This is a genomic window from Gangjinia marincola (genome assembly GCF_039523415.1).
Classification (GTDB): Bacteria; Bacteroidota; Bacteroidia; order Flavobacteriales; family Flavobacteriaceae; genus Gangjinia; species Gangjinia marincola.
In genome coordinates this window covers 117,380-175,050 of sequence record NZ_BAAAFG010000016.1, presented here as the reverse complement: position 1 = coordinate 175,050, position 57,671 = coordinate 117,380, and the positions used below count along the sequence as shown (strand labels likewise).

The 57,671-nt window shown below is 39.6% G+C and carries 60 protein-coding genes and 1 other RNA gene (2 of these 61 running past the window's edge); 35 read left to right on the top strand and 26 right to left on the bottom strand.

What is annotated here, in order from left to right; translation table 11 throughout:
• The 8 genes from trpB to ABD000_RS11665 all read right to left on the bottom strand — a co-directional run.
• Positions 1-585, bottom strand: the beginning of a protein-coding gene (trpB, locus tag ABD000_RS11700; protein WP_343768884.1) for a tryptophan synthase subunit beta. 609 nt of this gene lie to the left of the window's left edge; 585 of the gene's 1,194 nt are visible here — the first part of the coding sequence; it begins with the start codon at positions 583-585; its stop codon lies beyond the left edge, outside the window.
• The gene (locus ABD000_RS11695; protein WP_343767734.1) at positions 557-1,306 is read right to left on the bottom strand and encodes a phosphoribosylanthranilate isomerase; all 750 of its coding nucleotides are present in this window, start codon (positions 1,304-1,306) and stop codon (positions 557-559) included. The genes trpB and ABD000_RS11695 overlap by 29 nt, the downstream gene beginning before the upstream one ends.
• Positions 1,307-1,472: 166 nt before the next feature.
• Positions 1,473-2,294 (bottom strand): indole-3-glycerol phosphate synthase TrpC, encoded by an 822-nt coding sequence (gene trpC / locus ABD000_RS11690; RefSeq protein ID WP_343767731.1) that lies wholly within the window; start codon positions 2,292-2,294, stop codon positions 1,473-1,475.
• The gene (gene trpD, locus ABD000_RS11685; RefSeq protein WP_343767728.1) at positions 2,291-3,283 is read right to left on the bottom strand and encodes an anthranilate phosphoribosyltransferase; all 993 of its coding nucleotides are present in this window, start codon (positions 3,281-3,283) and stop codon (positions 2,291-2,293) included. Before trpD ends, trpC begins: the two co-directional genes overlap by 4 nt.
• A gap of 9 nt (positions 3,284-3,292) precedes the next feature.
• Positions 3,293-3,865: an anthranilate synthase component II gene (locus ABD000_RS11680; RefSeq protein WP_343767725.1), complete on the bottom strand. Its 573-nt coding sequence runs from the start codon at positions 3,863-3,865 to the stop codon at positions 3,293-3,295.
• Between the two features lie 125 nt (positions 3,866-3,990).
• Positions 3,991-5,394 (bottom strand): anthranilate synthase component I family protein, encoded by a 1,404-nt coding sequence (locus ABD000_RS11675; RefSeq protein WP_343767722.1) that lies wholly within the window; start codon positions 5,392-5,394, stop codon positions 3,991-3,993.
• Positions 5,395-5,582: 188 nt separating this feature from the next.
• On the bottom strand, positions 5,583-6,152 hold the full coding sequence (locus tag ABD000_RS11670) for a YceI family protein (RefSeq protein ID WP_343767720.1): 570 nt from the start codon (positions 6,150-6,152) through the stop codon (positions 5,583-5,585).
• Positions 6,153-6,204: 52 nt separating this feature from the next.
• Positions 6,205-6,636 (bottom strand): MarR family winged helix-turn-helix transcriptional regulator, encoded by a 432-nt coding sequence (locus tag ABD000_RS11665; protein WP_343767718.1) that lies wholly within the window; start codon positions 6,634-6,636, stop codon positions 6,205-6,207.
• Positions 6,637-6,798: 162 nt separating this feature from the next.
• Between ABD000_RS11665 and ABD000_RS11660 the strand changes: the two genes are divergently transcribed.
• From ABD000_RS11660 to ABD000_RS11640, 5 genes are all read left to right on the top strand, one after another.
• Entirely contained in the window at positions 6,799-7,320 is a 522-nt protein-coding gene (locus ABD000_RS11660) for a redoxin domain-containing protein (protein WP_343767715.1), read from the top strand.
• A complete protein-coding gene (locus tag ABD000_RS11655; RefSeq protein WP_343767711.1) occupies positions 7,321-7,962 on the top strand; it encodes a thioredoxin family protein in 642 nt (213 codons plus the stop codon).
• 89 nt (positions 7,963-8,051) lie between these two features.
• Positions 8,052-8,366 (top strand): rhodanese-like domain-containing protein, encoded by a 315-nt coding sequence (locus tag ABD000_RS11650; protein WP_343767708.1) that lies wholly within the window; start codon positions 8,052-8,054, stop codon positions 8,364-8,366.
• An 11-nt stretch (positions 8,367-8,377) separates the two neighbouring features.
• Entirely contained in the window at positions 8,378-8,776 is a 399-nt protein-coding gene (locus ABD000_RS11645; protein ID WP_343767706.1) for a rhodanese-like domain-containing protein, read from the top strand.
• 63 nt (positions 8,777-8,839) lie between these two features.
• Positions 8,840-9,325, top strand: a complete 486-nt coding sequence (locus ABD000_RS11640; protein WP_343767703.1) for a RidA family protein — start codon at positions 8,840-8,842, stop codon at positions 9,323-9,325.
• On the opposite strand, the gene ABD000_RS11635 is transcribed toward ABD000_RS11640, so the two are convergent.
• Complete coding sequence (locus tag ABD000_RS11635; RefSeq protein WP_343767699.1) at positions 9,309-10,325, bottom strand: App1 family protein phosphatidate phosphatase; 1,017 nt, start codon at positions 10,323-10,325, stop codon at positions 9,309-9,311. The two genes, ABD000_RS11640 and ABD000_RS11635, sit on opposite strands and share 17 nt — an antisense overlap.
• Positions 10,326-10,443: 118 nt before the next feature.
• On the opposite strand from ABD000_RS11635, the gene ABD000_RS11630 reads away from it, so the two are divergent.
• The 6 genes from ABD000_RS11630 (at position 10,444) to ABD000_RS11605 (ending at position 14,894) form a co-directional block, all read left to right on the top strand.
• Positions 10,444-11,607 carry a DUF3095 family protein gene (locus tag ABD000_RS11630; RefSeq protein WP_343767696.1) on the top strand — a complete coding sequence of 388 codons (1,164 nt, stop codon included), beginning with the start codon at positions 10,444-10,446 and terminating at the stop codon, positions 11,605-11,607.
• Between the two features lie 88 nt (positions 11,608-11,695).
• Entirely contained in the window at positions 11,696-12,607 is a 912-nt protein-coding gene (locus ABD000_RS11625; RefSeq protein WP_343767693.1) for a DnaJ C-terminal domain-containing protein, read from the top strand.
• A gap of 2 nt (positions 12,608-12,609) precedes the next feature.
• Positions 12,610-12,900 (top strand): chaperone modulator CbpM, encoded by a 291-nt coding sequence (locus ABD000_RS11620; RefSeq protein WP_343767690.1) that lies wholly within the window; start codon positions 12,610-12,612, stop codon positions 12,898-12,900.
• A gap of 445 nt (positions 12,901-13,345) precedes the next feature.
• Positions 13,346-14,005 carry a carboxypeptidase-like regulatory domain-containing protein gene (locus tag ABD000_RS11615; protein WP_343767688.1) on the top strand — a complete coding sequence of 220 codons (660 nt, stop codon included), beginning with the start codon at positions 13,346-13,348 and terminating at the stop codon, positions 14,003-14,005.
• Positions 14,006-14,039: 34 nt separating this feature from the next.
• Complete coding sequence (gene trxA, locus ABD000_RS11610; protein ID WP_343767686.1) at positions 14,040-14,336, top strand: thioredoxin; 297 nt, start codon at positions 14,040-14,042, stop codon at positions 14,334-14,336.
• 69 nt (positions 14,337-14,405) lie between these two features.
• A complete protein-coding gene (locus ABD000_RS11605; protein WP_343767684.1) occupies positions 14,406-14,894 on the top strand; it encodes a Riean_0653 family protein in 489 nt (162 codons plus the stop codon).
• Position 14,895: 1 nt separating this feature from the next.
• Here the strand turns inward: ABD000_RS11605 and ABD000_RS11600 are convergent, their stop codons facing one another.
• The 6 genes from ABD000_RS11600 to ABD000_RS11575 all read right to left on the bottom strand — a co-directional run bounded on the left by ABD000_RS11600 (position 14,896) and on the right by ABD000_RS11575 (position 19,291).
• Positions 14,896-15,756 (bottom strand): alpha/beta hydrolase, encoded by an 861-nt coding sequence (locus ABD000_RS11600; protein ID WP_343767682.1) that lies wholly within the window; start codon positions 15,754-15,756, stop codon positions 14,896-14,898.
• Positions 15,753-16,502: a heavy metal translocating P-type ATPase gene (locus ABD000_RS11595; protein WP_343768882.1), complete on the bottom strand. Its 750-nt coding sequence runs from the start codon at positions 16,500-16,502 to the stop codon at positions 15,753-15,755. The genes ABD000_RS11600 and ABD000_RS11595 overlap by 4 nt, the downstream gene beginning before the upstream one ends.
• A 75-nt stretch (positions 16,503-16,577) precedes the next feature.
• Positions 16,578-17,432, bottom strand: coding sequence for an NHL repeat-containing protein (locus tag ABD000_RS11590; RefSeq protein ID WP_343767680.1), 855 nt, complete (start codon positions 17,430-17,432; stop codon positions 16,578-16,580).
• A complete protein-coding gene (locus ABD000_RS11585) occupies positions 17,416-18,039 on the bottom strand; it encodes a heavy-metal-associated domain-containing protein (RefSeq protein WP_343767677.1) in 624 nt (207 codons plus the stop codon). The genes ABD000_RS11590 and ABD000_RS11585 overlap by 17 nt, the downstream gene beginning before the upstream one ends.
• A 15-nt stretch (positions 18,040-18,054) precedes the next feature.
• Positions 18,055-18,819: a hypothetical protein gene (locus tag ABD000_RS11580; protein WP_343767675.1), complete on the bottom strand. Its 765-nt coding sequence runs from the start codon at positions 18,817-18,819 to the stop codon at positions 18,055-18,057.
• Between the two features lie 52 nt (positions 18,820-18,871).
• Positions 18,872-19,291, bottom strand: a complete 420-nt coding sequence (locus ABD000_RS11575) for an HYC_CC_PP family protein (RefSeq protein WP_343767673.1) — start codon at positions 19,289-19,291, stop codon at positions 18,872-18,874.
• Positions 19,292-19,518: 227 nt separating this feature from the next.
• Between ABD000_RS11575 and ABD000_RS11570 the strand changes: the two genes are divergently transcribed.
• From ABD000_RS11570 to ABD000_RS11550, 5 genes are all read left to right on the top strand, one after another.
• Positions 19,519-20,043 (top strand): DUF421 domain-containing protein, encoded by a 525-nt coding sequence (locus ABD000_RS11570; RefSeq protein WP_343767671.1) that lies wholly within the window; start codon positions 19,519-19,521, stop codon positions 20,041-20,043.
• 108 nt (positions 20,044-20,151) lie between these two features.
• Positions 20,152-20,274 carry a hypothetical protein gene (locus tag ABD000_RS11565; protein WP_343767669.1) on the top strand — a complete coding sequence of 41 codons (123 nt, stop codon included), beginning with the start codon at positions 20,152-20,154 and terminating at the stop codon, positions 20,272-20,274.
• Between the two features lie 23 nt (positions 20,275-20,297).
• A complete protein-coding gene (locus ABD000_RS11560; RefSeq protein WP_343767666.1) occupies positions 20,298-21,785 on the top strand; it encodes an FAD-binding domain-containing protein in 1,488 nt (495 codons plus the stop codon).
• Between the two features lie 9 nt (positions 21,786-21,794).
• Positions 21,795-23,198, top strand: coding sequence for a DASH family cryptochrome (locus ABD000_RS11555; protein ID WP_343767663.1), 1,404 nt, complete (start codon positions 21,795-21,797; stop codon positions 23,196-23,198).
• A 26-nt stretch (positions 23,199-23,224) separates the two neighbouring features.
• Positions 23,225-24,952, top strand: coding sequence for an FAD/NAD(P)-binding protein (locus ABD000_RS11550; RefSeq protein ID WP_343767661.1), 1,728 nt, complete (start codon positions 23,225-23,227; stop codon positions 24,950-24,952).
• Between the two features lie 453 nt (positions 24,953-25,405).
• On the opposite strand, the gene ABD000_RS11545 is transcribed toward ABD000_RS11550, so the two are convergent.
• The gene (locus ABD000_RS11545) at positions 25,406-26,113 is read right to left on the bottom strand and encodes a TrkA C-terminal domain-containing protein (RefSeq protein WP_343767659.1); all 708 of its coding nucleotides are present in this window, start codon (positions 26,111-26,113) and stop codon (positions 25,406-25,408) included.
• Positions 26,114-26,208: 95 nt separating this feature from the next.
• The gene (locus tag ABD000_RS11540) at positions 26,209-26,490 is read right to left on the bottom strand and encodes a GreA/GreB family elongation factor (protein WP_343767656.1); all 282 of its coding nucleotides are present in this window, start codon (positions 26,488-26,490) and stop codon (positions 26,209-26,211) included.
• 591 nt (positions 26,491-27,081) lie between these two features.
• Between ABD000_RS11540 and ABD000_RS11535 the strand changes: the two genes are divergently transcribed.
• The 11 genes from ABD000_RS11535 (at position 27,082) to ABD000_RS11485 (ending at position 41,724) form a co-directional block, all read left to right on the top strand.
• On the top strand, positions 27,082-27,972 hold the full coding sequence (locus ABD000_RS11535) for a DUF4007 family protein (RefSeq protein WP_343767653.1): 891 nt from the start codon (positions 27,082-27,084) through the stop codon (positions 27,970-27,972).
• Positions 27,962-31,180, top strand: coding sequence for a hypothetical protein (locus ABD000_RS11530; protein WP_343767650.1), 3,219 nt, complete (start codon positions 27,962-27,964; stop codon positions 31,178-31,180). Before ABD000_RS11535 ends, ABD000_RS11530 begins: the two co-directional genes overlap by 11 nt.
• Complete coding sequence (locus ABD000_RS11525) at positions 31,177-32,280, top strand: phosphoadenosine phosphosulfate reductase domain-containing protein (RefSeq protein WP_343767647.1); 1,104 nt, start codon at positions 31,177-31,179, stop codon at positions 32,278-32,280. The genes ABD000_RS11530 and ABD000_RS11525 overlap by 4 nt, the downstream gene beginning before the upstream one ends.
• Positions 32,281-32,299: 19 nt before the next feature.
• Complete coding sequence (locus tag ABD000_RS11520; RefSeq protein WP_130962954.1) at positions 32,300-32,827, top strand: GIY-YIG nuclease family protein; 528 nt, start codon at positions 32,300-32,302, stop codon at positions 32,825-32,827.
• Positions 32,827-34,062 carry a DNA sulfur modification protein DndB gene (locus tag ABD000_RS11515; RefSeq protein WP_343767637.1) on the top strand — a complete coding sequence of 412 codons (1,236 nt, stop codon included), beginning with the start codon at positions 32,827-32,829 and terminating at the stop codon, positions 34,060-34,062. Before ABD000_RS11520 ends, ABD000_RS11515 begins: the two co-directional genes overlap by 1 nt.
• Complete coding sequence (locus ABD000_RS11510) at positions 34,059-35,216, top strand: cysteine desulfurase family protein (RefSeq protein WP_343767634.1); 1,158 nt, start codon at positions 34,059-34,061, stop codon at positions 35,214-35,216. The genes ABD000_RS11515 and ABD000_RS11510 overlap by 4 nt, the downstream gene beginning before the upstream one ends.
• Entirely contained in the window at positions 35,209-37,413 is a 2,205-nt protein-coding gene (locus tag ABD000_RS11505) for a DEAD/DEAH box helicase family protein (RefSeq protein WP_343767631.1), read from the top strand. The genes ABD000_RS11510 and ABD000_RS11505 overlap by 8 nt, the downstream gene beginning before the upstream one ends.
• 10 nt (positions 37,414-37,423) lie before the next feature.
• Positions 37,424-37,654 carry a hypothetical protein gene (locus ABD000_RS11500; protein ID WP_343767628.1) on the top strand — a complete coding sequence of 77 codons (231 nt, stop codon included), beginning with the start codon at positions 37,424-37,426 and terminating at the stop codon, positions 37,652-37,654.
• A complete protein-coding gene (locus tag ABD000_RS11495) occupies positions 37,651-39,801 on the top strand; it encodes an AAA family ATPase (RefSeq protein ID WP_343767626.1) in 2,151 nt (716 codons plus the stop codon). The genes ABD000_RS11500 and ABD000_RS11495 overlap by 4 nt, the downstream gene beginning before the upstream one ends.
• Position 39,802: 1 nt before the next feature.
• On the top strand, positions 39,803-40,321 hold the full coding sequence (locus ABD000_RS11490) for a hypothetical protein (protein ID WP_343767623.1): 519 nt from the start codon (positions 39,803-39,805) through the stop codon (positions 40,319-40,321).
• Positions 40,322-40,455: 134 nt separating this feature from the next.
• Positions 40,456-41,724 carry a M20 metallopeptidase family protein gene (locus tag ABD000_RS11485; RefSeq protein WP_343767620.1) on the top strand — a complete coding sequence of 423 codons (1,269 nt, stop codon included), beginning with the start codon at positions 40,456-40,458 and terminating at the stop codon, positions 41,722-41,724.
• Between the two features lie 233 nt (positions 41,725-41,957).
• Here ABD000_RS11485 and ABD000_RS11480 read toward each other — a convergent pair whose 3' ends face one another.
• Complete coding sequence (locus ABD000_RS11480; protein ID WP_343767617.1) at positions 41,958-42,299, bottom strand: MotA/TolQ/ExbB proton channel family protein; 342 nt, start codon at positions 42,297-42,299, stop codon at positions 41,958-41,960.
• 418 nt (positions 42,300-42,717) lie between these two features.
• Here ABD000_RS11480 and ABD000_RS11475 point away from each other — a divergent pair, with 418 nt between their 5' ends.
• Positions 42,718-43,791, top strand: a complete 1,074-nt coding sequence (locus ABD000_RS11475) for a sensor histidine kinase (protein ID WP_343767615.1) — start codon at positions 42,718-42,720, stop codon at positions 43,789-43,791.
• On the top strand, positions 43,781-44,491 hold the full coding sequence (locus tag ABD000_RS11470; RefSeq protein ID WP_343767613.1) for a LytR/AlgR family response regulator transcription factor: 711 nt from the start codon (positions 43,781-43,783) through the stop codon (positions 44,489-44,491). The genes ABD000_RS11475 and ABD000_RS11470 overlap by 11 nt, the downstream gene beginning before the upstream one ends.
• 11 nt (positions 44,492-44,502) lie before the next feature.
• On the opposite strand, the gene ABD000_RS11465 is transcribed toward ABD000_RS11470, so the two are convergent.
• Entirely contained in the window at positions 44,503-45,426 is a 924-nt protein-coding gene (locus ABD000_RS11465) for a LysR family transcriptional regulator (RefSeq protein WP_343767611.1), read from the bottom strand.
• Positions 45,427-45,533: 107 nt separating this feature from the next.
• Between ABD000_RS11465 and ABD000_RS11460 the strand changes: the two genes are divergently transcribed.
• The 5 genes from ABD000_RS11460 (at position 45,534) to ABD000_RS11440 (ending at position 51,049) form a co-directional block, all read left to right on the top strand.
• On the top strand, positions 45,534-45,845 hold the full coding sequence (locus ABD000_RS11460; protein ID WP_343767608.1) for a hypothetical protein: 312 nt from the start codon (positions 45,534-45,536) through the stop codon (positions 45,843-45,845).
• A gap of 34 nt (positions 45,846-45,879) precedes the next feature.
• Entirely contained in the window at positions 45,880-46,140 is a 261-nt protein-coding gene (locus ABD000_RS11455) for a hypothetical protein (protein WP_343767606.1), read from the top strand.
• A 9-nt stretch (positions 46,141-46,149) separates the two neighbouring features.
• Complete coding sequence (locus ABD000_RS11450) at positions 46,150-47,619, top strand: proton-conducting transporter transmembrane domain-containing protein (protein ID WP_343767604.1); 1,470 nt, start codon at positions 46,150-46,152, stop codon at positions 47,617-47,619.
• A complete protein-coding gene (locus tag ABD000_RS11445) occupies positions 47,616-50,000 on the top strand; it encodes a DUF2309 domain-containing protein (protein ID WP_343767601.1) in 2,385 nt (794 codons plus the stop codon). The genes ABD000_RS11450 and ABD000_RS11445 overlap by 4 nt, the downstream gene beginning before the upstream one ends.
• 152 nt (positions 50,001-50,152) lie before the next feature.
• Entirely contained in the window at positions 50,153-51,049 is an 897-nt protein-coding gene (locus ABD000_RS11440; protein ID WP_343767599.1) for a hypothetical protein, read from the top strand.
• A gap of 170 nt (positions 51,050-51,219) precedes the next feature.
• Here the strand turns inward: ABD000_RS11440 and ABD000_RS11435 are convergent, their stop codons facing one another.
• From ABD000_RS11435 to ABD000_RS11425, 3 genes are all read right to left on the bottom strand, one after another.
• Positions 51,220-51,468, bottom strand: coding sequence for a GIY-YIG nuclease family protein (locus ABD000_RS11435; protein ID WP_343768880.1), 249 nt, complete (start codon positions 51,466-51,468; stop codon positions 51,220-51,222).
• Positions 51,469-51,989: 521 nt separating this feature from the next.
• Positions 51,990-52,390, bottom strand: a transfer-messenger RNA (tmRNA) gene (gene ssrA, locus ABD000_RS11430).
• Between the two features lie 282 nt (positions 52,391-52,672).
• Complete coding sequence (locus tag ABD000_RS11425) at positions 52,673-53,500, bottom strand: GIN domain-containing protein (RefSeq protein WP_343767597.1); 828 nt, start codon at positions 53,498-53,500, stop codon at positions 52,673-52,675.
• A 151-nt stretch (positions 53,501-53,651) separates the two neighbouring features.
• Here ABD000_RS11425 and ABD000_RS11420 point away from each other — a divergent pair, with 151 nt between their 5' ends.
• Complete coding sequence (locus tag ABD000_RS11420) at positions 53,652-54,881, top strand: NAD(P)-dependent oxidoreductase (protein ID WP_343767595.1); 1,230 nt, start codon at positions 53,652-53,654, stop codon at positions 54,879-54,881.
• On the opposite strand, the gene ABD000_RS14055 is transcribed toward ABD000_RS11420, so the two are convergent.
• The 4 genes from ABD000_RS14055 to ABD000_RS11405 form a co-directional block, all read right to left on the bottom strand.
• Complete coding sequence (locus ABD000_RS14055) at positions 54,832-55,539, bottom strand: DUF1361 domain-containing protein (protein ID WP_425545363.1); 708 nt, start codon at positions 55,537-55,539, stop codon at positions 54,832-54,834. The genes ABD000_RS11420 and ABD000_RS14055 overlap by 50 nt on opposite strands.
• Positions 55,517-55,897: a ribosomal maturation YjgA family protein gene (locus ABD000_RS11415; protein ID WP_343767592.1), complete on the bottom strand. Its 381-nt coding sequence runs from the start codon at positions 55,895-55,897 to the stop codon at positions 55,517-55,519. Before ABD000_RS11415 ends, ABD000_RS14055 begins: the two co-directional genes overlap by 23 nt.
• Positions 55,898-55,961: 64 nt before the next feature.
• Positions 55,962-57,338, bottom strand: coding sequence for a cell envelope integrity protein CreD (gene creD, locus ABD000_RS11410; protein WP_343767589.1), 1,377 nt, complete (start codon positions 57,336-57,338; stop codon positions 55,962-55,964).
• A 53-nt stretch (positions 57,339-57,391) separates the two neighbouring features.
• Positions 57,392-57,671, bottom strand: the 3' portion of a protein-coding gene (locus ABD000_RS11405) for a winged helix-turn-helix domain-containing protein (protein ID WP_343767586.1). 14 nt of this gene lie beyond the right edge of the window; the window shows 280 of its 294 coding nt (coding positions 15-294); its start codon lies beyond the right edge, outside the window; its stop codon occupies positions 57,392-57,394.

Genomic DNA, 57,671 nt, shown 5'->3' with positions numbered 1-57,671 from the left:
GCCAATGATATAATGCGTATCCACAGGATTATTAATCCAGTCTCGTATCGCTTCATTGGTCGCATCTTTAAGAGTTTTGCTTCCAGAGGTTGCAGGGACTACTTTGGCTCCCAACATCTTCATGCGGGCCACATTTGGGGCTTGTCGCTCAATATCTACCGCACCCATATACACAATACATTCAATACCCATAAGCGCGCAAACTGTAGCGGTAGCCACACCGTGCTGACCCGCGCCGGTTTCTGCGATAATGCGTTTTTTACCCAATCGTTGCGCTAGTAAAATCTGACCTATGGTATTGTTCACCTTGTGGGCACCGGTATGACATAAATCTTCTCTTTTTAGGTAAATTTTGGTGCCGTATTTTTCACTTAACCTTTTGGCGAAATAGAGCGGTGTTGGGCGCCCCACATAATCCCTTAATAATGCCTGAAACTCCTCCTGAAACGAGGTTTCTCCAATAATATCCAAGTAGTGAGAGCGTAACTCTTCCACATTGGGGTAGAGCATTTCCGGAATAAATGCTCCTCCAAAATCGCCGTAATATCCTTTTTCATCAGCGTGATACGAGAGTTGTTCTGTCATCATCATAGCATGTTTTTAGTTCGTGAATTTTCTTTTTATCTTTTAATCCGGGGCTGATTTCGACCTTGCTGTTGATGTCAATCCCGTATAATTTTTTTGCAGCCTTGGTTTGACTAAATATTTTAACCTCCTTCATTTCCTCAAGTCCTATCCCGCCGCTAAGCCAATAGGGTGTGTTGAGGTTATAGTTTTTGAGTAGTTGCCAGTCAAATGTGACTCCATTCCCACCCCGTGAGGCTCCTTTAGTATCAAATAAAAATTTATCTGAGACTGACTCGAATTTCCTAAGAGCATCAATGTCCAACTGATCCTTTATGCCGAATACTTTCCAGATTTCTGGAACGTTTATTTCGCTTTCGCGGAAGCTATGCCGAAGCAGTTCGATATACTCCACAGACTCATCTCCATGCAATTGTATCGCGGCCAACCCGAAGCCTTTGGTTTTTTCTACAACATCTTCCACAGAAGCATTTACGAATACCCCCACTTTTTGAATGTGAAGAGGTATGTCTTCCGGAACCTCTGCGACATAACGCGGAGATTTATCGTAAAAGATAAAGCCCATGTAGTCAGGTGATAGACTAGCTACCTCAGTCGGATTATGTTTTATGCCACAGATTTTTAGTTTCATATTCATTCCCGCGAAGGCGGGAAACTTTTTATATCCTGTCCCGAAGCTTCGGGATGTTTCAGGAATTTTTAAACTTGTTTTAGTAATCACATTTCGACTCCGCTCAATGTGACGGTGTCATCTCAGGTTTGACCCGGGGATCTTTTTATTCATTACTTTTTACACACCCCTGAATCGCCTTTGGCGATTCTTTCCCCTCTCAAGAGGGGGAATATCATTATTCGTCATTCCGGACTTGATCCGGGATCTTATTATACTATTCCTTCAATCTAATCGACTTTTGTGTGTGCAGTGTTTTTAATTCTTCCGCAAACTTAAATGCCGCAAGAGCTGGATCATGTTCTTTCATAAAACACTCTCCAATCAAAAAACCTTCAAACCCATAGGGCATTAACTCTACAATAGTACGGGGATCACTGATCCCGCTTTCTGATACTTTTAAAAATTCTTTGGGGATTTGATCTGCTAAATTTTTGCTAGTCGCGATATCAACCTCAAAGGTTTTTAAGTTCCTATTGTTGACCCCAATCATGTCTACCGTTTCTACCAAGGTTTTCTGTAATTCATCTTCACCGTGTATTTCGCACAATACTGAAAGGCCAAGTGATCCCGCAAATGCACTGTAGTGTTTGATCTCTTCGGCAGAGAGGACTGCAGCAATCAATAAAATACAATCCGCCCCATATGCTTTGGCGGTTAGGATTTGATATTCATCTATGATAAACTCCTTCCGCAGCAGCGGTAAACTACAGCTGGCTCTTGCCAATATTAAATCATCCAGTGATCCTCCAAAGTATTTGCCATCGGTCAAAACCGACATTCCACCAAAACCTGCTTCTTCATACCCTTGAGCTACATCCTGAACATTGGCATTTTGGTTGATTACCGACTTACTGGGAGATCGTCGCTTAAATTCGGCAATAATTCCTGTAGTCGACGCTCTTACTGTATCTGCCATGCGGATGGGAGTACGTTCAAACAGCGGACTTTTCTCCAAATATTCTTGGAGTAATACTTGCTTTCTTAGATGCACTTCCTTTCGTTTGTCGGCAACTATTTGATCTAAAATGTTTCTCATTGACTTAGGGCTTGTAGTGTTTTGAGTGTGTTTAACGCTTTACCGCTTAATAGCGCCTCTTTTGCCTGATCAAATCCTTGTTGCGGAGTCAAATCTCTCGCTGTGGCAATCGCCATGCCTGCATTAGCGCAGACCACGTTAGTCTGAGCGGTAGTACCGTTTCCTTGGATGACTTTCAGGAAAATAGCTGCAGATTCTTGAACACTTTCTCCCCCGTAGATGTCATTTTGTGCGATAGTTTCAACACCAAAATCTGTAGGTTGAAGCATTTGCTCTTTTCCATTCCCGATAGCCTTGGTTGCACCGGTAAGTGAAATTTCATCGTACCCATCCAGGGCATGTAAAATGGTAAACCGTTTGTTGCTTTTTTGATAGAGATACCCGTACATTCTGGCGAGTTCTAAATTAAATACTCCTACGAGTTGTTTTTGAGGAAATGCCGGATTAACCATGGGACCAAGCATGTTGAAAAAGGTTTTTACACCGAGTTCTCTTCTTATTGGTCCCACATTCTTCATCGCGGGATGGAAGAGAGGTGCATGCAGTACGCATATATTGGTCTTATCCATACATTTTTTTAGGTGATCTGTTTCATTGCTAAAGCTAATCCCCAAATGCTCCATTACATTACTGCTTCCACTTACAGAAGAAACCCCGTAATTACCGTGTTTGGACACGGGTACTCCCACAGCAGCAGTAACAAAACTGGCCAAGGTTGAAATATTAAAGGTGTTTTTGCCATCACCCCCGGTGCCACACAGATCAATGGGATCATATGCGCTTAAGTCTACCGCCACACATAATTCTAAGAGCGCATCTCTAAATCCTTCCAGCTCTTCTACGGTTACCGTGCGCATCATGTATACAGTTAGAAAGGCAGCGATTTGTGCTTGATTGTATTTACCTTCAGAAATATTGACTAAGATAGATTTGGCTTCTGCCTTAGTCAATTCTTCGTGGTTAATGAGTCTGTTTAGGGTTTCTTTCATGGCATAATATTAAGATGCTTCTACCCAGTTTTTAATCATTTGTTTTCCTTGGGGAGTTAAGACCGATTCCGGATGAAATTGTACACCGTGCACGTCTAATTCTTTATGGCGAAACGCCATTATTTGTCCGGATTCATCTACTGCCGTCACTTCAAGTTGTTGCGGGAGGGAGTCTTTATCGACCACCCAAGAGTGATACCGACCAACCTGAATAACATCGGGTAAATTTTTGAAGAGAAGCGTATTCTGCTGCGTCACATTCATGGTCGTGGCTACGCCGTGAAAAACCTCTGGAAGGTTAATGATTTTACCGCCAAATACTTCCCCCATGGCTTGATGACCTAAGCAAACACCTAGCATAGGTTTGGTGGTGGCGTATGTCTTAATTATTTCCTTGAGTAACCCGGCTTCATCAGGAATACCCGGACCCGGTGAGAGCAATACTTTGTCGTAGGCTTCTACCTCTTCGATATACAACTGATCGTTGCGTTTAACGGTGACCTCGCACTCCAGCTCTTCTAGGTAGTGTACAAGATTGTACACAAAGCTGTCGTAATTATCAATGACTAAGATTTTCTTCATATGATATTTCCCGCGAAGGCGGAAATCTTTTTAATTTAATTCATTAATCACATTTCGACTCCGCTCAATGTGACAGACAATACTATTCATTCAACTTCGACTTCAACTTCAACTTCATCTTCATTTTAGAATACTTCTTCAGCCATTTCTAAGGCCTTAGTCAATGCTCCTAGCTTGTTATAGACTTCCTGGAGTTCGTTTTCCTCAACACTTTCTGAAACTATTCCGGCGCCAGCCTGATAATGCAAGGCATGGTTTTTACTCAAAAATGATCTAATGATTATAGCATGATTAAAATTGCCGCTAAAATCCATGAACCCTATTGCACCACCGTAAAATGCCCTGTTGGTGGTTTCATATTGATCAATGAGCTGCATCGCCTTATGCTTAGGCGCTCCACTCAACGTCCCCGCAGGAAAGGTATCTGCCACCACCTGCATGGTCGAGGAATGATCGTGTTTTTGGGCGGTTACCTTACTTACCAAATGAATGACGTGCGAAAAGAATTGTACCTCTCTGTAGGTTTCTACGTTGACGTCTTGACCGTTTCGGCTTAGATCATTACGCGCCAAATCAACCAGCATCACGTGTTCACTGTTCTCTTTCTCATCTGCAGATAGCTTACGGGCGAGTTCTGCATCCTGTTCATCATTACCGGTGCGCTTAAAGGTCCCGGCAATGGGATGGATTTCGGCGTGATTATCTTTTACGACCAGCTGAGCTTCAGGAGAGCTGCCAAATATTTTAAAATTCCCGTAGTCAAAATAAAATAGGTAAGGCGAGGGATTGATACTCCGCAGGGTGCGATACACATTAAATTCATCGCCTTTAAAGGCCTGAGAGAATCTTCTGCTTAACACCAATTGAAATACATCTCCGCGTGCGCAATGCTTTTTTCCCTTAGCGACAAATTCTTTAAACTGATCATCGGTTAAATTAGAGGTTGGCTCACCTTCTTTGTGAAACGGATATTCTGCAAAGGTCTTTACGTTGAGCAGGCGTTCAATCTCTGCGATATTATTATCTCCTGTTCTACTATGGCAAAAAAGATAGGCTTCGTTATTGAAATGATTGATCGCGATGATATTTTGATATACCGCATAATGCAGATCCGGGATTTCAATAGCATCTGGATGGCGGGTGATGGTGATGTCTTCAAAATGCCGTACCGCATCGTAACTCATGTAGCCAAAAAGACCGTTGTGGATAAACTTTAAATCAGGTCGATCCTGCTGTTCAAAGCATTGCGCAAACTCTTCTATTTGCTGCGGAATGTTGACCGATTCATCGATGGTAATTTTTTGGTTCGACCCATCTGGAAATTCCTTTTTTATGCTGTTTTTATCCACCGTAATAGTCGCAATAGGATTGCAACAGATATAGCTAAAACTGTTATCGTTAGCGTGATAATCACTACTCTCAAGCAGCAGGCTATTAGGAAACTTATCCCTCACACGCAGGTATACTGAAACCGGCGTAATGGTATCGGCTAAAAGTTTTTTAGTATATGTAGTTAAGCGAAATCGCATGCATTAAAATTTATTCATTAAAAAAGGCCTGTCGTGATGACAAGCCTTTAATGATGTATATGAAGTACAGGAGCTTAGTTCACGACGTTTTACGAAGTAAATGTCCACCACCAAGTATGTACTGTTTGTTTTTTCATTTGTTAGTTCAAATATAGGTATGAATATTTGAAATGCAAACCAAACAGCCGTTAAAATGTCAAGTTTACGTCCAATTCAAAATCATCGTAAATCACATTGTCACCTAAACTGTCAAAAAAACTACCAGAACCATACCGCACATTATATTTGGTACGATCAATCTTTACATTGGCCATCGCCTTATTCCCCTCTTTTGCTAAAAAGAACGTGATTGGTTTAGTGATGTTCTTGATCGTCATGTCTGCTGCCACATTATATCCGCCTTCTGCTTTAATCGCATTTTTGATCGTAAGAGTAGCTGTGGGATGATCTTTCGTACTAAAGAAGTCATCAGAGTGAAGGTGACCTTCTAGTTTTTCTTTGCCATCGCCAGCTTTAAGATCGGTAACTATAATAGAAGACATGTCTACAATAAATTCACCGCCGGTGATCTTATCGCCGTCCATTTCAAGATAGCCACTTTTTAATTGGATGGTTCCATTGTGGGAACCGGTAAGTTTTTTTCCGGTCCAGTTGATAGAACTCTCTTTTACGTTGATTTTTTCCTTAATAGGATTAGTTGCTGTTGCTGTCATAGTAGCTGCGAATAAAATTAATGTAAGTGATTGAATTGTTTTCATAATTTCTAGGTTTAAATTGATTGTTGTATGTACAATAGTTAGTATAAAAAATTTAGGTGTTCATTTTTTGAAGTAAGTGGATTAGGGTTTCTAATTCTTGCTGCGTATAATTTTTTGTAAGCTCATGTTCCGTTTGATCTAATACCCGATCCAGGCTATTAATAAATTCAAGTCCTCCTTGAGTAAGTGTGATCTCTATTTTACGCCGATTATGACTGCATACTTCTCTACACACATATCCTTTCGCAATTAATTTATCGACCAGGCGGGTAGTGTTACTCATTTTGTGCAGCATTTTATCCTGCACACACTGTAAACTAGCCGGTTTACCTTTTTGACCACGCAAAATGCGCAATACATTAAATTGTGGAAGGCTTATATCATAGGGTTTAAACGCCTCCGCGAGTTGGTCAATCACTAAGTTACCTGTTGTTGAAATGGTAATCACTGCTTTACGCTCTAATTGTTGCGTTGTTTCAATCAATGTATCTACAATATTTGTTTGTACAAAAGTAGAAGAATTATGCAGATGATTTTGTGATTTAACATTTAATTAATACAGCTGGTTTTAAAATGGATACAGCACATTTTTAAAGTATCGTTAAAGTCTGTTCTAAACCTATCTCCATGTGGTACTTTTGGCAAGATGACCAAATTGTACTTTTTTATTTTCGGAACCTGTTTTCTATTGATGGGGTGTGTAAGTAACGAGCAAACTGATCTGAAAGCACAAGCTTTATTAGAGACTGCCAAGGACGAAATTCCCATCGTTAATTATGAGGAATTGGCTCCATTGCTTAAACAGCAGAATGATACCACGTATGTAATCAATTTTTGGGCGACCTGGTGTAAACCTTGCGTTCAAGAGTTACCGTATTTTGAAACAATAGGTTCTCGATATCCTGGTAAGGTTAAGGTGATTTTAGTAAGTCTGGATATGCCACAATTACTGGAAAAACAAGTCATCCCTTTTGTAAAAAAAAATAAAATACAATCAGATGTATTGTTATTAGACGATCCAGATGCTAATGGGTGGATCAATAAGGTAAGCACGCGTTGGTCTGGTTCAATACCAGCCACCTTAATCTATCGGGGTACTGACCGTACGTTTTATGAGCAGTCATTTACCTACAAAGAATTGAATGAAGAACTAACTAAATTCTTATAAATGAAATTTTCTAAATTACTTTTTGCGCTTGTTGTTGTAGGAATTATCTCTGTCGTAGCCATGGCAGCTAATTTGGTAGCAAGTGATGACATCAGCACATTTCAAGGATATAAGGTAGGTGATAAAGCTACTGATTTTAGCCTAAAAAATATCGATGGTTCAATGGTGTCTTTGGCTGATTATCCTGAAGCTAAAGGTTTTATTGTCATTTTTACCACGAATCATTGTCCATATGCTGTATTATATGAGGATAGAATCATTGCATTAGATCAACAATTCAAAAAAAAGGGCTATCCCGTGATTGCCATTAATCCTAACGATACCCCTGCATATCCCGAAGACAGCTATAAAAACATGAAAGTGAGAGCCAAAGAAAAAGGCTTTACCTTTCCTTATCTGTTTGATAAAGGTCAAAATGTATATCCACAGTACGGTGCTACTAAAACACCACACACCTACGTATTACAAAAACAGGGCGATGATCTTCTTGTCAAATACATAGGAGCCATTGATAATAATTATAAAGATGCTGCTGATGCAACCGAATTCTACGTACAAGATGCTGTCAACGCATTACTGTCTAATAAAAAGATTGATGTACAAGAAACTAAAGCCATAGGGTGTAGCATTAAGAAAGCCTAATACTACGAAGTTGAGATCGTGAAAAAACGGATAGAGTTATTTTTTATGCCGAAATAGACTACTTTTACCATAGATTCGTTATTCAAATTATGGAAGAGTTATCTTCAAAAGATTTTCAAGAAAAGTACGCAGCCGAAGATGAAGCGGTCTTATTAGACGTACGCACCCCTGAAGAGGTTGAAGAAGGGTATATCCCAGAGGCACAAAACATTAACATCCTAGCTGCGGGATCCTTCATGGAAGAAATCCAACAATTAGATAAATCCAAATCTTATTACGTGTATTGCAGATCTGGCGGAAGAAGTTCTCAAACATGCCAGATTATGGATCAAATGGGTTTTACGAAAACCTATAACTTGATTGGAGGTATAACAGAGTGGGATGGACCGGTAATTAATTCTTAACTGCGCTAAATATGAAAAAATTAGGTCTTATAATTTTCGTGTTGCTTTTTCAGCTTACTACAAGTTGTAAAAAAGCTGTTGCTCAAGAGGAACAGCAAATACAGTTAGTGACTCAAGCAGAAATGCAGGAGTTAATTAAACTTAAAAAAGCGCAGATCATTGATGTTAGGACGGTTAAAGAATTTAACGAGGTTCATTTAAACAATGCACAAAATATTGTTTACGATGATAATTTTGCCAATAAGCTAGAACATTTGGATAAAACCAAACCGGTTGCAGTCTACTGTGGGCGCGGCGGGCGCAGTGCTAAATGTGCCAAAATATTAAAAGAAAAAGGCTTTGAAAAAATATATGACCTCAATGGTGGTTTGAGCAAATGGAAGTTTGACAAGGTAGAAGCCGATAATTAATTCTATATTTTAATAAGATAACCCGGCTACCTGTACATAGGTGGCCTTTTTTATTTTACACCTATGAGATATGTCATTTTTCTTTTGTTCACCATTTTGTTGTTAAGCTGTACTACTACTCTTAAAGAAGGAGGCGGGGATAACATCAAACATCAACTATCAATAGAACCTGTATTTCATTCATCTCATGAGCCTGAAAAGAAGTCGGCACCATTTAGTGATGTGGTACAAGTAGGAGACATCTACTATCTTTCAGGACAAATTGGGATGGATCACAGTACCAGAACCTTAGTTGATGGTGGTATAACGGCAGAGACAAAACAAGCCTTAGAAAATATTAAGGCAGTGCTCAAGCACCATGGCCTTGAACTTGACGATGTTGTTAAAGCCACTGTGATTTTAGATGACATTCAAGATTTTTCAGCGTTTAATGAGATTTACCAGGCATATTTTCCTCAAAAGCCAGCCAGAACTACCTTTGCGGCAGAGGCGTTGGCCAGAGGAGCTAAAATCGAAATAGAAGTAGTTGCTATTAAAGTGGCTCAATAAAGCCTCGTTCACGCGCGTGCGCCAAAGCTTCTTTAGTCTCTTTAAATAAGAGCACCTCAATATCTGTTTGTGCAGTTAGAATAGCTTCTACTCTCGCATTATTCTTTTTTTTCTTCACCTTTCGAATGTAAATCGCTAAAATTCTTCCGGGGAATTCTTTGGCCAGTTCTAAATAAATATCGGTGTCTAATTCACCTGCATCACCCACCAAAATAAAGTTCGTTTCGGGATATATGGTAAGTAAGTGCTTGGATTTAAGGTATTTATTTTCTTCCGTAAAGTGGTCCTTCTTTTTATTCTCAAGACCAAAGTCCCGCATAAGTAAAGGTCCTTTGGGAAAATCATTTCGGTTTAAAAACGAATGAATGTATTCATGCAAATTCCACGGGCTATTAGATAAATAAAACATAGGATTATCTCCGTAGCCGCTAGGTCCCTTTTTTAATTGCTGATACAATTTAGCCGCATTTTTAAATGCCTTGCGCTTGTCACTGTGTTTTGCAACAGAATTTACTAACAGACGCCACTTGAAAAAGGAAGTTACACCCGTCTCAAGTAAGGTATCATCTATATCGCTAATTACCGCAAAATTAACCTTGGGATGGGGCTTTAAGATCGAAGCGGTAACCGTGTGGATTACAGTATCATCTACCAGCAATTCATAGGTCAAGGGCAGCCATAAATTTTGCTGGTGCTTAAGGGTGAAATTATGCTCATGATCTATGTAGATATAGCCCTCCTTATCAGAATAGGTGATAAAGGTTTCTTCGTCACAGCGCACCCTTACTTTTGCATTGTGAATCTCATCTGTAGCAAAACGTTTGTAGGTATTGTAGATGTTTTTTAAGACAGAATCTTCTTCATGATGTTGAATCCCTTCATCTTCTAACACCCTGGCTTGAGCGTAAATGTGTGACTTATTTGCATACCCATCAAACGGATATACGATGACTGGATCTGGATCATCTATAATATTTGAAATAAACGTAAAGGGAGCCATTAAGATGTTTTTTTAAACTTACTTTATTCTTTATTAATGGTTCAACTATTTATTACTTTGTTAATACTTTAATCACGTAATTTAACCCTAATTAGCATCTTATATTTTTCGCATTCTTTTGAACTATTCAAGTACCTTTTACCGCAAATTGATTAATCATGCTATTCCACTCGCGCAATTAGTAGGCAATGATGGTCTTTTTTCTAAGGTACCGGGCGATTGGTTTATAGTTATTGCAGATGTTCAAAATAGCACTAAGGCAATAGAGCGTGGATTGCACAATGATGTAAACATGGCAGCTACTGGTAGCATTGTAAGTGTCCTAAATGAAGTGAAGCAAAATGATCCAGCTCATGAGATTCCGTATTTCTTTGGTGGGGATGGTGTCACCTTTATCATTCCGCCAGTTTTGCATGATAGTGTCTTAGATGCGCTTGCCGTTTACCGAAACCACATTCAGCAAAGCCTTAATCTTACGTTATATACGGGGAGTTTATTGGTAGAAGAAGTATACCGCGAGGAGAAAACACTTAAGATCGCAAAAGCAAACGTAACTGAACAGCTCACCATTCCTGTGGTAGTGGGATCAGGCTTAAAGTATGCAGAGCGACATATTAAAGATAATTTTGTCTTAGAGGAAGCCGATCGATTTATAGGAAAAAAACCTAACCTGGAAGGCTTTGAATGCCGGTGGAATCAAATCCTACCAGATGAAGAATCTAAAAAAGTAATCTGTCTTTTAATTGATTGTATGGATGAAAGCAGGCAATCCCAAGTATACAGCGAGATTTTATATCGTATCGAAGAGATTTTTGGGAATCATGAAATGCGGAATCCAATTTCAGTAGCTAAGCTTAAATTGGATCTCTCCTGGCAACGAATTCAGCGTGAATTTTATATGAGGGTGGGAGAGCATAAATGGTTAAGCATTCTCCAATATTGGATGTTGAATCTTTTCGGGCCGATGTATTTTTCAATTTCTAAAGAGGGAAAGAATTATCTAAACAGCGTTTCGAAACGTTCAGACACCATTATGTTAGATGGATTAATTAATATGGTCATTGTGGGAACTCCGCCCCAGGTCAATGCGCTAGAGAAATTTTTAAATGACCGGGAGTCTGCACAACATATCATTTATGGCATGCACATAACCAACGCTTCGATCATGTCATGTTACGTAGAAGATAGGGTGGATCAACACATTCATTTTGTAGATGGCAATCAAGGAGGATATACAACTGCCGCTAAGATGCTCAAAGAAAAATTTTCTGCTAAGGCTTAGCTAAAAAAGTCTTTTTTGCTACTAAAATATTCTAAAAACGCACAGGTATCGACCAGGTGTTCTTTATCTTCCCTATACAATTGCATATATGGAATTTATCGATTACTATAAGACTCTGGGCATTGCAAAAAGTGCTTCTCAAGACGACATTAAAAAAGCCTACCGCAAACTTGCCCGTAAGTATCATCCCGACTTGAATCCCGGAGATGCTGATGCCGAAAAGAAATTTAAAGAAATTAATGAGGCGCATGAGGTGCTGAACGATCCCGTCAAGCGGAAAAAATACGACGAGTACGGCAAAGACTGGCAACATGCCGAGGAATTTGAGAAAGCCAAAAAAGCTCAACAGCAGCAACAACACGCCGGAAGAGGTTTTGGAGGCTATACCTACAGCGAAGGTGGAGCCGAAGATTTTTCAGATTTCTTTTCTCAAATGTTTGGTGGCGCCGGCGGGGGAGCAGGTTTTGGTAGAAGCTCTTCACAAGGCTTCCGCGGACAGGATTTTAACGCCTCGCTTCAGCTTAACTTGACAGATGTTTTAGAAACGCATAAGCAAACCTTAACGGTAAATGGGAAGAAAATTAGAATTACCATTCCTGCCGGGATTGAAGACGGGCAAACCATTAAAATCGCCGGTTATGGAGGTGAAGGCGTCAACGGCGGACCCAAGGGAGATCTTTACATCACTTTTCAAATCTTAAATAATACAGCTTTTAAACGTGAGGGCAGTAATCTCTATAAAACCTATGAAGTTCCACTGACTACAATGGTATTGGGGGGAGAAATGACGGTCGATACCCTCAGCGGTAAGGTGAAACTCAAGTTGGCACAAGCTACTCCAAATGGAAAACAAGTTAAGCTTTCCGGTAAAGGATTGCCAAAATATAAACAAAAAGATGCCTACGGAGATTTGTACATCACCTATCAGGTCAAGTTACCAAAAACCCTTACGGCAGAACAGAAAAAAATAGTCGAACAACTCGCCAAAACAAACCTCTAGCCATGGACACCACCGTTTACATTACCCTTAAAGAATTTTGTTCTACTTACGACGTAGAAGAGCAGTTTGTAATGCAACTCAATGAGATTGACTTGATTGATGCCCGGTATGAAGAAGAATCCTACTATATCGCTTATCAGGAATTGCCTAAATTAGAAAAAATCGTTCGCCTGCAGCGCGAATTCAATTTTACTCCAGAAGGCTTAGATGTGATTCATAACCTGTTGGATAAGATTCAGAATTTGCAGGAGGAGGTGACCTTGCTAAAGCGCAGGTTAGGGAGGTTTGAGTAAAGTTAGGTAGTAGGTAGTTGGTAGTTGGGATGAGTTGATGAGTGATGAGTTGATGAGAGGTGAGTGTTTTAGGCAGGAGCACTAATGGATTAGTTATTATTCTATTCCTTAATACGGATATTGAACAACAACTGAAAACTTCAGACCGCAATTGAAGACTAGTTATTAAGTTATTTGTTATTGGGTTATTATTGCTGCCAACAAAAAGGTAATACTGAAAACTGCTGATTGCGACTGTCAACAAGACTTAGAGCCCTGAGTCTGTGAGTCGTGAGTTGATGGTTTTCAGTTTTAGAGAATACTTTGCGCCCTAGCGACTTTGCGTGCATATATAAGGATTGGGTAATGGGTAGTAGCATTTCATTTTTGAATTTAGAAATATATAATTAGGCTCCTGATAACTTTCCCAATACTTATAATTTTATTTGTATTTTTAGATGTACTTATGAAATATAAATTGTCAATACCTGAACCTTGTCCTGAAACTTGGAATGATATGTCGCCAAGTTCTGATGGGAAATTTTGCTTAAGCTGTGAAAAAGAAGTGTTTGATTTTACAAGATTAAGTGTTTCAGAAATCAATCAGATTATTTCAAAAAACAAGAATATTTGTGCTAAGATTAATGATATACAACTAAATCAATCTTATCATCGACCAATGAATGCAGGTTTAAATTTGACCGGATTACTCGTTGGAACATTTACATTGTTAGCCCTATGCCAACCCTTACATGCGCAATCAAATCCTAAAGAACAAGAACATATTACAATTGATTCTTTAAAAACATTCAACTACTCTAATACTTCTAAAGAAGATTTCATAAAAATAAAGGGTAAAGTCACCTCAAAAGATGGTTTGGAGTTACCTGGCGTCAATATTATCGTCTCAGAGTTGCGAAAAGGAGTCATAAGCAATGAAAATGGGGAGTTTACCTTTGATATTCCTCTTAAAGCATATGAGAAAAATTACAAATTAACTTTTTCTTTTCAAGGCTTTAAAACGGAGCATATCGATCTTAAGAAAAGAAGGATAATGTATAACTTAAAAATGAAAGAACAAATTGTAGTATTGGGTGGTTTGGTGGTAGAAAAAATTAAAAATTAACGTTTAGTTTCAGAATTATTCAAACCATAAAACCATGAAATCATCGTTCTCCACCATCATATCCAGCGCACCTACTGTATTGGTTGACTTTTACGCCGATTGGTGTGGCCCCTGTAAAGCGCTGGCGCCGATTTTAAAACAAGTCAAAGATGAATTAGGCGATGACGTGAAAATTGTCAAAGTCGATGTGGATAAAAACCAGCCTCTGGCGGGTCAATACCAGGTGAGAGGAGTGCCCACCATGATCCTGTTTAAAGAAGGCAAACAAGTTTGGAGGCAATCAGGCTTGGTTCAAAAAGACCAACTAAAGCAGATCATTCAGCAGCAGTAAAGAAATTATTCAGGAGGTGTTAACTTTTTAGTTACTTACCCATCAAAGGGAAACTAAATTTTAATACTCATGAAAAAATCCCTTACACTTTTACTCTTAGTTGCTATTTCACTGATTTCTTGTAATAACGATGATGACAACGATCCCGGCAATCCTTCAAATGACACCTTTTTTGCTGTAGTTGACGGCGAAGATTACGACCCGCCCTTTGTTTCAGCGTTTAACACTACATCTATAAATACGGTTATCATTACGGGAGCCATGGGAAACACGGCAGAGCAAATTCAGATTTTTGTACCGGTGGATATTGTCCCGGGTACATACGAATGGTTTGACGACGACCAGGCGTTTGTTCAAGGATACTATTCGCCACCAACGTCTAACGATGCCGATGATGATGGGTTTGCCGATAGTGGAAGCATCACCATCACCGAAAATGACATTCAAAACCGAAGAATTTCTGGCACCTTTAATTTTGTGTCAGAGCCTGCGGTAAATGGCGGAGCGGTATATACCGTTACCAACGGTAGTTTTTCTGTCACACACACCGATATATAGACTAATTAGATTCTATAAACTCAACAATCTCCTTGTAGCGATCATTCCACGGCCAAACAAACTGGGACATCATTGGCACATGTTTTTTGTCTAAGTAAATGCCTTCAGCATCAGGTTGGTACTGGCGGAGTTCTTCCAAGAACGCTTTATTATAAAATAGGATAGATTTGTAAGTTTCGGTGCCAATATAGACTTTCATTGTAGGCGTCTCCTCATCGAGATAATAGATGGGTGAGGCGTTTTTCCATTCGGTTGGGCTGGTCGTCCAGGTAGTGGCATAATCGAACTTAGCTGTTGGTGGATCGATCTGTAGCAAGCTATAGGCGTCCAACTTTGCAGCATCATTCAAGATCACACCTTTAATATACTCCGAGGGATTTTTTAGATACGTGGGATTGGTGCTTATTAATGCGACCAGATGTCCGCCGGCACTATGCCCCATTACATAGATTTGTTCTGGATCACCTCCGTATTGAGCAATGTTTTCTTTGGTCCAGTGCACAGCTTCGGCAATTTCTTTTGCCATTACCTCACAATTCACACGCGGACTCAGGGTATACCCGGGAATCACGGTGACGATGTCTTTTTTGGCAAAGTTTCGGCCTAAAAACCAGTAGGTTTCTTTTTTGCCGCTGTTCCAGTTCCCACCGTGTACAAAAATGATGACGGGAGCATTCTCGGCTTTTGGGGGGGCAAACACATTCAGGCTAGGGAGGTGTTCTTCTTCAAGCTTGTAGGTAGCAGGAATATCACTGTTAGCTAAATAGTCGATGTTTTTATAGCTTTTTCCGGCGCAGCCAAATACAAACAGCACTCCCAATACGAGAGCGCTGTTTCTAAGCAATTTGATGTTGATTTTCATACAAGGTTAAAGTATTGAACTAACATGATTCCCGCCATCACAATCATAATGGCATTTTCAATAAAAGTTGCTTCGGTCATGGGGAGTTTGAGCGCTGTACCCAAGCAGGCACACTGAATGGATTTTTTATCCAAAAGTGTTTTGGTAACTCCTATTGTAGTTATTCCTAAGATGAGAATAGTAGCAATAAGGGCAATCAACAGTTCGAACCTAAATAAAAACATGAGTCCCAGTGCTGATTCTATGAATGGATAAATCTTAGCATAAACGGGAACGCGTTTGGCCAGTGGATCGTACATCCTAAAACTATCCGGGAATCCTTTTAGATCCAGTAATTTAAAAAAGCTAAAGACAATGTAAAAAAGTCCCATAAAATCCAACATGATCTCCGTAAGGCCCCACTCCTCTCTATGCATCAAGATACTGGCCGAAGCAATGTAGAACAAAATGAGCAAGAGCGGCGCTAATTGAGAAAGCTTGGATTTTTCTTCTTGAGCTAACACCGGGCTAGATGATGGTATTTCAGATTTTGGCGTTACTTCCTGCTTCTGCGTGATGGTGTATTTTTTAGGTAATGCCTGCTGAAGTTTTTCTGTAGCGATATGCGAATCCATCGTAATAGTGGCTTCTTCAGTTTCTAAAACAACTTGCGCTTTAGTCACTCCTTCAACCGCATTCAATCGTTGTTCAACATCGGTACGGCAACCATTGCAGGTCATGCCTTGTATATGATAGGTGTTTATCATTTTCTTCATTTTATCAATTCTACTATACGATAGTTTAAAGTTACCATTAAGATTAAAATGAATGTATCAGCGCTTTTATCCCTTAAACACGTGCAGTTTTCCACCACGGTAACTGGTGATGTAAAGCTTAGCCTTATGGATGATGATATCGGTAGGTTTTTCAATCCCGGTAAACTCTTGGATTACTTTTCCGTCCAGATCAAAAACCAATACCCGATCATTTTCAAAGTCAGTTACGTAGAGTTCCTTTTCTGCCATCCAGATACCGGTTGCAGCATTCATGTTTTGTTCAACTCCAATGGTGTTGAGGTGATTGCCTTGTTTATCAAATACTTGTACCCGATGATTATAGGCATCTGCCACAATAATCCTATCGGTGGTCAACTGGATATCGGTAGGGTAGTAAAACTCCCCATCTTTTTTACCTTGTTGCCCAATGATCAACCACTGATCTTGAGCATTTTTATATAAAAACCGGTGATTATAAAAGTCGGCGATCGCCAATTCGTTCCCTTCTTTCCATACTCCGGCCGGCGCATCCAGGCTATCGTTTTGCTGTTCATTCCCAAATGCAAGATCTACGTTATTGATCTGTTTACTAGTTAAGGCAACACGACTGATCTCATCATTTCCATATTGAGGTACAATAATATGATCCCCATCGGTAGCTATGTGCATGGGGCGATCAAATCCGCCAATGGTTGCTAGGGTTTTGCCGTTCTCATCAATCTTAACCAATTGATTGCGATCACTATCAGATACCCACAGGTCATCTCCTACGGCAGTAATTCCCAGCGGACTCACCTCATCAAGTGAAATCACGTTATCCGGCTGCCAGGGTTGAAAGACCTTTTCTTCTTGACATCCTATAAAAGCCACTATCCCTGCTGCAAGGATAGCGGTTTTAGCTAGCTTACTGTAAACGTTCATAATTACAACAGGGTGGAAGGTTCGTATATACATCATCTTTTGCTTTAAACATAGGCGTATCATGACCTGCTTTCGCAATGGTCTGCTGAATCTCCTTTTCAGAGGTTTTTGAGGCGTCATACTTCACCATAAATTGCTTAGAATCTTGATCCCAAGAGGCATCAAAAGCTCCCTCAATGGTGCTTACCGCTTTTAGGATACGGTTTTCACACATGCCACATTTCCCACCAACCTTAAAGCTTGCATTTGTAAGGGCAGCATCACCTTCGGCAACGGCAACGGTTCCATTCATTTCTTGAACGCTTCCGTCGGCACGGGTGACCTTTCCGCTCATGGGCGTATATCCGGCTTTAATCACTTGTTGTTCGACCGCTTCTAGGGTCAAAGCCTTTTCCGAAGGATACGAAAAAGAAAAATCCCCGGTTTCGATATCAATCTTGACATCTTTGATGCCTTTAAATTCTTTGAACTTCTTTTCCAGACCATAGGCGCAAAATGGACAGCCTAAACCGTCTACCTGTACCATAAATTGATCCCGTTCTTTTTGTGCGTGTGCAGGTGCTACTCCCAGTAGTACGGCTGCCATTATGACTATTATATATTTCATCTTGTGTAAATTAAATTAAAATGTAAAGCGTGTGCCTAAAAACACACTGGTTAAAAATTCTCTGCCCTCATCAACATCCTGAGTTAAGGGCCATTGGATGGCCAAATCAAAGGTGATGTTCTTACGGGCATATTGTACCCCCTGCGCGTATAGTAATTGATACCAATCCCGCTCTGGGAATAAACTGCTGGTGTATTCAAAAAAGAGATTGACCTGCTTGTTGGGATATTGGGGTTTTAATAAGGGGAGTCCAAATCCACCTTTTACCCTAAATTCGTCTTGTGTACCATCTGGCACCAGATTGTATCCCATTTCAGTCGATATCCCGTACTTAAGACTTTCATATCCAGCAACTATGCCAAAATAGCTTTCGTAGAAGCCTGTACTTAAGCCAATGATATCGACCTTATCTCCTGTGGGGATACTCTGTAGGGTTTTAGCCACCATTCTAAAGGTTTTACCCGTGCCATCCTTGCGATAAAACTGGTATTTTCCCAGTACTTTGATATCGGCCAATATATCTTCTTCTGTTCCTGCAATGTTATAATGCAGGTAAGGAAGATGCACCGCCACCAGTGAATTGGCAGTAGGCAAATAATGAAGCATGACAGGAATATAAGTTGCGTTCATGCGTTCGGTACGCCTGATTTCAGTCAGGGTTTTTACGGTAAAACTACCGCCACCCAGCATAATAGGTTTATCAGCGGTAATGGGGGGTCCCTGGGACCAAAGTGAAGTGGTTAGCAGTAGACTGCATAGACACCAATAAATTGTTTTCATAAGGTATTGAATTAAACGTGTAACAAGTGTTAGATAACAAGTGTACGTTTAATCAAATCAGGTAGGACTCGTAAAGGATAAATAGTGGCCTTTGCGGCAAAGGCGGAGGATATTCTGCATTGAAAGGGATGACCTGATCTAAGCGGATCATCGTAGCATCATACAGATATGAATGAGTGATGGCATGAACGGGTACATCAAGGTCTTTTTCTGCGGAAAAAGAGGGCACTTCATGATCCTCACCGATCATAGTAATCTGCTTATCCTTACAACAGGATGACATGAGAGCTTGCAGCCCTTCGGAAGGATGGTCAAAAAGTTGCTCCATGCTGCAACTTTCGGCCTCATGATTGATCGCCAGATCCACCAAATGACCACCACAATAATGCATGTCTACGGTAAAAGATACCGAAGAAAACAGCACCAAAAGCGCCAGTAAACCAGCTGTGATATGTTGAGCGACTTTTTTCACTGGTGCAAAGATACGAAAAAGTGCAAACAATTACGCGAAGATATTGCTTACAAGGCTTAAAATCACGATAGACGGTCAGTATTTAATCAACGTTCATTACAATGAGGAGGCCAAGAAAATCCAATAGATTTTACCCTTAATCCATTTATTCTGCATCCTATCGCAGCCTACGTCATTTGAATTCACCTACAGAACGTATCTTTAGGATTCACCTAATAACCCGCCTTATGTTTGATTGGATATACGATGCCGATTCACCACTGCTCAAAGTAGCCTTATCTATCATTGCCATATTTATTGTGATGATCACCATTACCCGAATTTCAGGATTGCGCACCTTTGCCAAGATGTCCAGTTTTGATTTTGCCTCTACCATTGCCGTCGGGACCATTTTGGGGGCGATCATTCTGCACCCAGAGGAGTCCATCGTAAAAGGAGCTGTCGCGCTAAGTGGGATCATCGCCTTCCAAACCTTGTTCTCTCTGTTGGTTAGAAAAATGAAATGGTTTAGAAGCTTTGCTACCAACACGCCGCTATTACTCATGGAAGACGGCGAAATTCTCTACGATAACCTAAAAAGTGCCAACATTGGTAAGACAGATTTGATTGCGAAACTACGAGAAGCCAATGTATTGGAGTTTAGTGAGGTTCAGGCGGTGGTGCTTGAAAGTACGGGAGACATGTCGGTCTTACATACCAATGAAAACAAATCCCTAAACGATGATTTGTTAGAGGGTGTGCGACGCAAGTAAACGATAGGTTAAACCCCGATAACAGTTTTTAACACCGTGGCGTTAATGTTCGGTAATATCATCTTGACCTTAGATAGATAAAAGTACCTTGTAGTAAAATTAAACACCATGAAAACCTTATTTAGAGTACTTACCATTGCACAAATTGCGTATTACGCCTACGATTGGATAAAAAATGACCGTTCGTTTAAAGAAGAATTTCTTCCGGGGTATGAGGAAGATGAAGAATAGATCCTCCTAACACATCAGTCCTCATGTCATCAACGCCTCTTTCCATCATGTGGTTTAAACGGGATCTGCGGGTAGTAGATCATGAAGCCCTGCAGGCAGCATGTTCTTCGGGCAATCCGGTACTTTGCGTATACCTGTATGAACCACACATTTGGCAGGATCCTCATTACGCTGATCGGCATGCCTACTTTGTCAAGGAGTCTCTTCGTTCATTAAAAACCGCTTTGGACCACTGGGGACATCACCTGGTTACGGTAGAAGAAGAGGCGGTTCCTTTTTTAGCACGTGTCGCACAAGACCATGAAATCGAGTGCATTTACAGTACTAAAGAAACCGGGCTGGACATTACCTACACCCGTGATATCGCTTTCGCGGAAGCCTGCAAACAACGTAATATTACTTGGAAAGAAGTTCAAAATAACGGCGTATTACGCGCCATTTCAAATCGGGATCACTGGCGGAAGTCTTGGTACACCTACATGAAAGCTCCCTTAGCCGAAGTAGTGGATACCGGAGTGGCAGTAGATCCCACCACAATCGATTATTTTACCAAAACTTTTAAAACCTTTGAACTGACCACGCCAGAGCATTCGTTTCAGCGAGGAGGGAGGGAATCCTATCTGGAGTACCACAACAGTTTTTTTGAAGAACGTCTGGAATTTTACAGCGACTTTATCTCTAAACCAGAACAAAGTCAATACGGGTGCAGCAGGCTGTCTCCCTATATTTCCTGGGGAGTATGTTCTATCAGAGAATTGTATCAGGAGGTGGAACGCCGTCGCAAAACCTCTGCGCATAAACGTCAGTTGGTGGCCTTTGGCTCCAGATTACGCTGGCAAAGTCATTTTATTCAAAAGTTTGAACAAGAACCACGCATGGAAGTTGAAGCCATTAACCGCGGCTTGATGTCCATTCCCCAGCCCTATAACGAAGCTTTTGTCACTGCCTGGACCACGGGAAATACCGGCTATCCATTGGTAGACGCATCGGTGCGTTGCGTAGCCGCTACCGGCTATATCAACTTTCGCATGCGGGCGATGATCACCTCGTTTTTAACGCATCATTTATTTCAGCATTTTACCACCGGCAGCGCATGGCTGGCGAGGCAATTCTTGGATTTTGAACCGGGCATTCACTACGGGCAGTTTCAAATGCAGGCAGGATTAACCGGTACCAATACGGTACGGGTGTATAATCCCACCAAAAATGCATTGGATCATGATCCTGAAGCAGTATTTATCAAAACCTGGGTGCCTGAGCTTAAAAACCTCCCCGCTCACCTCGCCATAGAACCCTGGAAGGTCACCCCGATGGAAGAGGAGTTATACGGCTTTAGCCTGGGGCGGGATTATCCGGAGCGGATTGTAGACATCAAAGCCACCAGAGCCCATGCCCTAAAATGGCTCTACGGGCAGCGTAAAACGGCATTAGCCAAAAAAGAACGCCTGCGCATTTTAGCAACACACACCATAAGACGACCTTCGCAAACCGATGATGCCGTTAGAATTTAATTCCCTCTCATGAAGGCAACCCGTAGCTTACTTTGGTTTAAGAATGACTTACGCTTGTTAGACAATGAAACGCTAACCAAAGCGCTTCATGAATCTGATTCTATATTGCCGATTTATATATTTGATCCGCGGCATTGGCAAGACACTCCATATGGCTTTAAAAAAGCCGGATACAAGCGTTTTCTTTTTTTAGCAGCAACCCTGCAGAACCTTCAGGCAAACATCACAGCTTTGGGAGGTAAGCTCTATATTCAGGTAGGACTGCCTGAAGAAATCTTACCCCGGCTGGTAGAGGAGTATGGGATTGAACGTATCTATACCGAAGAAGCGTATGCTTCCGAAGAAATCCAGGTCCTCCAACAGGTGCAGCAAGCCATTCCAAAAAACGTAGAGCTGATCCAGGTGTGGGGGAAGACCCTGTACCATAAAGCCGATCTGCCTTATGCGATTGAAGATATCCCAAAAACGAGTAAGGCCTTTAGAATCAACACCACCAAAAAAGCAGGGGTGCGTAAGATGTATGAAGTGCCTCAACAGATCAGGGTCATTGAGGCTGAACTCCCTACAGACCTCCCCACACCCGAAGCACTGGGATTAGAACGGGACAAAAAAGTAACCCCCTACCTTCCCGGTGGGGAGGATGCCGCATTAGAACGCCTGGCGTATTATACCTTTGAAACCGAATTACTCACCAGCTATAAATGGACCCGAAATCGTTCCCTAGGGATGGATTTTAGCAGTAAACTTTCGGCGTACTTTGCGCTGGGAGCCTTATCACCGCGTACGGTCTATTGGAAGGTGAAGGACTATGAGCAGCAGGTTAAAAAGAACATCAGTACCTGGTGGTTGGTGTTTGAAGTAGTGTGGCGGGATTTTTTTACGTTTAAGGGAATGCGCATGGGTTCGGCGATCTTTACCACCCAGGGCTACACAAAGAGAACCCTTGAGTTTGAAAATAACACCACCTATTTTAAGCGATGGTGCGAGGGTCAAACCGGGATCCCATTCATCGATGCGCACATGCGTCAATTGAACCACACCGGATTTATGAGTAACCGCGGGCGCGTAAACTGCTCCAGTTATTTGATTCACGATCTAAAAATAGACTGGACCTGGGGAGCGGCGTACTTTGAATCGCACTTAATTGACTATGATGTGAGCGCCAACTGGATGAACTGGCACGTACAGGCTTATGAGATTTGGTATACCAACCCGGTGAATCAGAGTTTAAAATACAAGGCAAAGGAGTTTATTCAGACTTATATTCCTGAGCTTGCTCCCGTAGAAGATGAATTGATCTATATCCCGTGGGAAATGGACCCGCCCCCGGCAGATTATCCGTCCCCAATCGCGGTGTATTCCAAATGGACCAGAGCCATAAATAAAATTAAAACTGCCGCAGGGGTGGAATAATCCCCCGGCGTAACCTAACTATACCTATGAACATCGCCATTATAGGATTTGGCCCGCGAGGACTATCTTCTTTAGAACAACTTATAGTAGAAGCGAGTCAATCCAACCTAACAGCGCTGAAAATTTTAATGTTTGATCCCAGTGACGTCTGGGCGACAGGAAGTGCCTGGGATATCCAGCAGCCCGATACCAATAGGATCAATATTTCAGATCGTGCGTTACAAGACCTTCCCGGACGGGAACAGCTAGATTTCAAGGGTATCACCATTCCGGCTTTTCCTAATTATACGCAGTGGTGTAAGGAGCAAGGCGTGGCCATAGATAAGGACACCGCTAAAGACGCCTATCCGCCCCGTAAGCAAATGGGGAGGTATCTGTTTAAACGCGCACAAAGCATCATGGATATTTTGATGGATCATCAGGTGGTGGATTTTATTCAAAAAGAGATTGTCCAGCTGGATTGGAAGGCGCCTGAGATAACCTTAGTAGCCGGTGATGAGTCAACCTATACCGTCGCGGCCTGTGTGCTCACCATGGGGCATTTACCGCTGGAAAAAGAAGAGCGAACCCGTTTACACATTCAGCATGCCAAAAAAGAGCAGGCCATTTACATCGATGATCCCTATGCGCCTTCCATCATGGATATGGAGGTTCAGGATCAAAACGTGATTGTGATTGGCTATGGCTTAACCATGATTGATGTGATGCGCAAGCTTAGTAGTGCCAAGGGAGGCAGCTTTGTTAAAGAAGGGGAATCCCTAAGGTATCAATTCTCTGGCAAAGAACCGGCTCAGCTCATTCCGTTTAGTAACGACGGATTGCCCTGTGTTGCCAAACCTTTAGGCAAAGCGATTGATGATCAATTTACTCCGCCAGAGGCTTTGCTTAGCGCGTATAAAGAAGGGCTACGTAAAGACATAGAGACTTTGGCCGAAGCGTTTACCTTAGAAGATTTTACCGGGCCCACCGCTTCTTTGGTCGCTTCGGTATATGTAAAACTACATGCCGCAAACGACCCCAAAGAAATCGCTGCCCAGTTGTTGACCTGGTGGGATCAGCGAAGCTTGCCTGCAAATAACCACCTGTTTACAGATCCTAACCTATCGGCGCAGCACTACCTTAAAAAATGCATTGAGATGGCACGAGGAAACTCGGCGTTTACCCTGGACTATGTTGCGGGTCAGGTGTGGAGGCAACTACACCCGTTTTTGTACGAGCAGTTTGATCATTCGCCTATATCAGCTGCGGCATTAGCAGCCCTGATCGATCTGGATGAGTTTATGAAACGATACACCTACGGACCACCGGTAGAAAGTTTATTACAGGTGCACGAACTGATTCGGCAAAACCTTATCGCCGCCGCTTTTTTGGATGATCCGGAACTCAAACGCGTATCCGGCGGCTGGGAACTTAATAAAGGGAATAAGACGGTGAAGGCTTCCATTTTGATTAATTCTGTACTAAACGCACCTGACATGCAACACTGCAGCGATCCTTTGATCAGGCAGTTGTTTGCTTCAGGCTATGTACAAGCGGTGCATGAAGGATTGGGCATAGAAACGCTAGCTACTGCTCAGGTGGTGGGGAAAGAAGACGTTCCGCTGTATGCACTGGGCAGAATTGCTAAAGGCAATGTCTTAGGAACTGATGCAATTTTAGAATGCTTTAATCGAGAAATCCCCCGAATGGCAAAAGCAGTACTCGCTAGAGGTAAGACTAGGGATGAGGAATTAGGGATGAGGGATGGGGTATGAGGGTGAGGGTGAGGGTTGGAGAGTAGGTACAAGAAGGAAGGTACGAAGTACAAGGGAGTAAGACTAAAGTTTATGTCAAATCCTCTCTTTTCTCTTCTCTCTTTTCTTTCGCTCATCGCTCATCGTTATTAGCTAGAACCTAGAGCTTAGAAATTAGAAATCAATATATAGAACTTTAAACCACAAACCACAAACCACAAACCACAAACCACAAACCACAAACCACAAACCACAAACCACAAACCACAAACCACAAACCAATCACCTGTCATCCTGAGTACTTCGGCTATGCTCAGCACAGGCTATGTCGAAGGAATAACCAATGATCAATATCCAATAGTCAATAATCAATGATCAATAACCAATGATCAATAACCAATGATCAATAACCAATAACCATGAACCTACAAACTACTACCTAACAGCTAACAACTAACAACTAACAGCTAACAGCTACTCACTACCTACTAAAGTCTCCCCGGTGACTTCATGATTATACAAACGTTCGATTCCGGTGGTTTTGCCGTAGATGGTAATCTGGTCGTGGGGCAGGAGTTTAAAGGTTCCGGTAGGGGATCCAAAGTAACCCTCAGCGCTGCGGTACACGCCTAAAATGGTGATGCCATATTCGCGCAGGTTGAGTTCTAACAGTGTACGCTGACTCATCCAGCTATCTTTGTCGATGGTCGCTTCAATGATCTGAAAGTCATCTTTGAGCCGCAATACCGACGCATAATCATGAATCTCTAAATCAGTGTAACGTTTTAATAAGCGGTTGATGATGCGGGAAAGTCCGCGGTCCACCCAGGCACTTTTTACGGCCAGCCAAAGCACCACCATGCCCACCACAATGATGAGGAGTCCGTAGAGCCTGGAGGCGGTGGTATCGGGCAGGACAAAGGTGAGGATCAAGGAGGACATCATGGTGACGATTCCGGCATTTCCAATCAGCATCAGGTTATAGATGATCTTACGGCGAACGGGATGGTTCATGATGCTTTCGGTTTCTTCGGTGCTCATGCCGGTACCGGTATAGGCTGATCTGGCTTGAAACTTCGCACTTTCGGTGGAGAGTCCGGTATGTACCAAGGCAATCGCGGCAATTTTGGTGATGAGTGCAGAAAGGGATACAATGAGAAATAAAGTAACAGCAGCAATCATAGGCAAAAGATTAAGACCAGATAAAAATACAGTTTCTTAGCAAATTGTACGGTATTTCAAATAAAGAAGAAAGGTAGGATAGCGCATGTGCTGTTTTAGGAATACGTTACCTCCAGCACCTTAAGCTGGCGCGTGGTACCTCCTAATTCAAGGGCAACCTGTTCTCCGGGTTTTTTACCAATCAGGGCTTTAGCGATGGGTGCGGTAAAGGCGATCTTTTGTTGAGGTACGCTGGCTTCATCTACGCCTACAATCTGGATGGTGATGGGTGTAGGGTTGGCATCTACGGTATAGGTGATATGCGCACCAAAGCGAATGTCCGGCGGAGTCTGCTCATGGGTGAGTACCCGGGCAGACTGGATGCGTTTCAGCAGCAAGTTGCGTTTACCATTCAATTGTGCCAGGGCGCGGCGACGTTCGCGTTCATCGGGTTCGTTAAGGTGGTGAATGGCATCATCCAGGGAGCGGAGTTCCTCTTGCAGGAGTTCCAGCCCGTGGGGGGTCACATAGTTGGTGACTCCGGGAGGGAGGGAAGCCCGGGGCGGAATCAGCGGGGCTTCTTCCTGATCATCTTCTTTGACAAATCCTCTGCTCATAGCGTTATTTTCTATTCGAAATATACGTAGAAGAAGTAGGAGGAGGTCTTAAGGGAGTGGTAAAAGTTGGTGTGAATTTGATATTAAAGGGCTAATGGTATTATTTTTTAATATTGGTGACTAAAAAATAAAATAATTTTAATATAGTTTTTTACTGATATAGATATATCGCCGAGAAAAAGCGGAGTATTTAAATGCGTAATTCCAGAGAGTATTTTCTAATCACACCAATTTATTCTAGAATTGTACAATAAAGAAATGTGTATTTGACAACAAAAATTTTATTTTTTGTTTAAAATGGAATTATAATTTTTCACGATTTAATAATCGACTTAAACATTTATTAGTTATTTTGATTTTTATAAAATTCAGATGCAAATAATTTTGAGGAAATCAGAAATTAAAAAGTATGTTTTTTCAGGACACGATTCTTTTCATTGTCGACAGCTGTGGCTGAAAAAGGGGTATGATTACGTAGTTGAGAATAAAAAATTTAGTGATGAAGACGCTGTTGTTCAGCTTGGAGTTGGTAAAAATATGGTTTCTTCAATACGTTTTTGGCTAAAGGCATTCAACATTGTGGATAATAATGATTTTCCGACGGAATTTGGAAAGAGACTTTTTGACAATGAGATCGGTTATGACCCTTTTTTGGAAGATGAAGCAAGTTTATGGCTTTTACATTTTAATCTAGTAAAAACTGGATTTGCTTCTATTTATAGCATTATTTTCAATGAGTTCAGAAAAGAAAAACTTTTCTTTAACAAAGAAACATATGTCAACTATTTGAAGAGAATTGCTGAGAGTGAAAGTGATCTGAATTTCAATGAAAATACTGTGGCTAAAGACTTTAATGTCTTTACGAATTTGTATAAAAATGAATCTAAAGGAAAAAACATAGAAGATAGTTTTTCAGGAATACTATCAGAAATTGAACTGCTAAGTACAGCAGGAAAAGGAAAAGATGAGCAATTCTACATCGAGAATAGCGAAAGAGATAATCTATCTGAATACGTTGTACTATATGCAATTCTTGAAAATGCAGATTACGGAAATTCCATCAGTTTAAATTCCTTAGAGTTTAATATCAATAGCCCGGGTTCAATTTTTGCGCTGAATCGTTTGGGTTTGATGAATAAAATTTCTGAAATAGTTAGTGAATTTGACGGAATAACTTTTACAGATCAAGCGGGAATAAAAGAGTTACAGTTCAAAAATAAGGTTGAAGCATTCAAGGTATTAGATAAATATTATGGCAAATAATTTCACGACATCGGTTAATATCATTAGAGATACTGACAGGGATTTTAATTATATCCCAACACCAAATGCAAAACAAGTTGTTAGCCAAGTAGTTAATGATTTTAAAAAAGGTATTCGTTCTTTTAATATAGTGGGAACTTATGGTACAGGGAAGTCATCTTTTCTTTTAGCATTTGAACAAAGTGTAAAAGGAGAAAGACGTTATTTTGACCCTAATTTTATTAGCAACCCTAATATAGATTTTGTTAAAATAATAGGCTCTTACTCGTCTATAATAGAACGATTTGCAGACGCATTTGATATTGCGTCTCAAAAAAATCAGCAAGAAAATATTCTTTCTGAAATATTCAATAGATATCATTCATTAGGTTACCAGAATAAGGTCATATTTATTTTGATTGATGAGTTTGGGAAATTTTTGGAATATGCTACGAGAAATAATCCCGAGAGGGAATTGTATTTTGTTCAACAGCTTGCTGAATTTTGTAACAATCCAGAACACAATATTGTTCTTATAACGACGGTTCACCAAAGTTTAGAATCTTATGCTTATTCGTTAAGTAAAACACAGCAACAAGAATGGACTAAGATTAAAGGTCGTTTTCGTGAAATCACTTTTAATGAGCCAGTTGAACAACTGTTGTATTTAGCATCAGAATATCTTGTTGAAAAATTCGATACCAATTCATCGGCTAAAGATATCGAGAAGTGCTTGACGTTGACAACCGAAACTAAAGCTTTCAACTTCAATAAGGATTTCCTCAAAGATATTGCTTCAAAGTTATATCCTTTGGATATTCTTTCAGCAAACATTCTGACACTTTCTCTACAAAGATATGGTCAAAACGAAAGATCGTTATTTTCCTTTCTTGAATCCTCAGACCATACCGGTCTATCAAAATTTGATAAGCGTGAAAATCCATTTTACAATTTATCAAATGTTTATGACTATTTGAATTTTAATTTTTATTCATTTCTAACATCAAGGTATAATCCAGATTTTTCTTCTTGGGGTTCTATCCGTTCCGCAATTGAGGAAGTAGAAAGAGCATTTGACCTTGATATTAATAACTATATCAAGACTGTAAAAGTTATAGGTCTTTTGAATATTTTTTCAGCTAGCGGTTCAATTTTAGATTTCAATTTTTTAATTGATTACTTGAACATTGCTTGTGGCATAATCGATTCGAAAAATGTCATTAAAAATCTCGAAACGAAGAATATTATTCGTTACCGTGAACATTCGAAACGATTTATATTGTTCGAGGGAACGGATTTGGATATCCAAAATGCATTGATAGAAGCAGGAAATAAAATTTCAGAAGTTGTTGACATCACCACGCTCTTAAACAAGCATTTCCACTTTAGTCCTGTATTTGCAAAGCAATACTCTTTTACAACCGGCACCCCAAGGTATTTTGAGTTTGTTATTTCAGATTACCCTATTCAAGAAATACCCTTAGGAGAAGTTGATGGTTTCGTAAATCTTGTTTTTAATAGTAAGCTGAAAGAGAGTGATGTTAAAAATAAGTCTAAACTTCAAGAAGAAGCTATAATTTATTGTTTTTTCAACAATTCTAGCGAGATAAAAAATTTGTTATTTGAGATAGAAAAAATTCAGAAAGTAATAGAAGAAAACAAAGATGACAAGGTTGCAAAGAGGGAGCTTGAAAACATTGTAGAATCGCAAATAAGATTGCTCAACCACTATATAACGGACAGCATTTATTCAGGAGGCAAAGATGTAAAATGGTACTTCAATGGTGAGGAAAAAACTATTGCCGATAAAAAGGACTTTAATAAATTACTTTCTCAAGTTTGCAGTTTGGTTTATGACGCAACACCTCTATTTAAAAATGAATTGGTTAATAAGCATAAAATTTCTTCATCTATTCATACAGCCAAAAGAAATTATTTTAGGGCCTTAACGAATTGCTGGGATCAGGATAACTTGGGTTTTGAAGATTCTAAATTTCCACCGGAAAAAACCATTTATCTGTCACTTTTAAAAGAAAACGGAATATCACCGATAAGAGAAAACAAAACAGGTGTTGTACACGTCGACAAATACTCTTCGTTCAATAAACTATGGAGAGCTTCCGAGGACTTTCTAGAAAGCGCCAAATCTGAACAACTCAAAATTTCCGAATTGGTTGATATGCTCGAAAAAAGACCTTTTAAACTTAAACAAGGATTTATTGACTTTTGGATTCCTACTTTTCTCTTTCTAAAACGAGATGATTTTGCAATTTTTAACGATGATAGCTATATACCAGATCTTTCCGAAGAAAATCTTGAGTTAATCGCTAAATACCCGGAAAAATATTCAATAAAATCCTTTGATATAGAAGGTGTTAAGTTAGATATTTTCAATAGCTATCGTATTTTTCTAAACATTGGAACTCAAGAAAAGTTTGATAACGAATCGTTTATCGAAACTATTAAGCCATTCATTGTTTTCTACAAACAATTACCAGAATACAGTAAAAATACCAAGAGATTATCTTCTTCGGCAAAGAAAATACGTAAAGCTATTGCGAACAGTAAAGATCCTGAGAAAACGTTCTTTGAAGCCTTTCCTGGTGCTCTAGGAATTACTTTAAGCACTTTGCAAAAGGACAAGTCAAAACTTCAAAATTACACAGTAAATCTTCAAAATGCAGTTAAAGAATTAAGAACAGCTTATGACGGCCTTCTTAATAGATTCGAGGAGTTCATTATAAATGAGTTTGTTGGTGAGAAAATTGAATTTGAGGAGTACAGAGAATATCTTCAAAAACGATTTTCAGGTTTAAAAAAGCATATGCTTTTAAACAATCAAAAATCATTTATTCAGCGTCTTGACTCGCCATTGGATGACAAAAAGGCTTGGTTAAATTCCATAGGACAGTCTATAATGGGAAAAACCCTTGAAAGGTTTTCCGATGAAGATGAAGTTTTACTCTATGAGAAGTTTAAGTCAATGATTTTAGATTTAGATAGCTTGACGAAAATTTCCAAAACTGATATTGATGAGAGTAAAGAGGAAGTAATTGGCGTTAAAATTGATTCGTTCTTCAGCAAGATTGACCCCAAGGTTGTCAGAATGCCTAAAAGTAAGAGCAAAGAGATTGAGCAATTGAAAGAAGAATTAAAAAATAAACTGGGCGAAGACAATACTTCAAACATAGCAGCGGTATTGAATCTGCTGAAAGAATTATTAAAATGAGCAAAATAAGACACGTATTAGGTATATCAGGAGGAAAAGACAGTGCTGCTCTGGCAATTTACGTAAAGACAAAATATCCATCCATAGACCTAGAATTTTACTCTTGCGATACTGGAAAGGAATTGGAGGAAACGTACCAACTAATTAGAAACTTAGAAGTCTATCTTGGCATAAAAATTAATCTTTTACAAGGAGCAGGAAAAAGTTCAGAGGACCCATTCGATCATTTTTTAAAAATGTATGGTGGTTTTTTGCCTTCATCCAATGCACGCTGGTGTACTAAACAATTGAAATTAGCACCTTTTGAAAATTATGTTGGTGATGATCCAGTAGTTTCATACGTAGGTATCAGGGGTGATGAAGAAAGAGAAGGTTATATCTCTACTAAAAACAATATTCAGTCAATATTTCCTTTTCGCAAGAATATTTGGAGTAAGGATGTAATGACAAAGATGCTTTCAAACCAAAATATAGAGCAACTAATTCCGATATTTAAAAATACAGATTTCGGTCAAAGTCAAGAAAAAGTACATCAGGTTTTGTCCAGAAAAATAACCCCTGACTTTACTCTTGATCAGAAACTCAACACATTGTTAGACTCAAATGTTAAAGCCTTTAATCACTTAGTTTTCGACTTCTTAAAAACAACAGATTATCCTCTAGCAAAAGAAGAGGCATTTCCACTTATAGAAAATGACGAAATATTGATTAAGGCTGATATTTTTAGAATATTAGAAGAAAGTGGTGTTGGTGTACCTGCCTATTATAATAAGATTGAATTTGAAATTAATGGCAAAAAAGGCGAATATGCGAGAAGCCGTTCAGGGTGTTTCTTCTGCTTCTTCCAACAAAAAATAGAATGGGTTTGGTTATATGAACAACACCCTGAACTATATAAGAAGGCAATGGAGTATGAGAAAGATGGGTATACGTGGGGACAAAACGAAAGTTTAGAAGAATTAATACAGCCTGAAAGAATTGAGAAGATAAAAGAGGAATATATCAAAAGGATGGAAAGAAAATCCAAAGTGAAATCCCCCTATTTGGTAGATATTTTGGGAGATGACGAGGATGAAGGATGTGCAGCTTGTTTCATCTAGATAATATGTTTTTAGCACTATGACAGGCAGCGCATTTTCTTTAGGAGAAGAAGTAGAGTTAAGAAAAGTCGAGTACAAACTTCACGGAGAGCTGTGGAAGAAATTTACTTGTGCTGATTTTGACTTGAAATTTGAGAATTGGATAAAAATAAAGTACTTGAATGAAAATGCAGATGATTTTGATGGTGGTGTTCTTGATGTTCCAAATGATAAAGGTGGACTTTATATGTTTTATGTAAAATGTAATATAATTTCTGGAATAACCGAATATCCCCTGTATGTTGGAAGAGCGCAAATAACAGAAAATCAAAATCTTAGAAAACGAGTGAAAGAATATTTTCAGAAATATAGTAAGAACAACGAAAGGCCAAAACTAACCAGAATGTTCAATTATTGGAAGAATGATTTGCATTTAGCTTATTTTCCGTTAGACGACAACGAGGATGTGATTAGTATTGAAAATCAATTCATAAACTCATTACTCTTACCTATGAATACTGAAATTCCTGATACCGAAGTTAAACAGGCAATAAAAGCATTCCAATAATGAAAATACCTGCACTAAAATCCAAAATGGGAGATTGGGATTATTATGTAACCACCTTGACTTTTGAACAAGTGAGTATGTATGTCTCAAAAATTGATGAGCAATTGCATAAATCAGATTCCCTTAAAGATCTGATTCAGAGAAGTATTACGAATAATTTTTTGAGCATTAAAAGTTATATTCTCAATCAACCTTCTGTCTTTTTCAATTCCCTTGTGCTAGCAGTTTACGACGATTATCCCGATTGGCAGGAAATTGAGTTTAAATATGATGATATGGAAACCTATAAAATGGGCTTGCTAGATTTTCCAAGTAATCATAAAATTTTTCCAGTTGATGGTCAACATCGAGTAGAAGGCATTAAAGCGGCCTTAATAGAGAACCCTGAATTCAAGACTCATCAAATAGCTGCAATTTTCATTGGTCATAAAAATGATCCGGAAGGAAAACAACGAACAAGAAGATTATTTACAACTTTGAATCGATATGCAAAACCAGTGAAATTGGATGATATTATTGCGTTAGACGAAGATGACTCTGTAGCAATAGTAACTAGATATATGTTAGAAGAATATGATTTATTTACCGACAAAAGAGTGGTTTATGCAAAGCAAAAGGCAATACCCAATAGTAACAAGGAAGCAATAACTTCTATAATAACTTTGTATCAAGCTAATGTTGAGTTGTTTAATGTTTATTTTCAAAACAAATTCAATAAAAAACCAACTAAAAGTAAGGTTGCTGAATATCTCAAATTTAGACCATCTGACGAAGAAATTGAAGAATTTAAAGCCTTTTGCATTCAGTATTGGGATGCGTTTAAAAATAATCTTTCATTTATATCGGACTACCTAAACCTAGAAGTGAATGCTGCCGCGCCTTTTAGAAATAGTGAAATAGGAGGAAATCTTCTTTTCCGTCCAATTGGCTTAATACCATTTATCAAAGCGTGCTTAACAATCTATAAAAGAGAAGAAAAATCATTTGATGAGATTTTAGAGAGGTTTAATGACATCAATTTTAACATCGATAGTAAACCTTGGCATTATGTTGTTTGGAACCCTATTGCAAAAAGAATGTTGATGAATTCTACTTCGTTGACCTATTTGCTATTGATTTACCTATATGATAGAGAATTAATTCAAGGAAATGAGTTGCAAAGGCTGAAAGAAGGATATGCCTCTAAAATTTCCTACGAACAGGATTTAGATAATGTTTTACAAGAAATCGATTGAGTCAAAAACAAAACATATCGTACCTAGACTACAATTCGACTACCCCAATCGATCCGAGGGTACTAGATGCAATGCTACCTTATCTAAAAGATAATTTTGGTAACTCAAGCAGTACCCATCATTTTGGTCAAATCATAAATAAAAGAGTAAAACAAGCTAGAAGTCAAATCGCTCATTTTATAAATTCAGAATCCAGTGAACTAATCTTTACTAGTGGGGCTACGGAAGCAATCAACATTGCTCTTAAAGGAATAGCAGAAAGCTATAATAACAAAGGTAACCACATCATTACTGTTTCGACCGAACATAAGGCAGTTCTAGACACTTGCAAAGATTTGGAAAGAAAAGGGTTCGAGGTAACTTTTCTACCTATTAAAGAAAATGGTCTACTTTGTTTAGATCTCTTAGAAGAATCCATTAGGACGGATACCATTCTTGTTTCGGTTATGTTCGTCAATAACGAAACAGGAGTCATTCAACCGATCAAAAAAATTGCTGAGATAGTTCACGAGAAAGGAGCTTTATTTATGACAGACGCAACACAAGCGCTGGGTAAAATTGAAGTTGATGTTCAGGAATTAGGTATAGACCTACTCTGCTTCAGCGGACACAAGATGTATGCCCCAAAAGGCATTGGTGCTCTATTTATACGAAGAAGTGATAAAACGGTAAATCTTACACCTCAGACACACGGTGGTGGTCACGAAATTGGTTTGAGAAGTGGAACATTGAATGTTCCTGGGATTATTGCTTTAGCGAAAGCCTGTGAAATCTCTAGCCAAGAAATGATAGAAAATCGCGCTCTAGTTTCTGAATTAAGAGATACCTTGGAATATGAATTGGTGAAAATAGGCCAAACATCACTGAATGGTGATTTAACTAAAAGAATTTATAATACAACTAATATTTGTTTCAAAGGTCAAGATGCCAATGTACTAATTGGTAGAATGAAGACCATTGCAGTTTCGAATGGTTCTGCTTGTTCATCAGCTGTTTTTGAACCTTCTCACGTGCTCAAATCGATGGGGCTTAGTGATGATGACGCACTCGCTTCTTTGCGTTTTTCACTCGGAAAATATAATACAATTGAGGATGTCAAACTAGTTGTGGAAACCATAAAAAAACTAACTGAACCTCAATCAAAATATGCTTAAAGACTGCGAATGGTCAAAAGATCGAGACTATAAAACAGATTCTGAAAATGAACCGCTACAATTTTACTTAGATGGGTTGGCCAATAGTAATGAGTTTAACCTACTACTAGGCTATTTCAGTTCTTCTGCTATCAACCTGCTTTCAGTTGGCTTTGCCACCTTCATCAGTAAAGGTGGTAAAATGAAAATGGTTATAAACCATTTGCTTTCTTCAAAAGACAAAGAAGCGATAACAAAAGCAGATACTGAACCTCAAGGAAAGGTTTTTGATTTAATGGATGTAGTTTCTTTGGGAAAAGTGTTGGATGAATATGATACTCATTTTTTTGAGTGTTTAACTTTTCTCATTTCTGAAAAGAGAATAGAAATCAAAGTGATCAAACCAAAAAATGGAAAAGGAATAGCGCATTATAAGTCTGGAATTTTTAGTGATGGGCAAGATTCGGTAGGTTACAAGGCATCCTGCAATTTCACCCTTTATGGATTATCTGAGAATTTAGAGGAACTCGAAGCTTTTCTAAGCTGGGAAAATGGACGATCAAATACCTTGATACGAAAACAGCGGAAACTGATTGATGCTTATTTTTCTGAAAAGGATGAAGACGTAGAGTATATTCCCGTTGATGATATAGAAGTTGTACTTAAGGATAAGTTTGGTAAAAAGGATATCAATGAACTACTTGTTCAAGAAGAACAACTCTTAAAAAAGAAGAGAAGTCTCATCTCAAATCCTAAACTAAAACGAACGATTACAAAACTTTTCAATCAAATCGACATCATTCGCAGAACACCTAAATTTCCTTATAAGGAAGGCCCTAGAGAATATCAGATTAATGCGTATAAAAAATGGGTTGACAATAATTACAAGGGAATTTTTGCGATGGCGACAGGGACGGGAAAAACAATTACATCTCTTAACTGTTTATTAAACGAATATAAAGAAACAAACGTTTATAGAGCCATTATAACCGTACCCACAACCGCACTAGTAGAACAATGGAAAAAAGAATGTGCTAAGTTTAACTTCAAAAATATCATTACTGTAAGTTCTAAGGAAAATTGGGATAATAATCTTGCTTTCTTCAACACAGCGTCAAAACTTATTGATACATCTTTTATTGTCATTGTTACATATGCATCCTTACCGAGAAAGAAATTTCAGAGCTACTTCACCCAACTTCCTGATGACACTATCTTAATTGCAGATGAGACCCATAATTTGGGTTCACAAGGCCTTTTAAAAATTTTACCGACTATACATTTAGAAAAGAGAATAGGATTATCCGCTACACCACGTAGAAAATTCGACGAACTTGGAAATACAGCCATTCAAGATTTTTTCAATGACAAACCGCCTTACATAGTTTCATATTCTATGGAAGAAGCTCTAAAAATAGGTTGGTTGTGCAGTTATACGTATTACCCACACGTGGTTAAACTCACAGATCGGGAATTAGAGGAGTATAGGAAATTATCCTTACAATTACTAAGAATGGGAATGTTTGATAAAGAAACGGGTGCGTTTAAAAGCAGTCCTGAAATCGAGAGGTTACTTCTTCAAAGAAAACGCATCATTCACAAAGCAGCAAATAAACTCGAAGCTTTTAAAAATATAATAATCAATGAATATGATAAGCGCAAAGATCTAAAATATACACTGGTGTATGTACCAGAAGGTGTAGAATCAAATTTTGAAAATGTGGATTTTAGCACTGAAACGGAAGATGAAAATAGATTGATAAATGAATATACTAAAGCTGTAAGCCAAACGGACGAATCTATTATGGTTAAGCAATTCACTGCTAACTCGATTAATCGCGAAAACATATTGAAGAATTTTGAATCTGGGAATGTTCACGTATTAACGTCAATGAAGTGTTTAGACGAAGGTGTAGATGTCCCTCGTTCCGAGTTGGCAGTATTTTGCGCTAGTACCGGAAACCCAAGACAGTTCATTCAACGTAGAGGAAGAGTTTTACGCTTGCACTATAATAAAACCCACGCAACAATTCACGATCTAGTAGTAGTCCCAGAGGTTGGTTCTGAAGAAAATACTTTTGAGATGGAAAAAGGATTGGTAAGGAAAGAACTAGAGAGAGTTGTTGATTTCGCTAATCTTGCTATGAATAAGTCTGACACTTACAAAACATTAAAGAATATTTTGGACTATTATAGTTTGAATCTGAACGATATATAAAATAACTCTTATGGCAAGAAAAGATACTATACTTAAAAGTTTTTTGACTCACGACTTACTTGAATCTAAATATGAATTTGATAAGGCAGATTTACCTTCTACAGTGAGAGAAGCGCTATCCTCTGACAAACCAATTATTAAAGCGATTGCCTTGATAGTAGATGGATTAGACGGTACTTCACCAGTTACGGACTCAGTACTAAGGAATCAAGTCACACAATTTCTAAACGAGGCCTTATGATTATCAGAAAAATACAAATAGACAATTATCTATGTTACTACGACACCAATACTTTTGTTTTGTCGGAAGGTTTGAATATTATCCTCGGTGAAAACGGAGAAGGGAAAACGAAATTTTTTGAAGCTGTCGATTGGCTGTTCAATGGTGAGAATGAAGATTTAGAATTGCTTGTTTCTGCGAAAAAATTAAGTGAAACTGAAATTGGTGAAAGTTTCAGGGTAAGAGTGTCAATGACTGTTGAACAGTATGGCGATAGTAAAATAATAACTAGGTCCTTTTTGGCTAAAAAGGAAAAAGAAAATCAATGTTCGACTTCAAGCTTTATGATTGAAGGTATAGAAGAAAATAGTTCAGGCGAGAGAAGTCAGGTAGATGGTGCAGCTCTTCTTGATAGGGTATTCCCTTTTCAAATTCGAAAATATTCTATGTTTAAAGGTGAAGCTGATTTAAACATTTTTGAAAGTGATAATGCCCTAGTCAACCTTATCAACTTATTTTCAGAAGCAAAACACTATGATAAATATTCAGAGAAAGGTACTTTTCTTAGAGAGAAAGCTGAAAAAGCAGTTGAAGATTCTGCGAAACGTGATAAGAAAAACGCAAACCTTTACAAGAAGCTTGAGGGAGAGATTTCGCTTCTTGAAAAAGAGAAAGCTAAATACGAAGTTCATTTAAATTCTACTGATGAGGAGATTAGGAAAATTGAAGGTAATTTACAATTAGCAGAAAGTCACGTCAAAAACGCAGATGCTTTAGAAACCTTAAATAAACGAATTAAAGGTATTGAACAAAAAATTTCTTTTCTCAACGGTAGAATTGATGAAAACTATACCACATCCCTGTTTGATGAAAATTGGATTCTTGTCAATTTCGAACCATTTCACAAAGAGTTTGCTGAAAAGGTATCTGAGCATAGTAAAAAACGAAGAGAACTTCAATCTGAGTTTGACAAAGACAAGGGAATTAAACTTGGTGAGAAAAAAGCAAAAGCAGATTTGCTGAACAATGCTGTTCCACTTCCTGCTGGTGTACCTTCAAAGGCACATATGGAAGAAATGCTAAACGATGAAATATGCAAAGTATGTAATCGTGAAGCAGAAAAGGGTTCTGACGCCTATGAATTTATGATGGAAAGACTCAAGAATTATCTAGAAAGTCAAGCTGTCGATGAAAAAGAAGATGAAGAAGATGAGCCTCTTTTTAAGCTAGATTATACCAATAGACTTGAAAATTTGAGTATTAGTCACGAAGACAATTTAAAAAATCTTAGATCAATAAGAACTAAAATTAAAGAACTATTCGAGTTTAATGGTGATAGAAAAAAAGAGATTGATGAATTAAATGAGCAGTTAGAAAAGGAAAAATTAGAAAGGGAGAGAATTTTAGGTAATTCTAGCATTGCAGAAGAAAAATTAGTAGATGTACTTAAAAATTATAATGCTTGGCAAAAGGATTTAAAAAATCAGAATGAGGATCAACTTAGATACAACACAGAACATCAGAAGCTTGAAACCCAATTGAAAATAAAAAAAGAGGAAAAAGACAGAATAGATACTGATTCAGCAAATTCATTCTTGATTAAAACGAGAGATATATTACGAGATGTTGAAGCTATCTTCATAGATACAAAAGAGAAAAAGTTTGATGAATTTATTGAAAAGCTACAAACGAAGTCGAATAACTTCTTCAAAAAAATTAATATTGATGCTTTCACTGGTACAATCGTGTTTACGAGGCGAAATAAAGTAAATCGAACTATAGTTGAAGTTGAGTTGCAAGAGGATGGAAGAGTTTTCTATAAACCAAATCAATCTTTGTTAACATCAATGCATATTTCAATTCTTTTTGCTATTTCAGAATTGGCCACAGAGACGAAAGAAGAGAATTTCCCAATGATTTTTGATGCGCCTACATCATCATTTGGTGAGAATAAAACTGCTCAGTTCTTGAACTTAATCTTTGAAACCGAGAATCAGAAAATATTACTCATTAAAGATTTTCTTCATACCGATAAAACGGCTAAAACACTATCAATCAAAAAAGAATTTGAGAGCATTAGAAGAGATAAAGCTTTTTGGGTAAAACTAGAGAGGCCTTTTGATCCAAATAATTTGAAGACAATTAACACACAAGTAATTACACTATAGGATGAATAATTTATTTGAAAAATGGAAAACTAAAATTCCAAAATACAGTGAGGTTCATAAGGACTTGTTTGCTTCACTTTCTCAAAAGTTTGGAGCCGAGGGTGAAAAGAAGATTAATCTGGGGAAGCATTTCAGTACTAACTACGAATTATATACCTATTCCTTCTTTCTAGGTCTCTACAACGATGAATATAGTCCAATTCCTGATAATGAAAAGAAAACAGACTTTAGCCATCATATTCAGCATTGGGGTAGCAAAAGTTCCGCTATTCGTAAAGACTTTACCAACTTACAAGAGAATATGTTTATTGCATTAATCGCAAAAACAGATATAAACTTGATAGACTTAGAGAAAGGGGAACTTGATGAAGATCAAACAATTAAATTAATTCTAAAAACAATGGAATCATACACAAATGGAGGTCTTATTCTGATCAAAGAAAAGTTAGAGGAAAATCCGAATTATTTTTTACAGCCAACTTCTTTTTTGGATATAATATTAGACAGTAGAAATTTATAGATAAATAATTCTAGTTTCATTAAATATTACAATTTCCATTGAAACAAATATTAATATATCATATTCAGCAGTAACTACCTCAAAAATGAACTTTTTCTAAATACTTTAAAACTCTTTTTCTAAAAAATTCTGCTATGAAACATTTCTTTCTGTTGTTGGCATTTCTCGCTTGCACCGGCTATGCCCAAACTCCTGATGCACGCCCTACGCTAGATTCTGCGATTGAGAAACAAACCGCTGCATTTGCAGAGGAACTGATTGAGATCAGGAGGGATTTTCATCGCTTTCCTGAAATCGCTGGAGAGGAAAAACGTACCGCAAAGATCATCGCTGAGTATTTAATCAACAACGGACTTGAAGTACACCAAAACATAGGCGGCTACGGTGTGGTAGGCATCCTTAACACCGGGAAGCCCGGTAAAAAGATCGCCTGGCGGGCGGATATAGATGCGTTACCCACAGAATTAGAAGACGACCCGGTGGAGTTTAAATCCCAACACCCAGGCGTGCGGCATATCTGCGGACATGATGTGCATACCACCATCGCCATGGGTATTGCCAAAAACGTCGCAGCGCTTAAAGATCAGCTGAGCGGGACCTATTATTTTGTGTTTCAGCCAGCCGAAGAAAACATCACCGGTGCCAAAGCCATGCTAGAAGATGGACTCTTGGAACTCATTCAACCCGATGAATTCTACGCCTTGCACCTTACGCCTTTCCCCACCGGAGTCATCGCCACCAAACCCAATGAGCTCTATGCGCACTATAAAAAAGTAGTCGTAACCTTAAACACCACAAACCCTGAGGGGATCGAAAAAGCCAAAGAGATCATTGACTCCTTTGATAACGTGTCCAGTGATCAGTTTGGAAGTCCGGCATCGTTTGAGAGTGAACGTATTGGGATTTTTGGATACGAATCCATCTACAGCGACTATATCTTTAGGGAAAGTGATTTTTATGTAAATGAAAGCAAGGATAAAGCCACTATCACCAGTTATTTTAGCTTTAGTCACGCCAAGCGACTGGAGCAGTTTAAGCGGGAGCTTAACGAACGCCTGCAGAAAAATGACCTTAACACCTATACTCCGTCACTGGAGATAATCGACCAATCCTACGTACTCAAGAATGATCCTAATGTGACCAAGGCTGCCATTTCCTATTTAGGAAAAGACCCCCAAAACTTTATCGAATTAACCGGAGTCTTTCCCGGTGGGCGGAGTGATGATTTCGCGCTGTTCTTAGACAAGGTCCCGGGGACATATTTTTTTGTGGGTGCCTCTGATTACGAAAAAGGCATCATCTCCATGCCCCACGATCCTAACTTTCAGGTGGATGAAAGCGTGATCGGCAAAGCTACTAATGTCTTTACCCGATTTATGGCGCACAGGGCAGGAGAGGAATAGGCGATTTTGGATCAGCTGCCAGGAATTGGTTAAGGCTATCTGTGGGAATCTAAGCGAGATAAAGCAATATCAAAACAGCGTAAGCGATGTCAAGCTGAGCCTGTCGAAGCTTTGTTATGTGCAGTATATCAATATATTTTGACAGAGCCTTTGCTGAGCTTAGTCGAGGTACTCAATATGACATCTAGGAAGGAGACTGTTTTGATATTGCTTTAGTTTCAGAATTAGCCTAATTACTTCTTAAGGTTCAGTACCACGATAAACAATCGGCCAAAAATAAAGGTGACCAGGGAAAATACGGTGGTTAGAAAGGCGAGTTTGATTCCGCCGGCCATCATGCCTTTAGAGACATCCCCGGCGCCTTCAATGGAATCAAAGGCTTCTATCAATCCAATGACTGTACCCAGCGCTCCCCAGCTTAAAATAAAGATGCTGATGTTGCTAAGTAGGGTAATGGTTTTTTGCTTGTCTGCGGTGCTGACCAACTGGCGGACGAACAGTGCCACTAACACAATAAATACGATAACGATGGGCCACATAAATACGGGGCCGCCTTCTTGAATTCTGTCTAACATAGGTTGAAAATTTTAATTGTTTTGACAAACATACCCGCTGTAAAGCTAACAGAATTTTTTTTGCGACCAATGACCCATTGATGTCGGGATTTAACCATCTTATCACTATTATCCGCTAAAAGAATCAAGACCGCTATGCTTATAGCACCAAGAACCAAGGCATAATTGTTACCATTTGACAATCATGTCTATATGTGATTTGGATTATCGGCTGAAGAAGTCTTCTTAAACTAGTTAAAAGCATGGTGTCATTTGATTAACATGATCGTTAAGCGCTGTTATGATTGCCTTTTTGGATGTAGTCAAAGAATTTAACCGGACACTATTACCATCTTATATCAAAAGTCAAAAGCCCCGCTAAAACCGTCGTTCGTCTCAAAACCTGCCCTGTTTCTACGATATTTTGCATCTTGCAGCCGTGGAAATCCTGCCTTTTAAACAACCTAAGTATTTGTTGATGCATCTGCTGCTGTGGGTGGGGGTGTGGTTTTTTTACGTGTATTTTTTTAGCTATAACTCGGCCAACTCGCTCTACGTTACCTGGTTCTCCAGCCTGTTACTGCCCATTGCGATGGGAGCGACCTATGTGACGGTCTATTATTTGATTCCGCAATATTTATTGACCCGCAGATACGGTTTGTTTACGTTGTACAGTGCCTATACCATCATCTTTACCACCTACGCCGTCGTACTGGCGATGTTTGGCAGCTTTATCTTTTTATCCAATTTTGAGGTGTCCACCATGCCACCTATGAGCCGAAATGTGTTCTTTATCCTGATCCTTATTTTTCTGGTGGTGGGATTGGTCAGTTTTATGGTGCTGCTGCGGCATAGTTTTAAGACCAGTGCAACCAATAAAGCCCTTCAGAATAAAATACTGGATACCCAATTGCAACTTAAACAGCAGGAATTACAGTATCTAAAACGTCAGTTGCATCCGCATTTTTTATTTAATTCGCTCAACACCATTTACGGCTTTGCATTAAAAAACAGTTTGCAGACGCCGGACATCATCCTTAAATTTTCTAACCTGCTGGATTATATTTTATATCAGGTGCAGGAGCAACAGGTTACGCTGGAACAGGAACTGGCACACATCAAGGAATACATTAGTTTGGAGGAATTGAGGTTTCCGGATACGCTGGAGGTGGATTGGAAACTATCTGACTCAGCGCTGGAAAAATATCAACATCTTCAGCTTCCGCCTATGTTGTTTTTACCTTTTGTGGAGAATGCCTTCAAGCATGGTACAATTATAAATGGCACATTGCGTATTGGGTTAGCCTTTAACGTAACAGCGCAAGAAATCATGTTTACCATCTGCAATAGCTTCCGCGAAAGCGAACATTCCACAGAAACCGGCATTGGATTACCCAATATCAAAAAACGGCTGGAGTTGCTTTTTCCGCAGCGGCATCAGTTTGAGATCAGTGCTGCTCAAGATCAGTATAGCGTTAGTTTAACCCTTCAACTCAAAAACCATGCGATATAAGGTGATGATTGTGGATGATGAACGTACCGCGCGGGAGATTTTAGTGCGTCACCTGGCCGAAGAAAGCGAGGTGGAGGTGGTGGCCGAGTGTACCAATGCGATTGAGGCGATGCAGTATGTAAAAGCGAATACGGTGGATCTGGTGTTTTTAGACATTAATATGCCCGAAATTTCGGGATTAGCCTTTGCCAAGGTGTTGGAGCAGGATACCCCGGTGATCTTTACCACGGCGCACCGTGAATATGCCGTAGAGGGATTTGAACTGCAGGCGGTGGATTATTTATTAAAACCCATTGCTAAAGAACGGCTGCAACAGGCCATTGCCAAGCTGGTGGGGAGGGTGCACGTTCCTTTACCTCCATCGGTAGCCTCTAAGGAGTCGGCAGATGCGTTTGTGTTTGTGCGTGAAAACCGAAAAATGACAAAAATTGAGTTTGAGGATATCGTATTTGTAGAGAGTTTGAGTGATTACATCAAGATTCATTTAACTGACAAAACCGTGGTGACGCGGGAGACCATTTCTGCCTTTGAAGGTAAACTACCTGGTTCTGCCTTTTTGCGAATACACCGCTCCTTTATCGTGTCGCTTGCTGCAATTACCGGCTATACCAATGAAACGGTAGAGGTATCGGGCAAAGCTTTGCCCATCAGCCGATCCTATCGGGCAGAGGTGGTGGCGCGGCTTTCTAGCTTTGAGTAATCTCTAATACCTTAAAACTCCTTAATCCATTGAAAAGTGGCTTCAATCACTGCCTTCTTATTTTGGTTCACATAATCCAGATAGGCGGTAGCGGCCGGAGAGAGCTTTTTGGAAGACAGCCAGATCAAATTCCAATTGGTAATGATGGGCAATCCTTTGACCGGAATGATGCGTAAGTCTTCATTTTTTAGTTCATTCTTAATTCCAATGAGCGGCATGATAGAGGATCCCAGCCCGGCAACAACGGCTTGTTTCACCGCTTCATTGGAGGTGAGTTCCATCTTTTTTTGTACGTTGAACTTGTTTTTGGAGATATAGGTTTCCATGGCGTTTCGGGTGGCAGAACCTTGTTCTCTGTAAATTAAGGGATAGTTTTCGAATAAGGTTTTTTTACGTGCTTTAGGATTGACATCCATCTTGGTACCGGTAACGTAAAATAATTTATTGGGCATTAGCTCCACCCGGTTGACCTTGAGTTTTTTGGGCAGGACCGAAACTAACGCAAAATCTACTTCGTTAAGTTCCAGGCTTTCGATGACCCTGGATTTATTGGTCACATCTATGATAAGTTCCACGCCTTTGTGCTGATTGAGAAAATCAGTCAAAAAATAGGGCATCACGTATTTACCGGTGGACACGACAGAGAGTTTTAGTCGGCCAAAGAGTTCTCCCTGATAGTTCAGGGTTTTATGATTGATGGACTGGACTTCATTTAAGATATTTTCAGCCGCTTCTGCTATTTCTTTCCCAAAATCGGTTACATAAAGTTTTCTTCCTACCACTTCGGTCAGGGGAATATTAAACTGATCCTGAAAGTTTTTAAGCTGAATGGAGACGGCCGGTTGGGTTAAATGCAATTCTTCAGAAGCCTTGGTAATGCTTTGTAACTGGGCGACTTTTAGAAAAATCTGAAGCTGGTGTAAGGTATAGTTCATAAGATTAATTTATGTATTGTATTATAAATATAAATAAAAATAAATGAATATATATCTCAATCTTTGCACCGTTAAATTATTTAATCCACACTTAATAAACACGTATCATGGAAATCCAATTCGCAGAACCCACGACAGATGTCAATCAAAAAATTCAATTAGTTCAAGGAAGCTTTACCCCTTCTGAAGCCTCTCACGTTATTTGCTCCTTGCTTGATGAGAAGATCAACTTTCATAAAATTCAGCGTCTTCAAATGAGAGAGGGTGATGAATGTTGTGAGACCAAACCGCTAGATGGTCGTATTCAAGAATTACAAGAGGAAAAACGAATAGCTAAAGAATATATCGCAGGGATCAGAGCTTTAGGAAAGAACCTCAAAATCGACGGAATTCTAAACATCACTGTTGATAACGACTAGTTCTTATTCACTTACCAACCTTAAAAGATTCATTATGCAATTCACAAGAACTCATTTACTATCTGCCGGTGGCGTTCTGTTCTTTGCTTTTTTCATGGGATTGTCGTTTTACAATAACGCGCTCTTTTTCGACCAAATTCTTATCTGCACTGTCATCTTAGGACTAATCTTTTTTATCAAAGGTAAAAATCAATCCAACGAATCTAGGTCTACTTCTACAGCAGAGATGAATCAAAAGGTAAGCCTGGAGCGAACGGATCATGGCCTTAACTCTAGTAGAAATTCTAATCTATAACAATCACCTATGGATGTAAGTACTTCAATTTCTATGCAAGCTGAAACTAAGACAGCTTCATATACACGCGTACCTAAAGTAATCAGTACATTTTTATGGCTACTGTTTTTAGGAACAGTCGCTGGACTCCTCGCTGATATCAATGCTATAAGCAGTGCAGTAGGAGAAGGCATATTCCGTTTTACAGGCTTTAGTCTGCTCATCTGGATGGTTGTAACTTTCTTTAGCGCTTTGGTAAGTAGCTTTGCGGTACATTACCTGCACGGCTTTAAGCACCATACCAGATTTATGGTATTGTGTGTGGGCTTTACGCTCTCTGTCATGTTACTAGTCGTTTCTGAACATGTGTTGCTATTGATCTTTAGTTGGCTGATTATGGGAATTTTTATGTCCCGATTAATCGGGATCAATTCAAGCTGGGGAGAAGCCCGGGAGGCATCAACATTTACGCAGCGCTACTTTTTTACAGGTAGCTTTTTTTTGGCGTTAGGTGTTTTACTCCTCTCATTTTATAGTGGTGCCTTTACCCTTACCGGACTCATCGCCAATTTACCAGAGATTCCGTACCCCATTTTATTGATAGCCGGTTTGTGTATCATCATGGGGGCTATCGTGCAATCTGCGATGTATCCTTTTCATCGTTGGTTACTTTCTGCCATGACTGCGCCCACACCTGCATCTGCCTTAATGCACGCGGGATTTGTTAATGGTGCCGGTATCCTTTTGGCTCTTTTTGCCAGTTTGTTATTTAGCGCCAATGTGATGACCGTATTGTTTATTATAGGAGGTCTTACCGCGATTATCGCACAGTTCACCAAACTGTTGCAGGTGAATGTAAAACAAAAATTAGCCTGTTCTACCATCGCACAAATGGGCTTTATGATCATGCAATGTGGTCTGGGCTTTTTTAACGCCGCAGTAGCTCATCTTATCCTGCACGGTTTTTATAAGGCGTATTTATTCCTAGCGAGTGGTGAGCAAATTGTACATTCTAATCCGCAACAACCGCCAAAAATTGAAATTAGAATTGTACAAGCGGTCATTGTAGGAGTTGCCGGTTTAGCAGGAGCCTTTTTATTCAACTTATGGACTGGGAAAGCCGTAGCACTGGATAGCGGAATCTTTTTAACCCTCATTGTCGCCATAACCGTGGGACAAGCTACTTACAATGTAGTGAAAGCAGGTGCGCTGACAATTCTTCAAAAAACTTTTGTAGCTCCTTTATTGTTTTTAGTGGGAATAGGCATTTACGCACTTATGTACAATGGAGTAACGCTTATGATGGCAGACATGCCAATGATTGCCAATCCTATACCCTTAACCGCTGTGCAGGTCATATTTGGAGTCATCTTTTTACTGGGATTCTTTATTATGAAGCTGGGAACCTATCGTAAGATTCCCTGGCTATACGTTAAACTTCTTAATCTTTCTCAACCTGGTGCAAACACGGTATTGCGCTATAAATCAACCAACTCATGAGTTATCATACTATTAAAACCGGCATTGAGGAGGCCTCAAATGTCATTGGGAAAACCTGGCCGTTATACTCTTTTGTGACGTCTAATCCGTTGGCGGGTTATGAGAAGCTTCCGTTTACTGAGGCAGTTTCAAATGCCAACAAGATGTTGAACGTGTCCATGTTTCCAAAAGCTTCGGTATATCGCGAAGCCTTAGAAACAGGTGAAATTAAGGAAAAGATTTTGGTTGAACTTTTAGCCGAAAACGGGTTTACTGAGCTTCCGCAGAACTACTTAAATCAATTGGAAGCGAATGAACCGGAAGAAGGAGAGAATCCATCCCACCAGTTGGATCGCATCATGGCGAAATGGCTTTCAGCATTTATGGACGAAGGTTTAGCAGAGTGGGAAATGCCGAGAAAGGAAGAAGGCTTTTTTACCGCATGGAGAGAGCTGGCTGCATTTGACAACGAACTGAAGATTTCACGCCTTAGAGAAATACCTAAAACTGCCGAAGAAACCTTAATCTTTGTACTTAAGGGAGTAGAAGAGAACGACTACAGCAGGATTTTTTGGCATCATTTAGCATCCTTACCAGGTTGGACGGGTTATATCAATTATCGAACCGCTTCGGGATCTGGATGGCAAAATGAATTCCCGATTAGCCTGGAAGAGTATCTCGCCGTACGTTTATTTATTGCAAAAAAATTAGACTTGAATTTTATTCCGAAAGAAAAGAATACTACTGATCAAAATACGTATCCGGCACTAGCGTACATTTGGCTAAAAGCATGGGAAAAAAGCTGGCAGGGAGAGCTGAAGCATACATTAAAAGATCAGGCTATTCACCTGAATGATATTTCGACTGCGGCAAAAACACCTGATGCGCAGATGGCCTTTTGTATTGATACCCGTTCAGAATTAATTCGACGTAATGTAGAGTCAAAGGGTAATTATGAAACCTTTGGGTATGCCGGATTCTTTGGGATCGCCATGGACTATGCTAATCCAGATGATGGGATTACCCGCAAATCTTGTCCGCCAATTGTAGGTTCTGCGTATACTGTAAGCGAAAGAGCTCAGGACAATAAAGCCAAAGTGGTACAAAAACACCATGCGAAGAATGCGCAGTGGAACTTTTTCCAGTACTTCTTAAAACGCATGAAGAATATGTTGCCTTCAGCCTTTGGCTATGTGGAGGGGACAGGAGTTTTCTACGGGATTGCGAGTATACTCCGCACCTTATTCCCGGGTTGGTCGTATCGCACGCTGCAGAAACAAACTTCTTCATATGAAACAGTCTGCGAACCGCACATGAATCTCGCTGAAGAAGCACATCAGCACAATCATGATATTCCGCTAACACAAAAAGTAGGCATTGTTAAATCTGCTTTTGACCTCACAGGGTGGAAAAATTTCGCACCCTTAGTACTTTTTGCAGGACACGGCAGTCACTCGGCCAATAATCCCTTTGGATCCAGTTTAGATTGTGGTGCTTGTGCGGCAAGCCCGGGGAAACACAATGCACGTATGTTGGCTAAGCTTGCCAATGAGCCACAGGTAAGAGACCTACTGGCAACAGATCATGGATATATGATTCCTAAAGAAACAATCTTTATCGGTGCACAGCATAATACCACTACTGATGAGATTGAGCTTTTTGACAGCCATGTTCCCGCGAGTCATCAGGATAGAGTAGCGCAATTAAAACGAGATTTGAAAAAGGCTCAGCAGACCGCCACTCAGGAACGCTTAGGGATTAAAAATGGTGTTCGCACGGCCCATCAAAAAGCCAATCACTGGGGAGAAACACGCCCGGAGTGGGGACTTGCTAAAAATGCCAGCTTTATCGTGGCTCCACGATCACTTACTAAAGAGGTGAATCTAGATGGTCGCTGCTTTTTACACTCGTATGACTGGGAGCATGATAAAAAGGGAAAAGCCCTGGAAGGAATCATGCAAGGACCTATGGTGGTTACTCAATGGATCAACAACCATTACTACTTCTCTACGGTGGACAATGATGCCTTTGGCGGCGGATCTAAAATCACGCATAACATCACAGGACGTTTTGGGGTAGTACAAGGAAATGGGGGAGACCTTAAGATGGGATTACCCTTGCAATCGGTCAGCCAAACCGATACTCAAGGCTACCACAAGCCGTTGAGACTTTCGGTACTGATCCATGCACCGGTGCAACGCATTTCAGAAATTCTGTTGCGCAACGAATCGCTTAAGACCTTGTTGGATAATGAATGGATCTACTTAATGGTCATGGATCCAAAGCAACAGAACGAAGTGTTTACCTACGGCAAAAACATGAATTGGGAAGGCGATACTCCTCCAATTAGTAAAACTAAAGTAATTAAAACCAAATCAGTACCTGAACTTGTAGATGCCTAAGGTTGAATTAGCCCAGTTAGAAAATTCCTCTTTGTAATAAAGAAGGAATTTTCTTTTTTATGAAAAATTCAGGAATCGATGCTATCTTAACAACTTATTGGAGTATCCTTATTCATGAGATGACAAATAATTGTACTCTTAACTAAATTAATATGAAGAGATTCTACCTTGGGGTGAGCTTAATATTACTATTGTCTCACACCATTAACGCTCAGGATTATATAGATCTGGTAAAATTTTCCTACAACAATACTACGTTTGATAATGGCGATAGTAATGCCGAAACCGAAGCAAGTAATACCTACTTAGAAGTATACGTTCCACTTCCCGTAACCAGCAAAACTGTAGTAATTGGTGGATTTACCTATGAAAATACCAGATTAGGTTTAAACTTTACGGACGACCGAAGTAACCTCATTATGACACGCCTAAATGCAGGTATAAAACGTGACCATGGCAATAAATGGAGCGGAACCTATATTGTATTGCCAAAATTAGCCTCAGATTTTGATGATCTGGGTTCTGAGGATTTTCAAATAGGAGGTCTGGCACTATTAGAAAAACGCTATTCCAGTAGCTACTCCCTTAAATTTGGAAGTTATTTTTCAACCGAAAATTTTGGAACCACGCTCACTCCGTTAGTAGGACTTTGGTATAAATCTGATAATGATAAATTCTATATTAATGCCGTATTACCTATACGAACAGACATTAAATATTCGTTTACAGAGGCTTTTGGTGTGGGCGCCAATTTAATTACCTCTATAAAATCCTATCATCTTACTCAAACGATCGACGATCTATATGTGCAAGAAGAATCTATACGATTTGCACTTTTTGCAGCGTATGGATTTTTTGATGATACATTAATTATACGAGGTAAAGCAGGATTAGATACCACAGATTTTGGTGTTTATAATCAAAATGATACGGTTGGATTGCAAATACTTACATTTCAAGTGGGAGGTGATGACCGCATACGCTTGAATTCAGAATTTGAAACTGCTCCTTTCTTTGGAATTGATCTTATTTTTCGAGGGTCACTTTAACGTTATACCACTATTTAGTTATAGGGACAAGATTTGAGATTTAATGTTAGGATGTGAATTGAAATTCGCGGTATTCCTTATGGACAGATTTGAAATCATTACCTAGTAATAGCCCTATTAAGCCTCCATTACTCCACATACCACTATCCTGTGCTGGACGCACAGGTGACTTAAATCAATCTTTTGTTCCGAAAAGCAATTCCGGAGCCTGATTTGAGATAGCGTTCAAAGTCGTATGCTTTTTGTTTTTCTAAGAAAAACGCGACGTGTACAAGTTCTACAGGAAGTTTATTTCTTGTAAAGCTTACTTCCCCGCGTTGATGCGCTTTGAGTCGTTGGCTAAGGTTTGCCGTGAACCCGGTATAATATTTCCCATTAGAGCATTTTAAAATGTATATAGCGTATGGAAGCGGTATCATTGTCATACCACAAAATAAGAAATTTAGATTAATTTCATCTGTGCATGTGTTGTGCTGAGTAACTACCATCCTCTTTCGCGTAAGGCTTCAGAGGATTGGATACCCTCTTTCGCGTAAAGCTTCAGAGGATTGGATACTCCCTTTCGCATAAAGCTTCAGAGGATTGGATACTCCCTTTCGCATAAAGCTTCAGAGAATTGGATACGGATTTACATATTGAGGGTATAGCAGTTTATTTAAATAAGAAGAAAAAAGTAGTGGACGGCGTCCACCGAAGCCCTGAACGGAATATATAAAAACACAAAAAATTTTGACTAGAATAAAAAAAGCCCTCTTTCGCATAAAGCTTCAGAGGATTGGATACGGATTTACATATTGAGGGTATAGCAGTTTATTTGAATAAGAAGAAAAAAGTAGTGGACGGCGTCCACCGAAGCTTGCAAATCGTGAATCTCTAAGTTAGCTGAAGTATTATATAAAAGAAAGCTTGCCGTCGCTCAAAATAGAGCTAAGGCAAGCGAAGGTGGAGTCGGAGGGGTTCGAACCCTCGTCCAAACAAGGTATTCAAGAGCTTTCTACACGCTTAGTTTTTTCTTGGGTTTTCGTGATGATCCTGGCAAAAAACAACCTAGACCATCCTTATTCTCACTTTGGGTTTCACCCTCACATCAAGACCCTGTGGGGGCTAGGTTTACTTTTACGAAGTCTCTATATCAGTCGCCGCAAACCAAGGCTGCTGAGAGACTTCCTGCTTGTTCGTCTTACGAACCGAGGCACATCCTACTATAATTCGGATTATGCAGCTAGGGCGTAGTTATTCTCGCCGTTTAAAAAGTGTGAAACATGAGATTTACGAACTGTGTTCCAGCGTTCGGCGTGCTTACCATTCAATACATCCTGCTGTCAAAACCAAGTCGACCCCGATTTTTTAGTGATGAGTTGAGATCGATGAGTTTTGAGTAATAAAGTTTGACTCTTAGAGCTGTGTGCTATATTTCTAAACTCTAAACTCTAAACTCTGAACTCTGAACTCTGAACTCTGAACTCTGAACTCTGAACTCTGAACTCTGAACTCTGAACTCTGAACTCTGAACTCTGAACTCTGAACTCTGAACTCTCTACTCTGAACTCTGAACTCTGAACTCTGAACTCTGAACTCTGATAAGAGTGTAAATGTACTACAAATAAGCTAAAAATATGCCAATTACTTCTTATTAATCGTAGCGCGATCGCTTAAGGTTTTTACTGTAACCTCAGGGCGTCCGTAAAGGTTGATCGTGGTTTTATCTTTTGCATAAACCGTCACATTGTCACTTACCAATACATTTACTTCACTTTTGTCTAAAGCCGTGAGCTGTGCAGTTTTCAGTTCAAAATCAGTTCCGTTATAATGGGTTCCTCCGGCGATGGTCAGGCTAACTTCGTTTGCTTTTCCCTCCATGTCAAATTCTGCCGACTCTTGTAAATTTATGGAACCTGTATCAATGTCCAGTTCTCCCTTTACATCACTGCGATCGGTAAGGTAAAAATCGATATTCTCTGCTTTGCCATCAACCTCAACTAAGCTATTATCCTTTAGATTAAGGTTAAATTGAGTAGTTTCTATATCTATTTCTATTTGACTGCCACCACTACCCGTCACAGATAGAAAATCTGTGGTAAGTAAGCCATCGCTTTCAAAGCGACTGTCATTTCTAAGGGAAATGTATTCTAAGTTTTGCGCAGTTAAATACACATTCAATTCTTTGCTTTTGGTAATACGTTGTGTAGTGTAAATACGTAAGACGCTATCGACCACTTTAAACTGCACCACGCTCACCAAATTTTCATCTGTGGTAAGTACATAGTTATCGGTAAAGCCTTGTTTCATTTTTACCTTAATATCATCACTGATTTCAACCGAGTTGAAGCTACCTTGAATGTTGTTGGACACGGTGACCACCTCTTTATTTCCTTCAATTTTGGCTTTTTTGGTACTCCCACAGCTCACTAGAAGTAAAATAGAAAAGAGCGCAAGTATAAATTTTTTCATGTGTTTTATTTTAGGTGAAGAATACGACAAATACCACCCTGCGGTACTTAAAGAAGTATTAAATTTTAGCGCATAGAAAATAATTCATAGCAGTAGGTTTTAGGTGTCTTTGAAAAACTGTATTTTTCGGTATTATTGAATACATCAACTTATGAGTAAACTTACCTTTGCCTTTATCAAAGAGCGTAAAAGTCCGCCAGACCGTCGCGTTGTCTGCACTCCGGCACAGTTACATGCAGCCGATAAGGAATTTAAGAACGCTGATTTTGTGGTAGAAGCTTCAGATATCCGGGTATTTTCAGATGAGCAGTACCGCGAAGAAGGCATAGACGTCGTAAGCGATGTATCTCAAGCAGAAGTCATGATAGGCGTGAAAGAAGTGCCGATTGAGGCACTGATTCCGAATAAAAAATACTTTTTCTTTAGCCATACCATTAAGAAACAGCCTTATAACAGGGATTTGTTAAAAGCCGTGTTAGAGAAAAACATCGAATTGTACGATCATGAAGTGATCACCAGAAAATCGGGTGCCCGGCTTATTGGTTTTGGAAGATACGCCGGGATTGTAGGAGCCTACAACGGGTTTAGAGCACTAGGTTTGCGGGAGAACTTGTTTGAGTTGCCGAAGGTAGAGCACTTGCCGGATTACGCCCAGGTCAAAAAGGAATTGAAGAAAATAGCACCTAAATTACCTCCTATCAATATTGCCATGACCGGAAGCGGAAAAGTAGCCGGCGGCATTAGGGAAGTATTGGAAGTGTTGCACGTGCATGAAGTAAAACCCAAAGAATTTTTACAATTACGCCAGTTTAAAAATACCCAAACGGTGTTTACGCGTTTACAGGTCACTGATTACTACATCAGAAAAGACGGATACGTTCCGACCAAGACCGAAGTATTTAATAATCCAGAACTACTGCACTCCAACTTTATGCGGTTTGCTAAGGTGGCCGATATGCTCATCACCGGACATTTTTATGGCGATGGCGCGCCTTATTTCTTTACGCGGGATGATGCAAAACACGAAGACTTTAACATTAACCTGATCGCCGATGTATCGTGTGATATTGACGGACCTATTGCCAGTACGTTACGTCCATCCACCATTGAAAATCCCTTTTATGGGTATGATCCACACACCGAAAAAGAGGTAGCTTACGATCAAAAAGGAGCGATTACAGTGATGGCAGTAGACAATTTACCCTGTGAATTGCCTAAGGATGCCAGCGAAGGATTTGGAGCGCTATTTTTAAAGCATGTGATTCCGGCATTTTTTAACGGAGATAAAAGCGGAGTTTTGGCGCGAGCAAAAATGACTGAAAAGGGTCAGCTCACAGAACGTTTTTCATATCTGCAGGATTTTGTGGAGGGGAGGGAGTAGCCGAAGCCATGTATCCAGTAAAAATCTTAGTCATAAGGAGCAAGAGCATTGCAAATCCTAGAATAAAAAACCAACCCATTTTATACTGAAATGGATGAAGTACTAGATTCAGTATATCTTGCAAGAGTACCAAAGGATTAACCAAAATATCCCACGAATTAAAACGAAGAAATCTCCCCAAATACACCCCAAAACTTACTAGAAAAGGTAACAGGTAAAAAAACAGGTTGAGCCATCTGGCTGAAGCATGCCTTTTAAAAACCAGTTTCATCTGTTGAACAGATAGCACATAAAGCCATATGCCTGTTAGTGCAAAGCTTACAATGACGCTTGCGTCTAAAATAAACTCTATGCTAAAAGGGGTACTCAATTGTAGGTGAATTAGATCCGTGAGAATATACGGTGCGTTAGGCAGAAACGCCAGCCAAACTAGTCCTAGTATGAGTGTCCTAAGTTTAGAGGCTTTTTCCCGATGCAAGAGGTAAGAACTTAGTACAAAGGGCACATAAGCGAGAATGAGATTCCACACTAAAAAGAGCAAAAAAAAGGAGTTTAGCAATTTAACTCTGAGTAAAAGAAGCACTGCACAGCATGCAGTTGCTGCGCTTAGCCGAGATAAAACGACGAAATGCGTATTAATGTAATTGCGTGTAATCATGTGTAACATGTTTATAAAGAACTAATGATACAACTGCTCCTAGTGAATAGGCGAGGAGATCGAAAACATCAAAGGTGTTTCCCAAGATAATTCGTAAAAGCTTATGATCACTCGTGAGATGCTGAGTGATTCCGGTATATTGAACGCATTCAACTGCCACGGCGAATATCCAAGCCACTCCTATACAGGGGTAACATCTATTTGGAAGAAATGTATGTAATGCGCAGATCATCAACATCACTACCAATACATCTCCCACAAAACCCCGAATAAACGGGTGGGTGACGAAAAGGGCAATGATCACTTCTAACACAAGTAGAAGGATAAACAAATAAAAAGAAGTAGGATTGAACCTCATTGGCTTAGAGATAAAAAGGACCTTAGCCTGGTAGTTGGCTAAGGTCCTGATCTATACGAAAGGATTAGGTGGTCCAGTCAATTTTACGTGAAACAAACATGACCAGTGCAAGGATAATAAACAAGCCTATGCTACCTACCAGTAAGGCATAATCTTCCAACTGGATAATCACATAGATAAAACTGTACAATGCCGTGAGGGAGCATAAGATAAACACGGGGAATTTGATGTTTTTTAAGATGCTCTTCGCATAAATGGTAATGAGGAGCACGACTGCAATCCCTGCGGTAATGTAGGCCTTCATAAACGAACTGTGCTCAGAGATGGACACCAGCAAGGTGTAGAACATAGTGAGTGCCAGTCCAATCATGAGGTATTGAAAGGGATGAATGGAAATGCCGCTCATGGTTTGAATTAAAAAGAACACTAAAAAGGTGAGCGCAATGACTAGAAATCCATATTTAGCAGAACGTTCACTCTTTTGATAATCATCTACCGGGACGAAAAAAGACACTCCAAACGCAAACTCATTGAGGTTGGGCAGGGTCTTAAAGAACTGTTGTTCAAACTGCCGATTGGTTTGAAAAACATTCCACGTAGCAGTAAACCCTTCGGGAGATACTACTTTTTGATCATTTTCTTCGGGTAGGAACGCACCTATAAAGCTTGGATCAGGCCAGTCGGAGCTCATGCTAACGTGCGTTTCTTTTCCGATAGGAATAAATTGAACGCGCTGACTGCCATTGGTCTGTAGCGTAAAGTTGAAGTTGACGGGTTTTTCCTTCGGAAGCATCTCTTCTTTCAGTGGGGAGCTTTCTAACTGCTGAAGAACAATCTCATTGTAGCGTATTTTATCCTGATGTTGATACTTAGGCGTAAAAAGTGTCTTAGCGTTGTTCAGCTCAAGCTCCACTTCGTTCTTGATGCCTTTTAAATTGGAGGTTTTTAAGATGACCGAAGCTTTATCCCACAGGATATCTTCTGGCTTGAGGTCTTTTGCCTTAAAATTGGGGATTCCAAACGATCCATACACCTCTAACACAGAGGAATATACCGTGGATTCAAAAATACCGTACTTCTTTTGTGTGGCGTCCACCTTAGCATCAATATTGAGCTTGTCTGGGAAAAAGTAACCGTAATTCAACTTAGAAATAATTTCTTTAATCGGAGTATTGTTAGAGGTGTAGCTTATTTTCTCGCTATAGGTATAATAGGGGACTTTTAAGATAGGCCCTTCAAATAAGAGTTCGCGTCCCCATTTTTCGTTGATCTCTCTCACAACCTCTTGTTTTCTAAGGGATCGTTCAAAAATTAATTCCTTGACAAAAGCCAAAGGAATAAGCAAAAGTAAGGTGAGTGCACCCACCATAAGTAGACGCGCAGTGATAGAGGTTTTAAGCCAGTTGACAAAACCGGATTTAGAAGAAGGGTATTGATTCATAAGTATAGATTTAAAGTACTTTGTTTTTCAAAGTAAAAGATTAAAAAAAAGGGTTAAGGTTTATGTATTAATTTTTCAATGGCTTCAATATGTTTTTTAAAGGCTTGTTTTCCTAAGCGTGTAGCCTTGTATTTGGTGTTTGGTTTTTTACCGATAAAGGATTTTTCTATCGTGATATAGTCTGCCGATTCTAAGGTCTTTGTATGGCTGGCCAGATTACCATCGGTTACATTGAGTAATTCCTTGAGTCGATTAAAATCGGCATCCTCATTCACCATCAAAATGGACATAATGCCCAGCCTGATGCGATGATCAAATAATTTATTAATGCCG

What these genes read in the sequence shown, in the direction of transcription:
- ABD000_RS11590 (WP_343767680.1), bottom strand. Translation starts at nt 17,432, where the DNA reads ATGAACGTTTACAGTAAGCTAGCTAAAACCGCTATCCTTGCAGCAGGG.
- ABD000_RS11645 (WP_343767706.1), top strand. Translation starts at nt 8,378, where the DNA reads ATGAAAAAATTAGGTCTTATAATTTTCGTGTTGCTTTTTCAGCTTACT.
- ABD000_RS11490 (WP_343767623.1), top strand. Translation starts at nt 39,803, where the DNA reads ATGAATAATTTATTTGAAAAATGGAAAACTAAAATTCCAAAATACAGT.
- ABD000_RS11565 (WP_343767669.1), top strand. Translation starts at nt 20,152, where the DNA reads ATGAAAACCTTATTTAGAGTACTTACCATTGCACAAATTGCGTATTAC.
- ABD000_RS11515 (WP_343767637.1), top strand. Translation starts at nt 32,827, where the DNA reads ATGAAAATACCTGCACTAAAATCCAAAATGGGAGATTGGGATTATTAT.
- ABD000_RS11650 (WP_343767708.1), top strand. Translation starts at nt 8,052, where the DNA reads ATGGAAGAGTTATCTTCAAAAGATTTTCAAGAAAAGTACGCAGCCGAA.
- ABD000_RS11640 (WP_343767703.1), top strand. Translation starts at nt 8,840, where the DNA reads ATGAGATATGTCATTTTTCTTTTGTTCACCATTTTGTTGTTAAGCTGT.
- ABD000_RS11670 (WP_343767720.1), bottom strand. Translation starts at nt 6,152, where the DNA reads ATGAAAACAATTCAATCACTTACATTAATTTTATTCGCAGCTACTATG.
- ABD000_RS11585 (WP_343767677.1), bottom strand. Translation starts at nt 18,039, where the DNA reads ATGAAATATATAATAGTCATAATGGCAGCCGTACTACTGGGAGTAGCA.
- ABD000_RS11500 (WP_343767628.1), top strand. Translation starts at nt 37,424, where the DNA reads ATGGCAAGAAAAGATACTATACTTAAAAGTTTTTTGACTCACGACTTA.
- ABD000_RS11495 (WP_343767626.1), top strand. Translation starts at nt 37,651, where the DNA reads ATGATTATCAGAAAAATACAAATAGACAATTATCTATGTTACTACGAC.
- ABD000_RS11605 (WP_343767684.1), top strand. Translation starts at nt 14,406, where the DNA reads ATGAAAAAATCCCTTACACTTTTACTCTTAGTTGCTATTTCACTGATT.
- ABD000_RS11545 (WP_343767659.1), bottom strand. Translation starts at nt 26,113, where the DNA reads ATGATTGCTGCTGTTACTTTATTTCTCATTGTATCCCTTTCTGCACTC.
- ABD000_RS11620 (WP_343767690.1), top strand. Translation starts at nt 12,610, where the DNA reads ATGGACACCACCGTTTACATTACCCTTAAAGAATTTTGTTCTACTTAC.
- ABD000_RS11530 (WP_343767650.1), top strand. Translation starts at nt 27,962, where the DNA reads ATGGCAAATAATTTCACGACATCGGTTAATATCATTAGAGATACTGAC.
- ABD000_RS14055 (WP_425545363.1), bottom strand. Translation starts at nt 55,539, where the DNA reads ATGATTACACGCAATTACATTAATACGCATTTCGTCGTTTTATCTCGG.
- ABD000_RS11625 (WP_343767693.1), top strand. Translation starts at nt 11,696, where the DNA reads ATGGAATTTATCGATTACTATAAGACTCTGGGCATTGCAAAAAGTGCT.
- ABD000_RS11440 (WP_343767599.1), top strand. Translation starts at nt 50,153, where the DNA reads ATGAAGAGATTCTACCTTGGGGTGAGCTTAATATTACTATTGTCTCAC.
- ABD000_RS11445 (WP_343767601.1), top strand. Translation starts at nt 47,616, where the DNA reads ATGAGTTATCATACTATTAAAACCGGCATTGAGGAGGCCTCAAATGTC.
- ABD000_RS11600 (WP_343767682.1), bottom strand. Translation starts at nt 15,756, where the DNA reads ATGAAAATCAACATCAAATTGCTTAGAAACAGCGCTCTCGTATTGGGA.
- trxA (WP_343767686.1), top strand. Translation starts at nt 14,040, where the DNA reads ATGAAATCATCGTTCTCCACCATCATATCCAGCGCACCTACTGTATTG.
- ABD000_RS11655 (WP_343767711.1), top strand. Translation starts at nt 7,321, where the DNA reads ATGAAATTTTCTAAATTACTTTTTGCGCTTGTTGTTGTAGGAATTATC.
- ABD000_RS11505 (WP_343767631.1), top strand. Translation starts at nt 35,209, where the DNA reads ATGCTTAAAGACTGCGAATGGTCAAAAGATCGAGACTATAAAACAGAT.
- ABD000_RS11480 (WP_343767617.1), bottom strand. Translation starts at nt 42,299, where the DNA reads ATGTTAGACAGAATTCAAGAAGGCGGCCCCGTATTTATGTGGCCCATC.
- ABD000_RS11550 (WP_343767661.1), top strand. Translation starts at nt 23,225, where the DNA reads ATGAACATCGCCATTATAGGATTTGGCCCGCGAGGACTATCTTCTTTA.
- ABD000_RS11415 (WP_343767592.1), bottom strand. Translation starts at nt 55,897, where the DNA reads ATGAGGTTCAATCCTACTTCTTTTTATTTGTTTATCCTTCTACTTGTG.
- ABD000_RS11615 (WP_343767688.1), top strand. Translation starts at nt 13,346, where the DNA reads ATGAAATATAAATTGTCAATACCTGAACCTTGTCCTGAAACTTGGAAT.
- ABD000_RS11420 (WP_343767595.1), top strand. Translation starts at nt 53,652, where the DNA reads ATGAGTAAACTTACCTTTGCCTTTATCAAAGAGCGTAAAAGTCCGCCA.
- ABD000_RS11595 (WP_343768882.1), bottom strand. Translation starts at nt 16,502, where the DNA reads ATGATAAACACCTATCATATACAAGGCATGACCTGCAATGGTTGCCGT.
- ABD000_RS11470 (WP_343767613.1), top strand. Translation starts at nt 43,781, where the DNA reads ATGCGATATAAGGTGATGATTGTGGATGATGAACGTACCGCGCGGGAG.
- ABD000_RS11435 (WP_343768880.1), bottom strand. Translation starts at nt 51,468, where the DNA reads ATGATACCGCTTCCATACGCTATATACATTTTAAAATGCTCTAATGGG.
- ABD000_RS11455 (WP_343767606.1), top strand. Translation starts at nt 45,880, where the DNA reads ATGCAATTCACAAGAACTCATTTACTATCTGCCGGTGGCGTTCTGTTC.
- ABD000_RS11425 (WP_343767597.1), bottom strand. Translation starts at nt 53,500, where the DNA reads ATGAAAAAATTTATACTTGCGCTCTTTTCTATTTTACTTCTAGTGAGC.
- ABD000_RS11570 (WP_343767671.1), top strand. Translation starts at nt 19,519, where the DNA reads ATGTTTGATTGGATATACGATGCCGATTCACCACTGCTCAAAGTAGCC.
- ABD000_RS11485 (WP_343767620.1), top strand. Translation starts at nt 40,456, where the DNA reads ATGAAACATTTCTTTCTGTTGTTGGCATTTCTCGCTTGCACCGGCTAT.
- ABD000_RS11555 (WP_343767663.1), top strand. Translation starts at nt 21,795, where the DNA reads ATGAAGGCAACCCGTAGCTTACTTTGGTTTAAGAATGACTTACGCTTG.
- trpC (WP_343767731.1), bottom strand. Translation starts at nt 2,294, where the DNA reads ATGAGAAACATTTTAGATCAAATAGTTGCCGACAAACGAAAGGAAGTG.
- ABD000_RS11675 (WP_343767722.1), bottom strand. Translation starts at nt 5,394, where the DNA reads ATGCGATTTCGCTTAACTACATATACTAAAAAACTTTTAGCCGATACC.
- ABD000_RS11460 (WP_343767608.1), top strand. Translation starts at nt 45,534, where the DNA reads ATGGAAATCCAATTCGCAGAACCCACGACAGATGTCAATCAAAAAATT.
- creD (WP_343767589.1), bottom strand. Translation starts at nt 57,338, where the DNA reads ATGAATCAATACCCTTCTTCTAAATCCGGTTTTGTCAACTGGCTTAAA.
- trpD (WP_343767728.1), bottom strand. Translation starts at nt 3,283, where the DNA reads ATGAAAGAAACCCTAAACAGACTCATTAACCACGAAGAATTGACTAAG.
- ABD000_RS11580 (WP_343767675.1), bottom strand. Translation starts at nt 18,819, where the DNA reads ATGAAAACAATTTATTGGTGTCTATGCAGTCTACTGCTAACCACTTCA.
- ABD000_RS11635 (WP_343767699.1), bottom strand. Translation starts at nt 10,325, where the DNA reads ATGGCTCCCTTTACGTTTATTTCAAATATTATAGATGATCCAGATCCA.
- ABD000_RS11660 (WP_343767715.1), top strand. Translation starts at nt 6,799, where the DNA reads ATGACCAAATTGTACTTTTTTATTTTCGGAACCTGTTTTCTATTGATG.
- ABD000_RS11450 (WP_343767604.1), top strand. Translation starts at nt 46,150, where the DNA reads ATGGATGTAAGTACTTCAATTTCTATGCAAGCTGAAACTAAGACAGCT.
- ABD000_RS11465 (WP_343767611.1), bottom strand. Translation starts at nt 45,426, where the DNA reads ATGAACTATACCTTACACCAGCTTCAGATTTTTCTAAAAGTCGCCCAG.
- ABD000_RS11680 (WP_343767725.1), bottom strand. Translation starts at nt 3,865, where the DNA reads ATGAAGAAAATCTTAGTCATTGATAATTACGACAGCTTTGTGTACAAT.
- ABD000_RS11525 (WP_343767647.1), top strand. Translation starts at nt 31,177, where the DNA reads ATGAGCAAAATAAGACACGTATTAGGTATATCAGGAGGAAAAGACAGT.
- ABD000_RS11520 (WP_130962954.1), top strand. Translation starts at nt 32,300, where the DNA reads ATGACAGGCAGCGCATTTTCTTTAGGAGAAGAAGTAGAGTTAAGAAAA.
- ABD000_RS11535 (WP_343767653.1), top strand. Translation starts at nt 27,082, where the DNA reads ATGCAAATAATTTTGAGGAAATCAGAAATTAAAAAGTATGTTTTTTCA.
- ABD000_RS11560 (WP_343767666.1), top strand. Translation starts at nt 20,298, where the DNA reads ATGTCATCAACGCCTCTTTCCATCATGTGGTTTAAACGGGATCTGCGG.